The 53835-nt window shown below is 67.9% G+C and carries 63 protein-coding genes (2 of these 63 only partly in view); 46 read left to right on the top strand and 17 right to left on the bottom strand.

Annotated features, from left to right (window positions below; genetic code table 11):
* From QLQ85_RS08970 to can, 9 genes are all read right to left on the bottom strand, one after another.
* Positions 1-855: the 5' portion of a hydrolase gene (locus QLQ85_RS08970; RefSeq protein ID WP_282738681.1), read on the bottom strand. 186 nt of this gene lie to the left of the window's left edge; only the first 855 of its 1041 coding nucleotides appear in the window; it begins with the start codon at positions 853-855; the stop codon falls past the left edge of the window.
* 7 nt (positions 856-862) lie between these two features.
* A complete protein-coding gene (pepQ, locus tag QLQ85_RS08965) occupies positions 863-2167 on the bottom strand; it encodes a Xaa-Pro dipeptidase (protein ID WP_282738680.1) in 1305 nt (434 codons plus the stop codon).
* A gap of 200 nt (positions 2168-2367) precedes the next feature.
* The gene (locus tag QLQ85_RS08960) at positions 2368-3294 is read right to left on the bottom strand and encodes a LysR family transcriptional regulator (protein ID WP_282738679.1); all 927 of its coding nucleotides are present in this window, start codon (positions 3292-3294) and stop codon (positions 2368-2370) included.
* A gap of 79 nt (positions 3295-3373) precedes the next feature.
* Positions 3374-4429: an ABC transporter ATP-binding protein gene (locus tag QLQ85_RS08955; protein WP_282738678.1), complete on the bottom strand. Its 1056-nt coding sequence runs from the start codon at positions 4427-4429 to the stop codon at positions 3374-3376.
* On the bottom strand, positions 4429-5448 hold the full coding sequence (locus tag QLQ85_RS08950; RefSeq protein ID WP_282738677.1) for an ABC transporter ATP-binding protein: 1020 nt from the start codon (positions 5446-5448) through the stop codon (positions 4429-4431). The genes QLQ85_RS08955 and QLQ85_RS08950 overlap by 1 nt, the downstream gene beginning before the upstream one ends.
* 4 nt (positions 5449-5452) lie before the next feature.
* Entirely contained in the window at positions 5453-6394 is a 942-nt protein-coding gene (locus QLQ85_RS08945; RefSeq protein WP_282738676.1) for an ABC transporter permease, read from the bottom strand.
* Entirely contained in the window at positions 6391-7437 is a 1047-nt protein-coding gene (locus QLQ85_RS08940; RefSeq protein ID WP_282738675.1) for an ABC transporter permease, read from the bottom strand. The genes QLQ85_RS08945 and QLQ85_RS08940 overlap by 4 nt, the downstream gene beginning before the upstream one ends.
* 107 nt (positions 7438-7544) lie before the next feature.
* On the bottom strand, positions 7545-9119 hold the full coding sequence (locus tag QLQ85_RS08935) for an ABC transporter substrate-binding protein (RefSeq protein WP_282738674.1): 1575 nt from the start codon (positions 9117-9119) through the stop codon (positions 7545-7547).
* Positions 9120-9266: 147 nt separating this feature from the next.
* Positions 9267-9917, bottom strand: a complete 651-nt coding sequence (can, locus tag QLQ85_RS08930) for a carbonate dehydratase (RefSeq protein WP_282738673.1) — start codon at positions 9915-9917, stop codon at positions 9267-9269.
* Between the two features lie 167 nt (positions 9918-10084).
* On the opposite strand from can, the gene gorA reads away from it, so the two are divergent.
* From gorA to QLQ85_RS08910, 4 genes are all read left to right on the top strand, one after another.
* On the top strand, positions 10085-11449 hold the full coding sequence (gene gorA / locus QLQ85_RS08925; RefSeq protein WP_282738672.1) for a glutathione-disulfide reductase: 1365 nt from the start codon (positions 10085-10087) through the stop codon (positions 11447-11449).
* Positions 11450-11705: 256 nt separating this feature from the next.
* Entirely contained in the window at positions 11706-12284 is a 579-nt protein-coding gene (gene ectA, locus QLQ85_RS08920) for a diaminobutyrate acetyltransferase (protein ID WP_282738671.1), read from the top strand.
* Positions 12285-12373: 89 nt separating this feature from the next.
* Positions 12374-13639, top strand: a complete 1266-nt coding sequence (ectB, locus tag QLQ85_RS08915; protein WP_282738670.1) for a diaminobutyrate--2-oxoglutarate transaminase — start codon at positions 12374-12376, stop codon at positions 13637-13639.
* Positions 13640-13709: 70 nt separating this feature from the next.
* Positions 13710-14120 (top strand): ectoine synthase, encoded by a 411-nt coding sequence (locus QLQ85_RS08910; RefSeq protein ID WP_240567635.1) that lies wholly within the window; start codon positions 13710-13712, stop codon positions 14118-14120.
* A 208-nt stretch (positions 14121-14328) separates the two neighbouring features.
* Here QLQ85_RS08910 and QLQ85_RS08905 read toward each other — a convergent pair whose 3' ends face one another.
* Positions 14329-14664, bottom strand: coding sequence for a hypothetical protein (locus QLQ85_RS08905; protein WP_282738669.1), 336 nt, complete (start codon positions 14662-14664; stop codon positions 14329-14331).
* A gap of 204 nt (positions 14665-14868) precedes the next feature.
* Here QLQ85_RS08905 and QLQ85_RS08900 point away from each other — a divergent pair, with 204 nt between their 5' ends.
* The 19 genes from QLQ85_RS08900 (at position 14869) to QLQ85_RS08810 (ending at position 24741) form a co-directional block, all read left to right on the top strand.
* Complete coding sequence (locus QLQ85_RS08900; RefSeq protein WP_282738668.1) at positions 14869-15171, top strand: hypothetical protein; 303 nt, start codon at positions 14869-14871, stop codon at positions 15169-15171.
* Positions 15172-15415: 244 nt separating this feature from the next.
* Positions 15416-17350: a replication endonuclease gene (locus QLQ85_RS08895; RefSeq protein ID WP_282738667.1), complete on the top strand. Its 1935-nt coding sequence runs from the start codon at positions 15416-15418 to the stop codon at positions 17348-17350.
* Positions 17347-17523 carry a hypothetical protein gene (locus QLQ85_RS08890; RefSeq protein ID WP_282738666.1) on the top strand — a complete coding sequence of 59 codons (177 nt, stop codon included), beginning with the start codon at positions 17347-17349 and terminating at the stop codon, positions 17521-17523. Before QLQ85_RS08895 ends, QLQ85_RS08890 begins: the two co-directional genes overlap by 4 nt.
* Positions 17520-17900, top strand: a complete 381-nt coding sequence (locus tag QLQ85_RS08885; protein ID WP_282738665.1) for a hypothetical protein — start codon at positions 17520-17522, stop codon at positions 17898-17900. The genes QLQ85_RS08890 and QLQ85_RS08885 overlap by 4 nt, the downstream gene beginning before the upstream one ends.
* Positions 17901-17920: 20 nt before the next feature.
* A complete protein-coding gene (locus QLQ85_RS08880) occupies positions 17921-18394 on the top strand; it encodes a hypothetical protein (RefSeq protein WP_282738664.1) in 474 nt (157 codons plus the stop codon).
* Complete coding sequence (locus QLQ85_RS08875; protein WP_282738663.1) at positions 18384-19040, top strand: hypothetical protein; 657 nt, start codon at positions 18384-18386, stop codon at positions 19038-19040. Before QLQ85_RS08880 ends, QLQ85_RS08875 begins: the two co-directional genes overlap by 11 nt.
* Before the next feature lie 93 nt (positions 19041-19133).
* Positions 19134-19286, top strand: coding sequence for a hypothetical protein (locus tag QLQ85_RS08870; RefSeq protein ID WP_282738662.1), 153 nt, complete (start codon positions 19134-19136; stop codon positions 19284-19286).
* Between the two features lie 36 nt (positions 19287-19322).
* On the top strand, positions 19323-20132 hold the full coding sequence (locus QLQ85_RS08865; RefSeq protein WP_282738661.1) for a major capsid protein P2: 810 nt from the start codon (positions 19323-19325) through the stop codon (positions 20130-20132).
* A gap of 15 nt (positions 20133-20147) precedes the next feature.
* The gene (locus QLQ85_RS08860) at positions 20148-20474 is read left to right on the top strand and encodes a hypothetical protein (protein ID WP_282738660.1); all 327 of its coding nucleotides are present in this window, start codon (positions 20148-20150) and stop codon (positions 20472-20474) included.
* A gap of 10 nt (positions 20475-20484) precedes the next feature.
* Positions 20485-20697, top strand: coding sequence for a hypothetical protein (locus QLQ85_RS08855; RefSeq protein ID WP_282738659.1), 213 nt, complete (start codon positions 20485-20487; stop codon positions 20695-20697).
* Positions 20685-21026 carry a hypothetical protein gene (locus tag QLQ85_RS08850; RefSeq protein ID WP_282738658.1) on the top strand — a complete coding sequence of 114 codons (342 nt, stop codon included), beginning with the start codon at positions 20685-20687 and terminating at the stop codon, positions 21024-21026. The genes QLQ85_RS08855 and QLQ85_RS08850 overlap by 13 nt, the downstream gene beginning before the upstream one ends.
* On the top strand, positions 21019-21501 hold the full coding sequence (locus QLQ85_RS08845; RefSeq protein ID WP_282738657.1) for a hypothetical protein: 483 nt from the start codon (positions 21019-21021) through the stop codon (positions 21499-21501). The genes QLQ85_RS08850 and QLQ85_RS08845 overlap by 8 nt, the downstream gene beginning before the upstream one ends.
* Positions 21498-22019 (top strand): hypothetical protein, encoded by a 522-nt coding sequence (locus tag QLQ85_RS08840; RefSeq protein ID WP_282738656.1) that lies wholly within the window; start codon positions 21498-21500, stop codon positions 22017-22019. The genes QLQ85_RS08845 and QLQ85_RS08840 overlap by 4 nt, the downstream gene beginning before the upstream one ends.
* Positions 22019-22999, top strand: coding sequence for a hypothetical protein (locus tag QLQ85_RS08835; protein WP_282738655.1), 981 nt, complete (start codon positions 22019-22021; stop codon positions 22997-22999). Before QLQ85_RS08840 ends, QLQ85_RS08835 begins: the two co-directional genes overlap by 1 nt.
* Positions 23000-23002: 3 nt before the next feature.
* The gene (locus QLQ85_RS08830) at positions 23003-23518 is read left to right on the top strand and encodes a DUF4376 domain-containing protein (RefSeq protein ID WP_282738654.1); all 516 of its coding nucleotides are present in this window, start codon (positions 23003-23005) and stop codon (positions 23516-23518) included.
* A complete protein-coding gene (locus tag QLQ85_RS08825) occupies positions 23512-24207 on the top strand; it encodes a hypothetical protein (protein WP_282738653.1) in 696 nt (231 codons plus the stop codon). Before QLQ85_RS08830 ends, QLQ85_RS08825 begins: the two co-directional genes overlap by 7 nt.
* On the top strand, positions 24204-24482 hold the full coding sequence (locus QLQ85_RS08820) for a hypothetical protein (RefSeq protein ID WP_282738652.1): 279 nt from the start codon (positions 24204-24206) through the stop codon (positions 24480-24482). The genes QLQ85_RS08825 and QLQ85_RS08820 overlap by 4 nt, the downstream gene beginning before the upstream one ends.
* A complete protein-coding gene (locus QLQ85_RS08815) occupies positions 24479-24601 on the top strand; it encodes a hypothetical protein (RefSeq protein ID WP_282738651.1) in 123 nt (40 codons plus the stop codon). The genes QLQ85_RS08820 and QLQ85_RS08815 overlap by 4 nt, the downstream gene beginning before the upstream one ends.
* Positions 24598-24741, top strand: coding sequence for a hypothetical protein (locus tag QLQ85_RS08810; protein WP_282738650.1), 144 nt, complete (start codon positions 24598-24600; stop codon positions 24739-24741). Before QLQ85_RS08815 ends, QLQ85_RS08810 begins: the two co-directional genes overlap by 4 nt.
* On the opposite strand, the gene QLQ85_RS08805 is transcribed toward QLQ85_RS08810, so the two are convergent.
* The gene (locus tag QLQ85_RS08805) at positions 24738-25070 is read right to left on the bottom strand and encodes a helix-turn-helix domain-containing protein (protein WP_282738649.1); all 333 of its coding nucleotides are present in this window, start codon (positions 25068-25070) and stop codon (positions 24738-24740) included. The two genes, QLQ85_RS08810 and QLQ85_RS08805, sit on opposite strands and share 4 nt — an antisense overlap.
* A gap of 307 nt (positions 25071-25377) precedes the next feature.
* Between QLQ85_RS08805 and QLQ85_RS08800 the strand changes: the two genes are divergently transcribed.
* The 6 genes from QLQ85_RS08800 (at position 25378) to yidD (ending at position 30136) form a co-directional block, all read left to right on the top strand.
* The gene (locus QLQ85_RS08800; protein WP_282738648.1) at positions 25378-26223 is read left to right on the top strand and encodes an ATP-dependent zinc protease family protein; all 846 of its coding nucleotides are present in this window, start codon (positions 25378-25380) and stop codon (positions 26221-26223) included.
* A 42-nt stretch (positions 26224-26265) separates the two neighbouring features.
* Positions 26266-27771: a UUP1 family membrane protein gene (locus QLQ85_RS08795; RefSeq protein ID WP_282738647.1), complete on the top strand. Its 1506-nt coding sequence runs from the start codon at positions 26266-26268 to the stop codon at positions 27769-27771.
* A 5-nt stretch (positions 27772-27776) separates the two neighbouring features.
* Entirely contained in the window at positions 27777-28766 is a 990-nt protein-coding gene (locus QLQ85_RS08790) for an alpha-L-glutamate ligase-like protein (RefSeq protein WP_282738646.1), read from the top strand.
* 70 nt (positions 28767-28836) lie between these two features.
* Positions 28837-29292: a Fur family transcriptional regulator gene (locus QLQ85_RS08785; RefSeq protein WP_282738645.1), complete on the top strand. Its 456-nt coding sequence runs from the start codon at positions 28837-28839 to the stop codon at positions 29290-29292.
* Between the two features lie 35 nt (positions 29293-29327).
* Positions 29328-29780, top strand: coding sequence for a phosphoribosyl-AMP cyclohydrolase (gene hisI / locus QLQ85_RS08780; protein WP_282738644.1), 453 nt, complete (start codon positions 29328-29330; stop codon positions 29778-29780).
* Positions 29781-29785: 5 nt separating this feature from the next.
* A complete protein-coding gene (gene yidD / locus QLQ85_RS08775; protein ID WP_282738643.1) occupies positions 29786-30136 on the top strand; it encodes a membrane protein insertion efficiency factor YidD in 351 nt (116 codons plus the stop codon).
* Positions 30137-30140: 4 nt separating this feature from the next.
* Here yidD and QLQ85_RS08770 read toward each other — a convergent pair whose 3' ends face one another.
* Entirely contained in the window at positions 30141-30566 is a 426-nt protein-coding gene (locus QLQ85_RS08770) for a SufE family protein (RefSeq protein WP_282738642.1), read from the bottom strand.
* 27 nt (positions 30567-30593) lie between these two features.
* On the bottom strand, positions 30594-31733 hold the full coding sequence (locus QLQ85_RS08765; RefSeq protein ID WP_282738641.1) for a tyrosine-type recombinase/integrase: 1140 nt from the start codon (positions 31731-31733) through the stop codon (positions 30594-30596).
* Between the two features lie 306 nt (positions 31734-32039).
* Between QLQ85_RS08765 and QLQ85_RS08760 the strand changes: the two genes are divergently transcribed.
* The gene (locus QLQ85_RS08760; protein WP_282738640.1) at positions 32040-33107 is read left to right on the top strand and encodes a DNA-binding protein; all 1068 of its coding nucleotides are present in this window, start codon (positions 32040-32042) and stop codon (positions 33105-33107) included.
* On the opposite strand, the gene nfuA is transcribed toward QLQ85_RS08760, so the two are convergent.
* Positions 33098-33688 (bottom strand): Fe-S biogenesis protein NfuA, encoded by a 591-nt coding sequence (nfuA, locus tag QLQ85_RS08755; protein ID WP_102626811.1) that lies wholly within the window; start codon positions 33686-33688, stop codon positions 33098-33100. The two genes, QLQ85_RS08760 and nfuA, sit on opposite strands and share 10 nt — an antisense overlap.
* A gap of 237 nt (positions 33689-33925) precedes the next feature.
* Between nfuA and metH the strand changes: the two genes are divergently transcribed.
* The 4 genes from metH to QLQ85_RS08735 all read left to right on the top strand — a co-directional run bounded on the left by metH (position 33926) and on the right by QLQ85_RS08735 (position 41317).
* Positions 33926-37645: a methionine synthase gene (gene metH, locus QLQ85_RS08750; protein WP_282738639.1), complete on the top strand. Its 3720-nt coding sequence runs from the start codon at positions 33926-33928 to the stop codon at positions 37643-37645.
* A gap of 55 nt (positions 37646-37700) precedes the next feature.
* Positions 37701-39029, top strand: a complete 1329-nt coding sequence (locus QLQ85_RS08745) for an MATE family efflux transporter (protein ID WP_282738638.1) — start codon at positions 37701-37703, stop codon at positions 39027-39029.
* 124 nt (positions 39030-39153) lie between these two features.
* Complete coding sequence (locus QLQ85_RS08740) at positions 39154-40806, top strand: nitrite/sulfite reductase (RefSeq protein ID WP_282738637.1); 1653 nt, start codon at positions 39154-39156, stop codon at positions 40804-40806.
* Positions 40799-41317, top strand: coding sequence for a DUF934 domain-containing protein (locus QLQ85_RS08735; protein ID WP_282720464.1), 519 nt, complete (start codon positions 40799-40801; stop codon positions 41315-41317). The genes QLQ85_RS08740 and QLQ85_RS08735 overlap by 8 nt, the downstream gene beginning before the upstream one ends.
* Before the next feature lie 33 nt (positions 41318-41350).
* Here QLQ85_RS08735 and smrA read toward each other — a convergent pair whose 3' ends face one another.
* The gene (gene smrA / locus QLQ85_RS08730) at positions 41351-41944 is read right to left on the bottom strand and encodes a DNA endonuclease SmrA (protein ID WP_282738636.1); all 594 of its coding nucleotides are present in this window, start codon (positions 41942-41944) and stop codon (positions 41351-41353) included.
* A gap of 84 nt (positions 41945-42028) precedes the next feature.
* On the opposite strand from smrA, the gene QLQ85_RS08725 reads away from it, so the two are divergent.
* From QLQ85_RS08725 to pdxH, 5 genes are all read left to right on the top strand, one after another.
* Positions 42029-42472, top strand: coding sequence for a gamma-glutamylcyclotransferase family protein (locus QLQ85_RS08725; RefSeq protein ID WP_282738635.1), 444 nt, complete (start codon positions 42029-42031; stop codon positions 42470-42472).
* A 59-nt stretch (positions 42473-42531) separates the two neighbouring features.
* The gene (arsC, locus tag QLQ85_RS08720; RefSeq protein ID WP_282720461.1) at positions 42532-42885 is read left to right on the top strand and encodes an arsenate reductase (glutaredoxin); all 354 of its coding nucleotides are present in this window, start codon (positions 42532-42534) and stop codon (positions 42883-42885) included.
* 42 nt (positions 42886-42927) lie between these two features.
* The gene (gene wrbA, locus QLQ85_RS08715) at positions 42928-43551 is read left to right on the top strand and encodes an NAD(P)H:quinone oxidoreductase (RefSeq protein WP_282738634.1); all 624 of its coding nucleotides are present in this window, start codon (positions 42928-42930) and stop codon (positions 43549-43551) included.
* Positions 43548-43937 carry a DUF2069 domain-containing protein gene (locus QLQ85_RS08710; protein ID WP_282738633.1) on the top strand — a complete coding sequence of 130 codons (390 nt, stop codon included), beginning with the start codon at positions 43548-43550 and terminating at the stop codon, positions 43935-43937. Before wrbA ends, QLQ85_RS08710 begins: the two co-directional genes overlap by 4 nt.
* Positions 43938-44036: 99 nt before the next feature.
* Complete coding sequence (gene pdxH, locus QLQ85_RS08705) at positions 44037-44678, top strand: pyridoxamine 5'-phosphate oxidase (RefSeq protein ID WP_282738632.1); 642 nt, start codon at positions 44037-44039, stop codon at positions 44676-44678.
* Between the two features lie 39 nt (positions 44679-44717).
* Here pdxH and QLQ85_RS08700 read toward each other — a convergent pair whose 3' ends face one another.
* Positions 44718-47465, bottom strand: coding sequence for a bifunctional acetate--CoA ligase family protein/GNAT family N-acetyltransferase (locus QLQ85_RS08700; RefSeq protein WP_282738631.1), 2748 nt, complete (start codon positions 47463-47465; stop codon positions 44718-44720).
* 128 nt (positions 47466-47593) lie between these two features.
* Between QLQ85_RS08700 and QLQ85_RS08695 the strand changes: the two genes are divergently transcribed.
* The gene (locus tag QLQ85_RS08695; RefSeq protein WP_282738630.1) at positions 47594-48529 is read left to right on the top strand and encodes a histone deacetylase family protein; all 936 of its coding nucleotides are present in this window, start codon (positions 47594-47596) and stop codon (positions 48527-48529) included.
* A gap of 149 nt (positions 48530-48678) precedes the next feature.
* Complete coding sequence (locus tag QLQ85_RS08690) at positions 48679-49314, top strand: helix-turn-helix domain-containing protein (protein WP_282738629.1); 636 nt, start codon at positions 48679-48681, stop codon at positions 49312-49314.
* A gap of 16 nt (positions 49315-49330) precedes the next feature.
* On the opposite strand, the gene QLQ85_RS08685 is transcribed toward QLQ85_RS08690, so the two are convergent.
* Positions 49331-50170 carry a formate dehydrogenase accessory sulfurtransferase FdhD gene (locus QLQ85_RS08685; RefSeq protein ID WP_282738628.1) on the bottom strand — a complete coding sequence of 280 codons (840 nt, stop codon included), beginning with the start codon at positions 50168-50170 and terminating at the stop codon, positions 49331-49333.
* A gap of 93 nt (positions 50171-50263) precedes the next feature.
* On the opposite strand from QLQ85_RS08685, the gene QLQ85_RS08680 reads away from it, so the two are divergent.
* The 5 genes from QLQ85_RS08680 to QLQ85_RS08660 form a co-directional block, all read left to right on the top strand.
* Positions 50264-50695 carry a DUF3305 domain-containing protein gene (locus QLQ85_RS08680; RefSeq protein ID WP_282738627.1) on the top strand — a complete coding sequence of 144 codons (432 nt, stop codon included), beginning with the start codon at positions 50264-50266 and terminating at the stop codon, positions 50693-50695.
* Positions 50692-51240: a DUF3306 domain-containing protein gene (locus QLQ85_RS08675; RefSeq protein WP_282738626.1), complete on the top strand. Its 549-nt coding sequence runs from the start codon at positions 50692-50694 to the stop codon at positions 51238-51240. Before QLQ85_RS08680 ends, QLQ85_RS08675 begins: the two co-directional genes overlap by 4 nt.
* Before the next feature lie 93 nt (positions 51241-51333).
* Positions 51334-53055 (top strand): 4Fe-4S binding protein, encoded by a 1722-nt coding sequence (locus QLQ85_RS08670; protein WP_282738625.1) that lies wholly within the window; start codon positions 51334-51336, stop codon positions 53053-53055.
* 4 nt (positions 53056-53059) lie between these two features.
* Positions 53060-53689, top strand: coding sequence for a TorD/DmsD family molecular chaperone (locus tag QLQ85_RS08665; RefSeq protein ID WP_282738624.1), 630 nt, complete (start codon positions 53060-53062; stop codon positions 53687-53689).
* Positions 53690-53766: 77 nt separating this feature from the next.
* A protein-coding gene (locus QLQ85_RS08660; RefSeq protein ID WP_282720449.1) for a twin-arginine translocation signal domain-containing protein crosses the window boundary here: on the top strand, positions 53767-53835 show its start. 132 nt of this gene lie beyond the right edge of the window; only the first 69 of its 201 coding nucleotides appear in the window; the start codon lies at positions 53767-53769; its stop codon lies beyond the right edge, outside the window.

The following is a 53835-nucleotide window of genomic DNA, read 5'->3' as shown; positions in this document are numbered from 1 at the left end:
GTGTGGCAGGCGCTCGAACAACCCCGCCGGCATGAAGGGATCGTCATCGGCGTGAAGCAGCAGTGTGGGGAGTTCGAGCTCGCCGAGCAGCGGGCCGGCTGAGGCACGTCGGTAGTAGTCGGCGGCGCCGTCGAAACCGTGCAGCGGCGCGGTGACGGCGTCGTCGTAGGCGCGCAGGCTGTCGAGTCCGGCAAGCCGGCGTCGATCCAGCGGCAGCGGCAGCTCACCGGCCCGCAGCCGCCGTGCGACCTTGGCCTTCAGCGAGGCCAGCAGATGGCGCTCGTAGAGGCGGGAGAACCCCTGGTGCAGGGAATCAGCGCAGGCCGCCAGGTCCAGCGGGGCGCCGATGGCGATGGCGCCGGCCAGGTCGAGGCCATCGCCCCCCTGTTCGGCGACCAGCTTGATCAGCATGTTGGCCCCCAGCGAAACCCCGGCCGCAACCTTGAGGGCGCGCGGGTAACGGTGGGCGAGATGACCGATCAGCCAGTAGGCATCGGCGGTATCGCCGCTATGGTAGGCCCGGGGCAGCCGGTTGGGCATGTCGCCGCAGCCACGGAAGTGCATGAGCACGGGGCGCCAGCCCAGCCTCGCGGCCATGGCCAGCAACAGTCGCGCGTATGGCGAGGCGAAGGAACCCTCCAGCCCGTGGAAGAGCAGGAACAGGGGGGCGTCTTCCCGGGCCGGGGCCGGGCGCGCCCAGGTCAGCTCGACGAAGTCACCATCCGGCAGTTCGAGGATCTCGACGTCACGTTTCACGCGGGGACGCGGCAGCAGCCGCGGCAGCAGGGTCTGGACGTGGCGGTTGGCGAGCCCCGGCGGTGGTCGGAAGGTGGCGGGATGCAATCGGCCGGACATGGCGGTGTCACTCGGCGTCGTGAAGCGTCAGGTTGTCGGGCCCCTGGGCGGTGACCAGCACGTTGTCCTCGATGCGGACGCCGCCGTGGTCGGCCAGCCTCTCGACCCGCTGCCAGTCGATGTCGCGGCTGTCCCGGAACCGCTCGAGCAGCATGGGTATGATATACAGCCCCGGTTCCATGGTGACCACCATCCCCGCTTGCAGTTCCCGAGTCAGGCGCAGGGCCGGATGGGCAGCCGGCGGAGAGAGCGGCGTGCCGTCGGCGGCGACCCGCCCGCCCAGGTCATGGACCTGGAGGCCGAGCAGGTGCCCCAGGCCGTGTGGGCAGAAGGCGCGGGTGATGCCGGTGGCCACCGCCGTGTCCGCGGAACATCGTACCAGGCCGTGCCCGACCAGCAGCGCGCCGAGCTCCGCATGCATCCGCTCATGGAGCTCGACGTAGCTCACCCCGGGGCGCAGTGCCGTGACCAGCCGCCGCTGCAGCGCGGTAACGCCCTCGACCAGCGGGGCGAACAGCGGGTCGGCATCGGGTCCGGGCCAGGTACGGGTGATGTCGGCGCAGTACCCCCGGTAGCGATGCCCCCCGTCGAGCAGCAGGCTGTTGCGCCTGGCCGGCGTGTCGCTATCGTAGTGCTGATAGTGCAGTACGCCGCCGTGGGCATTGATGCCGACGATGTTCTGATAGGGCAGCTCGCTCTCGCGGCTGCGGGAGGCCCCCAGGTAGGCGAGCTGACAGTCGAGCTCGGCGCCACCGGCCAGGAAGGCCTCCCTGGCCGCACGGTGGCCGGCCAGGGCCCGCCGGTTGGCCTCGCGCAGGCAGGCCACCTCGTAGTCGCTCTTGCGCACGCGCAGCTCGTCCAGGCGCGCCGTCAATGCCTCGGGGTTGGCCTCGGCGCCCAGCTCCGAGGCCAGCTCGGCACTGATCTCGCCGAGCACCGCGAAACGCCCGGTGGGGAGCGACGGCGGGGTCGTCTCGGCGCGCAGCTCGACCTCGAAGGCCCCGACCCAGGGCTCCTCGGGCAGCCGAGGCGTCAGGTGCCAGAAGTCCTCCGGGGCGTGAAAGTAGAGTGTCGGCCGGTGATCCGGGCGAACCAGGAGCCAGCTGTGCGCCAGGCCGGCCATCGGCACCCAGTGCAGGAAGTGTCCGTACGCGGCGAAGCTGGCGGTCTGGTCATCGGCGAAGTGGCGGTGGGCGTGACCGCTGTAGAGCAGCACCCCATCGTAGCCTTCGGTGCCCAGGATGTCGGCGTAGGCCCGGGCCAGGGCGTCCAGGTGGCGCCCTTGGGCGGCGGCGAGGTCGGGGGCGATCATCACGGACTCCGTCATCGGTCATTGATCATCGAAGGGCTAGCAGCCTGTCGGATTTGACCGATCGTCGCGAGAAATATGGATTTCGAGTCAAGTTTATCGATCTGATGAGGCGAATAGCGAGCTATTTAACGAATCAGATCGAATGAAATTGGCCGAAAGCCCGGGTTTCGCAGTAGATCAGCGTTAAGTCCGACAGGCTGCTAGGGAACATCGTCATTATCGACCCGGGTGGGCAGGCTCTGCCACAGAGCCTCCAGGCCCGAGTGGCGGGGGGCGGCATGCCGGTAAAGGCGGATCTCCAGCGGCACCTGCCAGCGGGCATCGCCGGCGAGCACCAGCTCGCCGTGCTCGAGAGCCGGGCGCACCAGGCGTTCCGGCAGCCAGCCCAGGCCGTAGCCCAGGCCGATCAGTTCCTTGATGTTGCCACTCTGGATGCTCTCGTTGAGCACCCGGAAACCGGGCGCCTCGCCGAGTCGCGCCAGGTGAGCATCGATGGCGGCCCGCATCAGGCCGCGCGGGTGGAAGGCGATCAGTGGCAGCGCCTCCCGGGGGCCGGTACCCAGGCGAAAGCGGGGGCGGCCCTCGTCATCCGGCACCGATAGCGGCACCAGGCGCTCGTGACCGACCAGACGATACTGGCAGCCTTGGCGGTCCACCGCCGGAAGCTCATCGTGGCGCGGCCAGTAGCAGAGCGCCAGGTCGCACTCCCCTCGGGCCAGCGCCTGGAAGTAGTCGTCCACCAGCCAGCCGGTGGCGCGCAGGTAGGGCTCCAGGGGAGGCTCGCCGTGATAACCGTCGAGCCACTCCGGCAGGAAGTGGCCCAGCAGGCTCTGGGGGGCAGCCAGGCGCAGCCGGTTGGCCTGGGCCTCGGCGAGGCGCGCCAGCCGCTCCCGGGTATCGCGTACCCGTTGGCTGACCTGCTCGCACATCCCCAGGAACTCCTCACCGGCGGGGGTCAGGGAGAGCGGCAGGGTCTGGCGATTGACCAGGCTGGTGCCCATCTCCTCCTCCAGCAGCTTGATACGCCGGGAGAAGGTCGGCTGGGTGACATGGCGCTCCTCCGCCGCCCGCGAGAAGTGTCGGGTGCGAGCCAAGGCGATGAAGTCTTCCAGCCAACGAACTTCCATGATTTACCATTTATGCAGCAGATATTTTCGTTATTTTTTTTAAATACGGAGAATAATGCCATTAAAGCCACCTTTGAGACTATAGCCGCCCTTCCTCCACGGCATGGCAGGCCACCCGGCTGCCGTCGGCCTGGGGCCGCAGCGTCGGCACCTCCCGACGACAGCGCGGCTCGGCATGGGGGCAGCGACCATGGAAGACACAGCCCGAGGGCAGGTTCACCGGGGTCGGTACCTCGCCGGTCAGCCGGATCGGCTGGGGCCGGTCGTCCTCCAGGCGCGGGATCGCCGACAGCAGCGCCTGGGTATAGGGGTGCCGAGGGGTGGCGAACAGCGTCGCCGTGGCGGCCACTTCGCATACCGTGCCCAGGTACATCACCGCCACCCGGGTGCCGAAGTGCTCGACCACCGCCAGGTCGTGGGTGATGAACAGGTAGGTGAGATCCCGCTCGCGTTGGGCCTCCATCAGCAGGTTCAGCACCTGGGCCTGGATCGACACGTCAAGCGCCGAGATCGGCTCGTCGGCGACGATAAACTCCGGATCGACGGCCAGGGCTCGCGCAATGGCAATACGTTGCCGCTGGCCGCCGGAGAACTCGTGGCCATAGCGTCCGCCCCAGTCGGCCGCGATGCCCACCGAGGTCATCACCTCGGCGACCTGTTCCTTGATGCGCTGCGGCGACCAGACCGGGTGGTGCAGGCGGATCGGCTCCTCCAGGGTCTGCTGGATGGTCATGCGTGGATTGAGCGAGGCATAGGGGTTCTGGAAGATCATCTGCATGCGCTTGCGGTAGGGCATCAGCGCCTTGTGGGAGAGGTCATCGATGCGCCGGCCGTCGTAGCGGATCTCGCCGGCACTGGGATGGAGCAGGCCCATCACGGTGCGGGCCACCGTGGACTTGCCGCAGCCGGACTCGCCGACCACGCAGAGCGCCTCGCCACGCTGGATATCCAGGTCGACGCCGTTGATGGCATGCACGTGCCGCTGTTCGCGGACGATCCTGCCCCCCTTGAACTTCAGCTGCTCGAGGAAATCGCCGGAGAGCGAGAAGTGCTTCTCCAGTCCGCGGATCTCCAGCAGGGGGGCAGCCGCCTCGGGGACCTGGTCAAGGGCGTGGGCTTGGGCGGTCGAACTCATCAGCGAATCTCCTCGGCCGGGATGCGTTCGCGCTCGAGCATCTCGGCGACCATGTGACAGGCGACCCGGCAGTTGCCGGAGGTCACGAACTCGGGCACCGCGTCGATGCAGGCGCGGCGGGTGGTGCCGTCGGCGCGCTCGACGAAGCCGCAGCGCGAATGGAAGGCGCAGCCGCTCGGCAGGTTGTCCAGCGATGGCATGCTGCCGGGAATCTGGTTCAGCCGGCTGCCCGGCGTGGCCATCTGGGGCAGGGCGTTGATCAGGCCCTGGGTGTAGGGGTGCTGGGGATCGTTGATGATCTCCCGGGTCGGGCCCTGCTCGATCACCCGGCCGGCATACATCACCAGCATGCGCTGGGTGACCTGGCTGACCACGCCCAGGTCGTGGGTGATCAGGATCAGGCCGACGTTGTGCTGCTCGCAGAGCTCCAGCAGAAGCGCCATGATCTCCGCCTGGATGGTCACATCCAGCGCGGTGGTGGGCTCGTCGGCGATGATGATGTCGGGATCGAGCAGCAGCGCGACGGCGATGATCACTCGTTGGCGCATGCCGCCGGAGAGCTCGTGGGGGTACTGGTCGAGGCGCGCCGCGGGCGAGGGGATCTGCACCTGCTCGAGCTTGCGCAGGGCGATCGCCCGGGCCTCGCGGTTCGAGATGCGTCGGTGTGCCTTGAGGCACTCGACCATCTGTTCGCCGATGGTCAGCACCGGGTTCAGGGTCATCATCGGATCCTGGAAGATCATCGACATGCGGTGACCGCGGACATGGCGCAGCGCCCGGTCGCTCATGGCGGTCAGGTCGCGGCCGTCGAAGCGGATGCTGCCGCCGGCGATATAGCCCGGCTTGGCGATCAGGTTGAGCAGGCTGAAGGCCGCCACCGACTTGCCGGCGCCGGACTCGCCCACGATTCCCAGGCGCTCGCCGCGCTCGAGGCCGAAGCTGACATCGCGCAGCGCCTGGACATCGCCGCGGCGAAGGGCGAAGCGCACATCGAGATGGGTTACGTCGAGGAGTGCCATGGGGTCAGCCCTTGTAGAGTCGCGGGTTGAGGACGTCGCGCAGCCAGTCGCCGAGCAGGTTGATCACCAGCACCAGCACCACCAGCACCAGGCCGGGGATCAGGGTGATCCACCAGGAACCCGACTGCAGGTAGTCGAAGCCGGACTTGATCAGCGAACCCAGCGACGGCTGGGTCTCGGGCATGCCCAGGCCGAGGAAGGAGAGGGCCGCCTCGGAGATGATGGCGTTGGCCACCTGGACCGTGGAGATGACGAAGATCGGCGACAGGGTATTGGGCAGGATATGGCGGAACATGATGCGCCGACTGGTGAAGCCCATCACCCGGGCGGCATCGACATACTCCTTGTGGCGCTCGGCCAGCACCGAGGCGCGCACCGTGCGCGCGTACTGGGGCCATTCGGCCAGGCCGATGATCAGCACCAGCAGCGGCACCGCATAGGCGCTGAAGGTGGCACCGCCGAAGATCGCCTTGACCAGGGCGCCCACCACGATGGCCACCATCAGGGTGGAGAACGACAGCTGGATGTCGGCCAGGCGCATCAGGAAGGCATCCACGCGCCCGCCCAGGTAGCCGGCGAGCAGCCCGAAGCTGACCCCCAGCAGTGCCTGGAGGGCCACCGCGCCGAAGCCGATGATCAGCGACACCCGGGCGCCATAGAGGATGGTCGAGAGCAGGTCGCGGCCCTGAGCATCGGTACCCATCAGGTAGGTCGGGTCGCTGCCCTCGACCCAGAAGGGCGGCAGCTCCGAGGACATGATGTCGATCTGCGTCAGGTCATAGGGGTTCATGGGCGCCAGCCACGGGGCCAGCACCGCCACGGCGACCAGGGCGATGAAGACCACCAGGCTCAGCTGGGCGACCGGGTCACGCTTGAAGCTGTAGAGCAGGTAGGAGCCGCGAAAGCGTGACCAGCGGCTCGCCACCCGGGGTGTCGTGGTTGTCATGCGGGTTTCCCTGTCAGCTTGACGGTGGGGTTGACCAGGCCATAGATCAGGTCGACCAGGGTGTTGGTGATCACGAAGATCAGCCCCACGATCATCAGGTAGGTGATGATCAGCGGCACGTCGGAACGCTGGATGGCGTTGAGGAACATCAGCCCCATGCCCGGCCACTGGAAGACCGTCTCGGTGAGAATGGTGTAGGCCACCAGGGTGCCGATCTGCACCCCGCCCATGGTGATCACCGGCAGCATGGTGTTCTTCAGGGCGTGCACGAAGTAGATGCGGCGCAGCGAGATGCCCTTGGCGCGGGCGAACTTCACGTACTCCGACTGCAGCACCTCGAGCATCTCGGCGCGGATCAGGCGGATGAACAGCGGCAGCATGATCGAGGCCAGCGAGATCGCCGGCAGCACCAGGTAGGTGAGGCCTTCGAGGGAGGCGAAGTTGGTCGCCCAGGTGCCGAAGACGGGCACCGGGTTGCCGCGTCCGTAAGCGGGCATGCCGCCCTCGGTACTGACCAGGTCGTTGAGCCAGGCCCCCCAGCCGGTATCGGCGGGGAAGGGCGACCAGCTCACCCCGATGGCGAACAGCTGGATCAGCACGATGGCGGTGAGGAAGACCGGGATGGAGATGCCGATGATCGACACCCCCATGAAGAGGCGCGACAGCCAGGCCCGGGGGCGGATCGCGCTGTAGACGCCGATCGGCACCGAGAGCAGCACGATCAGCAGGGTCGTGGCGAAGACCAGCTCCAGGGTCGCCGGCAGGTGGCGCAGGATCACCTCGGTGGTGGGCTGGTTGAAGATGTAGGAGTAGCCGAAGTCCAGCTGCAGGGCATTGCCCGCGAAGCGCAGGTACTGGACCAGGAAGGGGTCGTTGAGGCCCAGCTGTTCGCGCAGGGCCGCGCGCTCGCTCTCCGGGACCGACTGGCCGACCATCTGCTGGATGGGGTCGCCCAGGTTGTCCTGGATGGCGAAGGCGATGAGGCTGATGATGAACATCACCAGCAGGGCATGGAAGAGGCGCTTGATCAGGAAGGCGATCATGGCTGGCGTCCCGTGTGCAACACGCGGCAACGCACTCGGCTGGCGGGCGCGTCGCAGGGGTCAGGATTTCATGGGGCCGGCCCGCGAGGGGCCGGCGCGAGGCAGGCTTAGTCGTCCTCGATGACCAGGTCCCCGAGGTAGGGGAAGTTCATCACGTTGAGGATCGGCTCGATATCGACGCTGGCCGCCGAGGCCCAGGCCAGGTCCTGCCAGTGCAGGGGCACGACGGCCGCCTCGTCATGCAGGGTCTGCTCGACCTGCTGCAGCATCTCGGCCCGCTTCTCGAGGTCGACCTCGAGGTTGGCCTCGGCGACCAGCCTGTCGAGCTCCGGGTTGCAGTAGTTGCCGGCGTTGTACTGGCCGGCGCCGCTGTCGGTATCCGGGCAGGCCGTCAGGTACTCGTGGAAGTTGGCGCTGTCCTCGGTATCGGCGTGCCAGCCGATCAGCATCATGTCGGCGGCGCGGTCGTCGTACTCGCCCCAGTACTGGGCCTTGGGCAGCGTCTTGAGGTCCACCGTGACGTTGATGCGCGCCAGCATGGCGGCCACCGCCTGGGCGATCTTGGCGTCGTTCACGTAGCGGTTGTTGGGCGCCATCATGGTGATCTCGAAGCCGTCGGCGTAGCCGGCATCAACCATCAGCTGCTTCGCCTTCTCCAGGTCATAGCGGCGCTCGAGAGTGTCGACATGGCCGGCGTAGCCTTCCGGGGAGAACTGTGCCGCCGGGGTGGCGAAGCCCTTCATCAGGCGCTCGGCGATGCCTTCCTGGTTGACGGCATAGGCGAAGGCCTGGCGGACCCGCGGATCCTGGAAGGCCTCGACGCGCTCCTGGTTCATGTGGAAGAAGATGATCCGCGTGCCGGACATGGTGACCAGCTGGACGTCCTCGTCCTCGCGCACCCGGTCCAGGTCGTTGGGGGGCACCGGCGCGATGAAGTCCACGTCCCCGGAGAGCAGGGCGGCCACGCGGGTGGCGTTCTCGCTGATCGGGGTGAGCACGATGCGCTCCACGTTACCCGGGGACTCTGCGTCCCAGTAGCCGTCGAAGCGGTCGAACTCCATGCGGTTGCCCTTCTGGTGTTCGACCACGGTGAAGGGGCCGGTGCCGGAGAGGTTGGCCGAGGCGAAGGAGTTGCCGTTCTTGACGATCTCGTCCTTGGGGTCGCCGTCCTCGCCGGTGCCGCTGTAGAACGCGCTGTCCAGCGGGAAGATGTAGGTGGCGAGGTTGAGCAGCAGCGGATAGGGCTCCCGGGTGGTGAACTCGACGGTGTTGTCGTCCAGTGCGGTGACGCTCTCGATGGGTTCGAAGATCGCCTTGAAGTCCGGACTGCGCTTCAGGCGCTCGACGGTCCAGACCACGTCCTCGGCGGTGAAGGCGTTGCCGCTGTGGAAGTCGACCCCCTCACGCAGGGTCATGCGCATGGTGGTGTCGTCGACCTGCTCCCAGGCGGTGGCCAGGCGCGGCTCGAACTCCAGGTCGCTGGTCCAGCGCACCAGGGGATCGAAGGTCATGTGGGAGAGCTGGAGGATACCCCCGGAGAGCTGCTCGTGGATGTCCAGCGAGACCGGATCGGCATCGTAGGCCATGCGCAGGGTGGTCCCGGCGCTGGCTACGGAGGGCAGCACGGCGGTAGCCATGGCGGCGCCGATCACGCTCGCCAGCAGGGTCTTCTTGAGAGTCATTTGTCGTTCCATGCCCGTTGTCTTGTTGTTGATGTGATGACCGCGAAGGTCCAGCCAACAACGTAGTTAGCCCGGGCACCGAGGGACAATCGAAATTGTGAGAGAGGTCATGCGCGCCGCGAATGAGCCCCGCGGGTGGGGCCTGAGTCAGTCCCCGGCCGGCGTGATACGGGCGATTCGATAGAGGGTGGTGGCCTGGTCGAGGCCGGAGACCGTGCAGTCGAGGTCCTTGACGCGTCCGTCGGACAGGCCATAGACCCAGCCGTGCACCGCCAGTTCCTGACCGCGCTGCCAGGCATGCTGGACGATCTTGGTGCAACACAGGTTGGTGACCTGAGCCTGGACGTTGAGCTCGCACATGCGATCGACCTGGGCATCGCGGTCGAGGGGGGCCAGCTCCTCGCGGTGGCGGGCATAGAGCTCGCGTACCGAGTGCAGCCAGATGTCCACCATGCCGTTGTCGCCACCGTCGACCGCGGCGCGTATCCCGCCGCAGCCGTAGTGGCCGACCACCATGATGTGGCGCACCTTGAGCACCTCCACCGCGTACTGCAGTACCGACAGGGCATTGAGGTCGTTGTGATGAAGCAGATTGGCCACGTTGCGATGGACGAACACCTCGCCCGGGGGCAGCGAGATGATCTGGTTGGCCGGTACCCGGCTGTCGGAGCAGCCGATCCAGAGGTAGTCGGGGTTCTGCTGCTGCGAGAGTCGCGAGAAGAAGCCGGGATCCTCCTGGCACATGCGCTCGGCCCAGGCGCGGTTGTTCTCGAGCAGGTCCTGGATGTCGTTGTTCATGGCGGCATTCCTCGCGTGGCGGTGTTGGGTGGCTGCGGCAGCTCCTTTTACCGCCACACCCCCGAGCGGTCAACCGCCGACTCTCCCGAGGGGGCGGCGGGGCTGGTATCATCGCCGCATTCCATTTCCAGGGTCGCCAGGCGGCCCCTCCCGATCAGGAGAATCACGTGTCCGAGTTCGACTACGATCTTTTCGTCATCGGTGCGGGCTCCGGCGGCGTACGCGCCGCCCGCACCGCGGCCGCGACCGGCGCCCGAGTCGCCGTGGCCGAGGACCGCTACCTGGGCGGTACCTGTGTCAACGTGGGGTGCGTGCCCAAGAAGCTCTACTCCCACGCGGCCCATTTCCATGATGCCTTCGAGGACGCCGGCGGTTTCGGCTGGCGGCTGCCGGCGGCGCCCGAGTTCGACTGGGCGACCCTGCGCGACAACAAGATCGGCGAGATCAAGCGACTCAACGGCATCTATGGCCGCCTGCTCGACGCTGCCGGGGTGCGCCTGATCAACGGCCGCGCCCGGGTGCTCGACGACCATCGGGTGGAGGTCGCCGGCGAGACGCTCAGTGCCGCCAGGATCCTGGTCGCCGTGGGGGGCTGGCCCTGGGTACCCGAGTTCCCGGGCAGTGAGCTGACGCTGGATTCCAACCAGATCTTCGATCTGGACGCCTTCCCGCGCCGCTTCCTGGTGCTCGGCGGCGGCTACATCGCCGTGGAGTTCGCGAGCATCTTCAACGGCCTGGGCAGCGAGACCCACCTGGTCTATCGCCGCGAGCTGTTCCTGCGCGGCTTCGACCACGAGGTGCGCGAGTTCGCCCGGGACGAGATGGCCAAGAAGGGCGTCAATCTGTACTTCGAGGCCAACATCGAGGCGATCGAGCGGCTCGATGGTGGGCTGCTGGTGACCCTGACCAACGGCGAGCGGCTCGAGGTCGATGCGGTGCTGGCCGCCACCGGCCGCAGGCCGCACCTCGAGGGGCTCGGCCTGGACGGTCTCGACGTCGCACTGACCGACACTGGCCACCTGCGGGTCAACGACCGCTTCGAGACCTCGGTGCCCTCGATCCTGGCCCTGGGCGACGTCACCGGCGGTCCGGAGCTGACCCCGGTGGCGCTGGCCGAGGCGATGCACCTGGTGCAGCACCACTTCGGCGAGGCGCCGCCGAAGGCACCGCTCGACTATCGCAACATCGCCACCGCGGTGTTCTGTCATCCCAATATCGGCACCGTGGGGCTCTCCGAGGAGCAGGCACGGCAAGAGTATGGCGATATCCGTGTCTATACCACCGATTTCCGCCCGCTGAAGCACACCCTGTCCGGCAGCAGCGAGCGCTGCCTGATGAAGCTGATCGTCGATGACGAGAGCGACGTGGTCGTCGGTGCCCACATGGTAGGCGAGGAGGCGGGGGAAGTGATCCAGGGCATCGCCATCGCCGTGCGTGCGGGGCTCACCAAGGCAGACTTCGACGCCACCGTGGGCATTCACCCCACCGGCGCCGAGGAGTTTGTCACCCTGCGCAGCCCCTCGCGGCGCTGAGCGCTCCCCGGCCGGCGAGGCTGTCATGTCCTCGTCACTTCGGCGGGCCACCCTCACGAGGGTGGCCCGCTGGCATTTGGGCCGGGCATGGCGTTCGCCGGGTGGACTAGAATAAAAAGAGGTCGGGCCTTCCGGGAAGCCCACGACATACTATAATTTCGCATTATGGTTTGTCGGCAGCAGGATAACCTGCTTTTTGAAAAGGAGGTAAGCGGCTGTTATGATGCCCCTCAAATTCGCTACAGCGAACTCCATAATGAACGCAACCACCGAGCCCTTTACACCCTCAGCCGACCTGGCGCGCCCGAGCGTCGCCGATGCCGTGGTCGGCTTCGACGCGATGCCCCTGTTCATCCGCAAGCCCAACCCCGATGACGGCTGGGGTATCTACGAACTGGTCAAGTCGTGTCCCCCGCTGGATGTCAATTCCGCCTACGCTTACCTGTTACTGGCCACCCAGTTCCGTGACACCTGCGCGGTGGCCACCAACGAGGAGGGCGAGATCGTCGGCTTCGTCTCCGGCTACGTGAAGAGCAATGCCCCGGACACCTACTTCCTGTGGCAGGTGGCGGTGGGCGAGAAGGCCCGCGGCACCGGTCTGGCGCGTCGTCTGGTCGAGGCCGTCATGTCCCGCCCCGAGCTGGCCGAGGTCCACCATCTCGAGACCACCATCACCCCCGACAACCAGGCCTCCTGGGGGCTGTTTCGTCGCCTGGCAGACCGTTGGCAGGCACCGCTCAACAGTCGCGAGTACTTCTCCACCGATCAGCTCGGTGGCGAGCACGACCCCGAGAACCTGGTGCGTATCGGTCCCTTCCAGACCGATCGCCTCTGAGTCATCCCGCACTATACCTGCCTGGCGTATGGCCGCTGGTCGGCCTCGCCATGCCTATCCGATTCGTCTTCTCCCAAGGAGGTCGCCCGATGCAGACCCAGATCCTCGAACGCATGGAATCCGAAGTCCGGACCTACTCCCGCTCCTTTCCGGTGGTCTTCACCAAGGCCCTGAATGCGCGCCTGACCGACGAGGACGGCCGCGAGTACATCGACTTTCTCGCCGGCGCCGGCACCCTGAACTACGGCCACAACAACCCCAAGATCAAACAGGCACTGCTCGACTACCTGGCCAGCGACGGCATCGTTCATGGCCTCGACTTCTGGACCGCTGCCAAGCGTGACTACCTCGAGACCCTCGAGGAACTGATCCTCAAGCCGCGGGGCCTGGAGTACAAGGTGCATTTCCCGGGGCCAACCGGAACCAACGCCGTCGAGGCGGCCATCCGCCTGGCTCGCGTGGCCAAGGGCCGTCATAACATTGTCACCTTCACCAATGGCTTCCACGGCGTGACCATGGGAGCCCTGGCCACCACCGGCAACCGCAAGTTCCGCGAGGCCACCGGCGGCATCCCGACCCAGGGGGCGGCCTTCCTGCCGTTCGACGGCTACCTGGGCGAGGGCACCGATACCCTCGACTACTTCGAGAAGCTGCTCGGCGACAAGTCCGGCGGCCTCGACGTACCGGCCGCGGTCATCGTCGAGACGGTGCAGGGGGAGGGCGGCATCAACGTGTCCGGCCTCGAGTGGCTCAAGCGCCTGGAGAACATCTGCCGTTCCCACGACATCCTGTTGATCGTCGATGACATCCAGGCCGGCTGCGGCCGTACCGGCAAGTTCTTCAGCTTCGAGCATGCCGGTGTGACCCCCGACATCGTCACCAACTCCAAGTCGCTCTCCGGTTACGGCCTGCCGTTCGCCCACGTGCTGATCCGCCCCGAGCTCGACAAGTGGAAGCCGGGGCAGTACAACGGCACCTTCCGCGGCTTCAACCTGGCCTTCACCACTGCCGCCGCGGCGCTGCGCCACTACTGGAGCGACGACACCTTCGAGCGTGACGTCCAACGCAAGGGCAGGGTGGTCGCCGACCGCTTCCAGAAGATCGCCGCCTGGATCGGCGAGCAGGGCATCGAGGCCTCCGAGCGTGGCCGCGGGCTGATGCGCGGCATCGACGTCGGCAACGGCGAGATCGCCGACAAGATCACCGCCAAGGCCTTCGAGAACGGCCTGGTGATCGAGACCAGTGGCCAGGACGGCGAGGTGGTCAAGTGTCTGTGTCCGCTGACCATCACCGACGAGGATCTACTGGAAGGCCTGGATATCCTCGAGGCCAGCGTCAAGCAGGCGCTAAGCTGATAATCTGCAGGGCCGTTCGCCGATCGCGCGGCGGCCCGGTCATCGACACCTTGCATATCGGAGTTCAACCATGATCGTTCGCAACCTCGAGGAAGCGCGCCAGACCGACCGCCTGGTCAAGGCCGAGAACGGCAACTGGGACAGTACCCGCCTGTCGCTGGCCGACGATGGCGGCAATTGCTCTTTCCATATCACCCGCATCTACGCGGGCACCGAGACCCATATTCATTACAAGCACCACTTCGAGGCGGTCTACTGCATCGAGGGCGAAGGCGAGGTGGAGACCCTGGCCGACGGCAAGATCTGGCCGATCAAGCCGGGTGACATCTATATCCTCGACCAGCATGACGAGCACCTGCTGCGTGCCAGCAAGACCATGCACCTGGCCTGCGTCTTCACGCCGGGCCTGACGGGACACGAGGTGCATCGCGAGGACGGCTCCTACGCGCCCGCCGAGGCCGACGACGACAAGCCGCTCTGAGCTCCAGAGGCGTGAAACGCTTCGGCCATCGCCCCCGGTTCGCATGAGCCGGGGGCGATGGCATCTGGGTCAGGAAGGATTCCCCGGGGCCGATACTGGGGCATCGCGCCGCACCATTCGTTGGACACGGTGTCGGATACCGGACTGGCGACCGACACTGCCGGACGGCTCGTTCGGCCAGCCGCCGGTTCGCATAATGTATAAGTGGTTAAAACAGAGGACCGCCGAAAAGCACCCCTCCCCCATACCCCACCAGGCCCACAACCACGGGGGCTACAGCCATTTCGAGGCGCTTCCCGATATCGCGCCACACCGGGGACGTAGCGTTCCCCTTCTCGCGTTCAATGTGCAGCGCAATAACCACCTTTCCGGGGTCTAATCCCAGCTCCTCAGCGATCCGAATTCCTATCTCATCGGACATCTTCCCGCCGGATTTCCAGGTGTAAACGGTCTGTGACTTGACGTTAAGGAGTTTTGCGGCTCGATAGTCCGTAATCCCGCCGTGGTGGGCTTTGTAGCGGTTCAGAAGCTCAAGTGTGTTCATGTCAATACCCTTTGGAATGTGACGTCCAGGGTAACAGCATAGCCGACTATGCAAGCGCTAAACGACTACCGGCCAGATTTGCATATATCAACCAGCTCTGCATAAGCTCCCCCTGTCCGTTCGCTGGATAGGCCGAGAGGCCGCCGCCGGGGTAGCGCCCCGGCGGTCCCTGCCAGCGACATCGCGAACAGGAGTCACACCGCCATGAGTGCCATTGATGCCGTTTCTACCGCTGGTATTACTCCCCCCGCTGCTTTCCATCGCCTTCGCGCTGACCTTCACGCCGCCGCCGGTGCCGATCGCATAGCGGCACAGCGGGCCTACCGAGAAGCCGCCGAGATGCGGCGCCGCGCCGACTTCTTTCGCGATGCCATGGAGCTGCACGCCGGTACCGGCCTGGGCGACTGGTACGCCAAGCTGTCGGCACGGTTCGACAATCTGGAAACCGAGCTGCTGGCCGAGGGCTGCGAGATTGAGGACGGCTACGGCATCCTAGGGGGTGCATGATGGCCGCCGTTTACGCCACGCCGTGCCGGTGGTGCGACCGGCTCGTATGGAGTCCGATTTGCCGGCCGGCGCCCGAAGGGCATCCCGAGTGTAAGCAAGCGGCCGAGGCGCTGGGGCAGCCGGTCGCCGAGGTGAGGGAGGCGTGCGACCGCGACCTAGTGCATTTGCGCTGGATCGGCATTGCCCATGATCAGGCATGGGCGCGTCTGCTGTGGCGCCAGTGGATCGAGTGCGGTGACGCACTGTGAGCAGCCACCAGACCGCCATCGACCGCCAGGCCATGGCCGACGCCCTGCGCCGCTGTGGCCCCTGGTACTGCACCGATGACGATGACGCCCTGGTCAGCCACGCCGAGCAGCAAGCCGACGCCATCGACCGTATCCGCATGGGCGGGACCGCCGAGGCCCTGGCCGCCGGTACCCGCCGCGTCGTCGCCCACGGCCTGGAGCTGCCCGACGCCGAGAGCGACCGGGGCACCGTCGCCCGCCTGTGCTGCGGGCTGTGGTGGCGCCGCCAGTTGCGCCGCCTCAACGCCCGCCGCCTGGAGCAAGCCGACCGCATCCTGGGCCGCGTCCACGACCGCGCCGGCATCTACGTCTCGAACCGCGGCATGGAGGCCCGCCGCCGTCAGCACGTCCGCAACCGCCGCATCTTGGAGGCGGTGGCCGCCGTCAATGAGGCCGGGCAGGAATACACCCTGGCAGAACTGGCCGAGCTGGGACTGGCCAACCCGAACAACCGCCGCGCCGAGCTGATGCTGCGCATCGCCGACACCGAGCGCGAAGCGATGCGCCTGGGGCATGTGGGGGTCTTCGTGACGATCACATGCCCGAGTCGCTTCCATGCCGTTTGGCGGGGCACCGCCCGCCACAACCCCAAATGGACCGCCGCCGACTGTCCCGACCCCCGCGAGGGGCAAGCCTATCTGCAAAAGCTATGGTCTCGAGCCCGCGCCAAGCTTGGCCGTAAACACCTGGGCGTCTACGGCATCCGCGTGGTCGAGCCCCATCACGACGGCTGCCCGCACTGGCACCTGTTGCTGTGGACCGAGGCGCAGAACGTCGGCGCGGTGCTGGGCCTGCTGCGGGCCTATGCCCTGGCCGACAGCGCCGCCGAGGTGGCCGACGACGAGACGGTTCGCTTCGATGCCAAGGTGATCGACCCCGAGCTGGGATGCGCCGCCGGCTACGTCGCCAAGTACGTCAGCAAGAACATCAACGGCGAGCAGTTCAACCGCCAGGGCGTCGACGGCGACCACTTGGACGCCTACGGCCACGACCTGACCACCAGCGCCCCGCGAATCGAGGCGTGGGCGGCGACCTGGGGCATCCGCCAATTCCAGTTCTTCGGGCTGCCGAGCGTCACCGTGTGGCGCGAGCTGCGCCGCCTGCGCGACCCCGCCGCCCTGGTCGCCTGGCTGACCGAGCGCGAGCCCGGCGAGGACGCCATGCTGGCCGCTTCCGAGCTGCGCCGCACCGCCGACCGGGGCGAGTGGGCCGGATTCCTGCGGGCCATGGGCGGCCCCATGACCAAACGCGACCACCAGCCGGCCCGGCCCTGGCATATCGACCGCCTGGCCGGCGGTGGCGGGGAGATCCAGACCGGACGCTATGGCGAGCCGCTGAAAACCACCCTGGGCATCGTCGTCCATGGCGTCGAGCTGCTGACCAAGCATCACCTTTGGACCACCCGACGCCGCGACAGCGGCCAGGGGTTTGACCTGGAGGGGTTGACCTTCGGCGCCGAAGGCGACGCTTGGACTCGTGTGAATAACTGTACGCTCCGCATCGAGCGCGAGGCCCGTCAGGCAATCCGGGGCGCCTTCACCGGGCCGTTACGCTTCATGGGCGACCCACTGAGCGCCAAGTACCACGGCGGGGCGCCTGCCCATCCGCTGTCCCGCTGGGAACGCAAAATCACTGAAAGCTGCCGGGACATGTGGCCGCCGGTCTACCAGTCGCAAATCGACAAGATACGCGAGCGCCAGGCCGCCGACGCCGAGGCGTACCGCTACCGGAGCCACCGCGCCAAGCTGACCCGCGAGCTGGGCCGCATCGAGGCCGCCGACAACCGCCGCCGACTCGAGCAGGGCCGCCGCGTGATCGCGGGAGCGCTGCTGGATCGCACCATGACCCCCGCCGACCTATCACCCGAAATGATCGAGGTACTGACCGCATGACCAACCGAGAATTGGCCGACCGCCGCCGCCAACTGGCCGACAAGGCCCAGACCATCGCCGGCCTTCACCCCATGATGGCCGCCGGCGAGATCAAGGTGGCCGCGATGCTGATGGCAGAAATCACCGACGAACTGACCCGGCGGGAACTCGCCCGCCAGGAGGCGCCCGCGTGAGCAATCCCAGCCTGGGCACCATCGACTGTCCCACCTGCAGCACCGCCGGCGCCGACGTGCGCCAGACCAAGCGGCGGGGCGCTCACCTTTACTGGCAGTGCGCCGACTGCGGCCTGATGCAGCCGACCGGCGCCGCCATCCAGGGCAAGCTCTGGCGCAACACCGACTGGCACGCCGGCGCCGAGCCGCTGCGCCCGGCCAACGTGCCGGCCACCCTGGAGCGCTCCACTCCCGAGGAATTCGACCCGGCCAAGGCCGAACCCGAGCCCGACGAGCCAACGACCGCCGCCGCCACCCACCGACCGAGCCCCGCCAAGGGCGTCGGCGTCCTGCTGCTGGGCGCCCTGGGCCTGGGCCTGTTCCTGGCCAGCCAATGACCAACCGGAGAACCGAACCGATGACCATGGAAGCGACCCACCTGACCGACGAACAGACCGCCGCCGACGCCGTGGCGGCCCTCGCCGCCGAGGCCCAGAGCGACGAGCAGGCCGAACAGGCCGCCCACCAGGCCGAGCAGGAGACCGACGCCGGCGAGTGGCAGGACGGCGAGGCACAGGAGCAGCACGCCCGCGCCCTGGCCAAGATGGGCGTTCAGGGCGTCGAGCTGGCCGCCGGCCTGATCCGGCCGGGGCACAGCCTGGACGCCAGCGCCCGCGCCAACGGCGAGGAATCGCTGCTGCCGGTCGCCCGAGACTTCTCCGGCGAGGTGCCCGAGTGGCTGCGCCCGTATATGCACTACCTGGCCGCCGGGCTGTGGATCGGTGGCGTGCTGGTCGGCGCCTACCGGGGCAAGCGCGAGGACGACGCCAGGGCCCGCCAGGAGGCCGAGCGCGAGCGGGGGCAGGGCGAGGGGGTCGCCGATGGCCTGTAACCCTGACACGTCGCTGACCAACCGGCACCGGCTGGTGCTGGGCGCCACCGGGGCCGGCAAGTCGCAACTGATCCGCGAACTGATCCCCGGCCAGGGCGTGCGCCTGCTGGGCTGGGATACAGACGATGACCACCCCGGTCACCACTTCGCCAGCCGCGCCGCCTACGCCAAGGCCGTCGCCGCCGCCCTGAGATCGGGGCGGCCGTTCCGCCTGCTGTGGAACGGCGCCAACGACCTGAAAACCTGGGAGTGGTGGTGTGGGCTGGTGTTCGCGGCGCTGGATGGCCGAACGCCGACCGAAATTCTTATCGAGGAGCTAGCCGACGTGTCGCCCAGCGCCGGCAAGGCAACGCCCGCCTTCGGCGAGCTGATCCGCCGCGCCCGCAAGTACAACGGTCGCCTGACCATGGCCACCCAGCGCGGTACCGAGATCAGCAAGACGGTTTACACCCAAGCCGCCGAGTTCTGGATCGGCCGCCAGGAAGCCACCGACATTCCGCGCATGTCCCGCCTCGCCGCCGTCACCGAGGCGAGGCTGGCCGCCGTCGCGCCGCTGCACTACATCCGCAAGCGGGGCCCAGATATCACGTTCTGGCGGCTGGAATTCCACGGCCAGCGGCGAAAACTGACCGAACTGACCGAATAACCCTGGACGCCAGACCGACGCGCTCGCCACCTTGCCCCCGACGCCACCCGGCCAGGGGGCTTTTTCCGACCGAGCCGCACAGGACACCACTATATGAACGACCTCGTTACCAAGTACCGCGACAACCTGGATACCAGCATCGTCGTCAGCTCCATCACCGCCGCGCTGATTATCGGCGTGTCGATCTACGGCATGCGCAAGATGGGCTTTCGCACCGCCGCCCAGATCGTCAGCGCCGGCAAGTAAGCCGCGCCGCGACCCCCACCACCAGGAGAAGAGCCGATGCGCCTGACTACCCGTATGCCGTCGCTGTCCAACGTGACCGCCGGCGGTACCGCCACCCTCAACATGCCGATTGGCCGCACCTACGAGAAATTGGTGCTGGAGTACACCGGCGTCACCCGCGCCCAGATGAAGGACATTCGCCTCGTCATCGACGGCAAGCCGGTGATGGAGTTCAAAGACGCCGACCAGCTCGCCGCCCTGAACCAATATTACGGCCGCCACGACGCCGCCGGGCATATCAGCCTGTGGTTCGTGCGCCCGGAAATGTCCGCCCTGGAGCAGCGCCGCGTGACCGGCCTGGGTACCGGCGACGCTCAGGGCAACGGCCGCATCCAGACCTTGCAGCTTGAAGTCGAGATCGACGGCGGCGCCGCCGCGCCGGTGATCAAGGCCCACGCCATCCAGTCGGACCCCAAGCCGCTGGGCATGCTGAACAAGGTCAAGCGCTTCACCTACAGCTCTGCGACCAGCGGCCAGTTTGAAATCGATAACATCCCCAAGGGCCCGCGCCTGATGGCCGTGCACTTCGTCAAGACCGCCGACGATATCTCGCGGGTCGAGGTCGAGCAGAACTCCCGCAAGATCGTCGAGGGCGATAAGCCGCTGCTCCAGTACTTGCAGAACGAGAACGGCCGCACCCCGCAAGCGACCTATCTCGCCGTCGACTGGACCCTGGAGGGCGATATCTATCAGTCCATCGTCACCGATCCCAACCGCATCCAAGATCAGCGTTTCCGCCTGACCCTGGACACCGCCGGCCAGGTCGAGGTGCTGGTCGAGTATCTCGACAACTTCGCTGGCATCTAAAGGAGGGCCGCCATCATGGCAGGAGTACTAGGGTTCAGTGATTGGGGCAGCCTCAGCAACGACGTTTCCACCGGCTACACCTTCAACGCCCGCGAGCAAACCAACGGCTGGAGCGGCTTTTTCGGCGATGCGCTGGGCGCCTGGGTCAACGTCGAGGCGATCAAGGCACAGGCCAACGCCGGCGCCGATGCGCAGGCGGCCGCCCGCAACGCCACCACCTACCCGACCGGGGCGCCGGCCAACTACGCCGACACCGGCCGCGCTGCGGTCGGCGGGATCAACGGCCAAACGCTGGTGATCGGCGGCGTGCTGCTGGTCGCCGCGCTGCTGGTACTCAAGTAGGGAGACGAGCATGGCTGGCAAGCCGTTCAGTATCACCAGCACCGGGCGGAACATCATGGCCGAGCCATCGGCCGATGGCGACATGCGCGACATGGGCACGCTCACCGTGGGTGACTACTACGCCAGGGGCTCGCGGGTCCGCCAGGGCAGCGGCTGGCAGGAGTACAGCGTTGTCGGCGTGGTGATCCTGGCGGGCCTAGGGCTGTGGCTATGGAAGCGCTGACCGCCGACGATCGAGCCATTTTGGCGCCGGCCATGGGCGATGACGCCGACGAGATCGCCGCCGAGGTAGCGGCGGGGCGAGCGCGGCTGTTGCGCTGGAGCGACGGCAGCCGGGGCGTGATTCGTTTGGAGATCGGGCCGACCGGGCGCCAAGAGTTGGTGCTGGTGGCCGGGGCCGGACAGGGCTACGCGGCCAAGGTCGCCGCCCTGGTCGCGCACGCCGAGCGCCGCGGCTGGCGAGTCAGGACCCACATCCGCCGCCCCGGCCTGGCCCGCATTCTCGAGGGGCTGGGGTTCATCGAGTCCGAGAGGGTTTTTATTCATGGGTAGCAAGAGCCGCAGCCGGACGAGCCGCACCTATACCACCACCAATGTCTCGCAACAGGGCGAGGGCAACGTCTACGGCACCAACAACCGCGTCACCATCCAACGCGCCGACGCCCAGACCCTGGACAACATCGCCCGCGCCCTGGAACGGGGCGTCGAGGACCTGAGCCGCCAGGGCGAGAATCAGACCCGCCGCACCCTGGAGGCCGCGACCACCATCAACGCCGACAGCCTGGACGCCGTGACCGGCACCGCCGGCGATGCCATGCAGCGCTTGGAGCGGCTGGCCCTGGAGGTGCAGAACGGCGCCGAGAAGGGCACTCAACAGGCCATGGATTTCGTTGCCAACTACACCGAGCGCGAGCAGGTAGGTACCGGGGGCCAGGAGCTGCGAACCCTGCAATTCACTGCTGCGGCCGTGGCTGTGGCACTGGTCGGCATCGCCTGGGCGAGTAGCAAGGGAGGCATGAAAGCATGAGCACACAAGGGGCACTGCGGGATTACGTCCTGAACATCGAGCCCGGCGCCGAGCAGTTGATCCAGGCGATTGGCAACTATTTCAACGTCATCGACGCCGCCGGCGGCCGCGTCAAGGTGTCGACCAGCCGCGGCGATGCCTTCGACGTGGAGGAGGGGCAGGGCGCTCGCGTTCGCGACTTCGAGTCGCTGCGGGTGCGCAATGAATCCGGGGTCACCCTGCGGGTGCGCATGCTCGCCGGTACCGGCGATTTTCAGTCGGTGCGAACCACCGGCAGCGTCTCGCCCAAGCCTGCCGGGAGCTTCGTCGCCGTGGGCGATATCGCCGGCGGCGGCACCATCCCGGCCAACGCCGACCGCCGCGAGATCATCATGCGGGCCAAGACCGACAACGTGGGGGCGCTGACCGTTGCCGGCCTGCCCCTGGAGCCCGGCGACGCCCTGACCCTCGACGTGACCGGAAGTGTCGCGGTCAGCGGTGACGCCGGCGATATTCTGCACGTCGCGGAGGTAGTGTAATGGCGACCTTTTCCCCGAGTAGCGCCGCCGTGCGGCTGATGCGCAACGCCCAGGGCTTCCACAAGGATGACGGCAGCAAGCCGGCCTGGGAGGTCAGCGGTGCCAGCCTGGTGGCCGCCTCCGATCTGGTGGCCGTGGTCGGCGCCGCCGTGGCCAAGGTGCCCGCCGGTACCGCCGTCACCCTGCCGGCCCTGGTCGCCGGCACCGATTACACCCTGTACCTGGCCAGCGACGGCAGCACGCAGGCGGTCGACGCCGACAACGCCGCCCCGGCCAACACCCGCAAAGTGGGCGGTTTCCACGCCAGCGCCGGCGCCGCTGAGATCGTCCCCGCCTCGCTGTGGGACCTGAATTACAAGCCCGCCGCGCCGAGCCCGCGTGGCATGGTGCTCTCGCTCGACGGCCGCACCTGGGCCGATATCTACCTGTGCGACGTGAACTACGCGCTGAACGGCTACAGCCGCAACGGCCAGACCATCGCCAATGGAGATAGCCTGCCGGTGATTCCCGACGCCTTTGGCGGCGACGGTGCGACCACCTACACCACCGCCAGTTGGTGGAGCTTCAACGACATCCTCTCGACGGCCGGTAAGCGTTTTCCCAGTTATCAGGAGTTCACCGCCCTGGCCTATGGCGTCGTGGAGCGTCAGGACGTGGCCTCCGATCCTGTCACCACCCAGCACCAAGCGGGACATCGATCTGCGTGTGGCGTCGAGCAGGCCACCGGCGTGATGTGGCAGTGGGGGGCCGAAATCAGCGGCACATCGGCGACCGGGGCCGTCGGTTGGAACGATCAGGCGGATGGTCGCGGCGATATCTACACGCATAGCATCAGGACGGCGCTACTCGGTGGGCCTTATGGGTCTGGAACCCGGCCGGGGTCACGGGCATCGAGCTGGAACGCAGGGCCGGAAGGATCCGCCAACAGCTTCAGCGCTCGCGGCGTCTGCGACCACCTAAACCTGCAAGCGGAGAGCTAAGCCATGTTCACCCATGACCAGACCAGCGGCCGGGCCGTGTGCGTGGCCGACTATGGCCGCCTCAAGCGCGGCGCCGTGGTCCCGCAGGGAAACGAGCTGTGGGCCGATGTGGAGGCGTGGCTGGCCGAGGGTAACGCCCTGGGCGCCTTCGCCGGCTACCCAGATACCCGCCCGCTGTCCGACCTCAAGGCCGCCAAGCTGGATGAGATCGAGAGCGCCCGCCACGCCGCCGAGGCCGAGGGCGTCACCGTCAACGCCATCCGCTACGCGGGCGACCCGAGCAACCGGCAAGCGCTCAAGGAAGCCATCGACCTGGCCGAGCGCACCGGGCAAACCCACTTCGCCCGCTGGAAAGACAGCGACGGCACGTTCCACGAAACGCATCCGGTCGCCGATGTGGACGCCGCCCTGATGGCGATTGCCCAGCGGCGGGGCGAGCTGATCGACCGCGAGGGCGAGAAGGCCGCCGCCATCGCCGACGCGCCCGACGCGGCCACCCTGGAGGGCATCACATGGTAAGAGCACTGATCGGCCTGGCCCTGCTGGGCGGAACCGGATATTGGCTGCTGGGCCGCCAGGACAACCCCCGCGCCTTCGGCGTGTCCGGTATCCCGTACCTGCCCAACCTGGGCGCCTTCGATGACACCAGCGGCATTCCCTACAGCCGCGAGGAACTCGACCGCCGCGAGGCGCTGACCCTGGACGACGGCAGCCTTGACCTCAACCTGGGCTGGCTCACCGATGACTGGCTGAGCGGCCCGAGCAACACCGTGAACGACCTCATCAACGGCGACTGGAGTATCTGGGACATGACCGACCCGCGTGGCATCCGCAACAACAACCCCGGCAATATCGAGTATGACCCCCGAACCGCCTGGCAGGGGCTCGCCGATCCGCCCACCGATGGACGCTTCGCAAGGTTCGTCGACCCGCTCTACGGCATCCGCGCCATGTCGCGCATCCTCGATACCTACCGCGACCGCCACGGCCTCAATACCGTGCAGTCGATCGTTTCCCGCTGGGCCCCGGCCCACGAGAACAACACCCTGGCCTATCAGGACTTCGTGGCCAGCCGCGTCGGCGTCAGCCCGACCCAGCCGCTGAACGACGGCCACCGGCCCGAGCTGATCGCCGCCATGATCCAGATGGAGAACGGCGCCCAGCCCTATGAACTGGCCACCATCCAGCAAGGGGTATCCATGGCATGAGGATCAACGTCGACCTGACCGCCGTGCTGGTGATCGCCGCCGGCGGCTGGCTGTGGTGGCAGTGGCGGCAGGGCGCTTTCACCAGCCTGGGGCCGCCGTCTGATGAACTGATGCAGTACCGGGGCCAGCAAGTGCGCCCGGCGCTGTGGGAGAACTGGAATTGGACGCTGGGCGGCGGCATCGAGCCCTACAGCGCCCAAGAGGCCGCCGAAATACAGCGCGTGGCCGATACCTTGAACAACGACGTGGGCTATACGCCGGGAGGCTTCCTGTGAAACTGACACCGAACCAACGCAAGGGCGCCGGCTTCGTGCTGGTCGGCGTGCTGGGCTTCTTCACCGGCCACTGGCTGCCGCCCGAGGTGCTCGCCGAGCTGGTGGGGGCCTTCGCATGATCGACGCCACGCTGATCGAGGCGATCAACGCCGGGGGCAATGTCGGGCTGCTGCTGATGGGGCTCTACATGATGAAGCTGTCTACCCGCGTGAACCGTCTCGAGATCGCCCGCGAGCTGGAGCAACGCGCGAGCCGCTAGCCGATCCCCCGCACCGCCCGCCAGGCCGTCAGGTCATCGGGCAGCCACTCCCGCCCATCCGGCCCCACCAGCACCGCGAACGGTCGCCGCCCTGGGGCCGGGCCGCGTTTGACCCGAAACCCGAACCCCTGCCAGCCGGGGAACGGCACCAGTTGCCCCGACAGGATCGCCAGCAGCGCCGCCCGCGCCGGGCTGGGTGTCTGCTGTCCGCGTGCCCAGCGCCCGGCCGTTCTTGGATGCACGCCGAGCAGCGACACGGCCTCGTCCTGGGTCACGAACACCGGGCCCGAGGTCAGGCGCAGCGTGATCGCGTCATGATTTCTTTTCATCGTAATGTTCCCTGCGTTCAATATTTTTCATGATCGGCGGGGCCAATCAAAGACGGAAAAGCGACGCATGTTACAGAGTGAAAATGGGAGTTCAACCAGGGCGGGACAGATAAGAAAAAGGGGTATTAGAAATCTACTGAAATAGGATGGGGTAGAGTTCGCATAATGTATATTATGTTAAATCATTCATGGGGCGACGTCCCCTAGCAGGGTCAAGCCAACCTCGACGGCTCGATATGCGGCGTTGGACAAGGCGGCCAGCGACTCCTTATCATCACGCCACCACTTACAGGATCTTCCTCACCCAATGCGACACCCCCTGCTGCACACCGGTGCCCTGTCCCTCGCCCTGCTGTTGTTCGGCTGCGCCGTTCCGAGCGACCGCCCCGAGCCGGACCCAGTACTGACACCCGACGAATTCGCGACGCGTATCGACCGCCTGGAGACCGAAATGGTCTCGCGCTGTGATGCGCAACACGAACTGCTGGCCACACATGTCCAACGCCAGGAGCTGATGGATACCGACATGCGAGAGTTCGGCAGCCTGCTGCGCCACCTGCGTGCCGATATCGAGCGGCTGGAGCGAGGCGATGATGGCGAGCCGGTCGTCGTGTCCCGCGAGTGCGCCGCCGATGAACTCGGGTTGGCCAACAAGGCCGTGGTCGGCCGCAGCGAATGGATCGGCCTGCCCGACGCCGGCACCTACCTCAAGGCACGGATCGACTCCGGTGCCAATACCTCCTCGCTATCGGCCACCGACATCACCCGCTTCGAGCGCGACGGCGAGGACTGGGTCCGCTTCAAGCTCGGCCTGGGCGAGAATGACGTGGCGGTCGAAGGCGTCCGTGACGACTGGATCGAGGCGCCGATCGAGCGGCGCGTGCGCGTCCTCCAGGCGGCCGGCGAGACGTCGCGGCCGGTGGTCAGCCTGTTGATGACCCTGGGGCCGATACGGGAGACGGTGGAGTTCACCCTCAACGATCGCTCACATCTCAATTACCCGGTGCTGCTGGGGCGACGGTTCCTGATGGATATCACGGTGATCGATGTGGCCGAGAGCTATATACATGAACGACCTGAGTTTCCCGGCGGCCGTCCGGCAGAGGAAGCCGAACAGGACGAGGCCGGGGATCAAGATGACGAAGAAGCCTGACGCGCCGGCTGGTCAGGCGCCCGACCCTTCCAAGGATGACCCATGTCACGACTGCCCTTCTATCTGATCGTCGGCCTGCTGCTGGTGGTCGGTGTCGCCATGAGCGTGCATCGACACGTACAGCTCGAGGTTCCCTGGACCCCCGGCGAACAGCGCCAGGTCTGGGAGATCGAGGCCCAGGTCAATTTCAACGCCCAGAATGGCCCGGTCAAGGTCGACATGGCCCTGCCCGCCAACCAGCAGGGTTTCCGGCTGCTGACCGAGAATACCGCCTCCCCCGGTTTCGGTCTCGCCTTCCTCGAGGACGAGCGCGGCCGCCGCGCCCAGTGGTCGATCCGCGAGGCGGCCGGCAACCAGCAGCTCTACTACACCGCACAGTTGCTGGTGGCCCCTGGGGCGCGTGCCCCGGAGGTCGAGCCCCCGCCCCTGCGCCGCGACATCGTCTGGGAGCGCCCCTACGATACCGCCGCGGCCCAGGTGATCGAGCGTGCCTGGGGGCGCAGTGCCGACGCCTTCACCTTCGCCCGTGAGCTGATCCGCGACTTCGGCGACGAGCGGCAGGGCGAGAACACTCGCCTGCTGCTGACGCAGTTCGAGCGCAGCCCCCTGCTGGTCCGTCTGCTCAATCAGGCCGGGGTGCCGGCCCGGGAGGTCAGCGGCCTGGTGCTCGAGGATGGCCGGCGGCGCCAGAGCCTGACCTCGTGGGTGCAGGTATTCGCCGAAGACGAGTGGGCACTGTTCAATCCGGCGACCGGCGAGCAGGGCCGTCCCGACAACCTGCTGCTCTGGGAGTCCGCCGGGCAGGCGGTGCTGGAGGTCCAGGGGGCAACCAACTCCCGGGTCAGCTTCTCGATGCTCACCCACAACCAGCCCGCCGCCGCCGCGGTGCGCAACCAGTTGGCCGACGACACCCTGCTCAACTTCTCGATCCACAGCCTCCCGCTCGAGGAGCAGGCACTGTTCCAGACCATCCTGCTGATCCCCATCGGCGCCCTGGTGGTGGTGATCCTGCGGGTGCTGGTCGGCATCAAGACCTCGGGAACCTTCATGCCCGTGCTGATTGCGCTGGCCTTCATCCAGACCTCCCTGGTCACGGGACTCATCGGCTTCCTGCTGGTCGTCGCCATGGGCCTGGTGATCCGAAGTTATCTGTCACACCTGAATCTCCTGCTGGTGGCGAGGGTCACGGCGGTGATCATCACGGTGATCGCCATCATCTCGCTGTTCTCGGTGCTCTCCTACCGCTTCGGTCTCAATGCCGGCCTGACCATCACCTTCTTCCCGATGATCATCCTCGCCTGGACCATCGAGCGGATGTCGATCCTGTGGGAGGAAGAGGGGCCCAAGGAGGTGCTGATCCAGGGCGGCGGCAGCCTGCTCACCGCGGTGCTCGCCTACCTGGCCATGAACAACCCCTGGATCCGTCACATCACCTTCAATTTCCTGGGGGTGCAGCTGATACTGATGGCTCTGATCCTGCTGCTCGGCAACTACACCGGCTACCGGCTGCTGGAGCTGCGCCGCTTCAAGCCCGTCACCGAGGATTGAGCCCCATGTGGACGACCCCCGACAAGCTTCGCGCCAAGGGCATCATCGGCATGAACCGGCGCAACATCCGCTATATCGGCCGTTACAACAGCCGACGGCTCTATCCGTTGGTGGACGACAAGCTCAAGACCAAGCTGCTGGCCCAGGAGTATGGCATCACCACGCCGGCGCTGATCGGCACCGTGACCACCCAGTTCGGCGTCAAGCATCTGCGCGGCATGCTCGAGGGCCACCACGGCTTCGTCATCAAGCCGGCCAAGGGCAGCGGCGGCAAGGGGATTCTGGTCATCGAGCAGAGCGCCGGCGATGTCTACATCAAGCCCAGCGGCGCTCAGATCAGGCTCGAGGACATCGAGCGCCACGTCTCCAACATCCTCTCCGGGCTCTACTCCCTGGGCGGGTCGCCGGACGTGGCGGTGGTCGAGGCGCTGATCAACTTCGACGAGCGACTCTCCGAGTACACCTACGAGGGGGTGCCGGACATCCGGGTGATCGTCTTCAAGGGCTACCCGGTGATGGCCATGATGCGCCTTTCCACGGCGGACTCCGACGGCAAGGCCAACCTGCACCAGGGGGCGGTGGGCGTGGGGCTCGACATCGCCAGCGGTACCGCCATCCGCGGCGTGCAGTTCGACCGCACCCGCCACGATCATCCCGATACGGGCCACGAACTGATCAGCCTGCGGATCCCCGACTGGGGCACCCTGCTGCTGCTCGCCGCCGGCTGTTACGAGATGACCGGGCTCGGGTATCTCGGCACCGACATGGTGCTCGACCGGGATCGTGGCCCCATGCTGCTGGAGCTCAATGCCCGCCCCGGCCTGGCCATCCAGATGGCCAATGGCGAGGGGTTGAGGCCCCGCCTCGACCTGATCGAGCGACAGCCGGAAGGCAGCACACCCGAGCAGCGGGTAGCCTTCGCCCAGCAGCACTTTGCCCGCCAGAGCGAGCTGCGCGAGACCGAGCCGGAGCCCTCTGCCGTTGCCGTGGGCTGACGCGCCGACTGGCTCCCCCGCCCCCCGACGCGTAGAATATGGCATTCCACTCAGCTATCCCATGGCCGCCATGAACGACTCCCGTGCCCTGATGCATCAGGCCGAAAGGCAGTGCCAGCGCCGCGGCGTTCGCTTCACGCCGATTCGGCGACGCGTGCTGGAGATGATCGCCGACTCTCCCGGTGGCCTCAAGGCCTATGACCTCCTCGACAGGTTGGCCACGGAGCATGCCGCGGCCCGGCCGCCGACCATCTACCGTGCCCTGGAGTTCCTCATCGACCAGGGGCTGGTGCATCGCATCGAGTCGCTCAACGCCTATGTGGCCTGTCCCTGCCCCGAGCATGCCCACGGCTTCCAGCTGCTGATCTGCCGCCATTGCGGTCGGGTCGAGGAACTCCACCTGGATGACGTCAATGCCCAGCTGGCCCAGCGCGCCCGGGACCTGGGATTTCGCGTCGACCGTCAGACCATCGAGCTGCTCGGCCACTGCGAGGTCTGCCTGCAGGCGGTCGCCGGCAAGCAGTGAGTGCCCCGCCCTTCCCTTCGCACACAGGAGCCCAAATGAGTGACACCTTCAAGCGCCTCGAGCAGGCCGGCGTCGATAGCCGGCACCCGCTGGAGGAGATTCTCGCTTCGGTCCGCTTCAACGCCGAGGGACTGATCCCCGCCATCGCCCAGCAGCACGACAGCGGCGAGGTGCTGATGATGGCCTGGATGAACCGTGAGGCGCTGGAGGAGACCCTGAAGACCGGGCGGGTCTGCTACTGGTCCCGCTCCAGGGGCAAGCTGTGGCGCAAGGGGGAGTCGTCCGGCCAGCAGCAGCATCTCGAGCGTGCGGCGCTGGATTGTGACGGCGACACCCTGCTGCTGCAGGTCGAGCAGACCGGTCCCGCCTGCCACACCGGTCGACGCAGTTGCTTCTATGTGGCGCTCGAGGAGGATCGCGCGCGCATCACCAGCGCCCCGCTGATCGACCCGACCATCCTCTACGGCGCGTCCGGCAAGCAGGATTGAGCGAGATGTCCCGCTTCGCTGGCCGGTGGCGTCGCCTCCCGGGGCTGGCCGCACGCCTCGTGGGGCGGGTGGTGATCGGGCTGGTGACGGCCTACCAGTTCACGCTCAGCCCGCTGCTCGGCCCCCGCTGCCGCTACTGGCCGAGCTGTTCCCGCTACACGGTGGAGGCGATACGCGTGCACGGGCCGTTCAAGGGGGGCTGGCTGGCGGTGAGGCGAATCGTGCGCTGCCACCCCGGCAGCGACGGCGGCATCGACCCGGTCCCGGGCGGGCCCAGCGAGCAACTGTGCCGCGAGGACGACGAGCTGGACGAGAACTTCCGTTGCCGGCGGCATGATGGGCACCACCAGCGGTGACCGCTCAGGCCGCTTCCTGCTCCGCGACCTCGTAGATGCGTGCCAGCATGCTGTTCAGGCCGTTGCTGCGGGTCGGCGACAGGTGCTTGTCGAGCCCCAGGTCCCCGAGGAAGTGCGGGCTGGTGGCGTGGATCTCGCTCGCCGGGCGGTCGTTGTAGATGCGCATCAGCACGGCGATCAGCCCGGAGACGATGGCGGCATCCGAGACGGCGTCGAAGTGGAGGACGCCCTCCTCGTGGCGATGGTGGATCCAGACGTTCGACTGGCAGCCCTGGATCTTCCGCTCGGGGGTCTTCCACTCCTCGGGGAAGTCGGGCAGCTGCTTGCCCATGTCGATGATGTACTGGTAGCGATCCATCCAGTTGTCGAACATCTCGAATTCATCCAGCAGCTCCTGCTGGGCCTGTTCGGCGGTGATCTCGGAACTCATGACGCCTCCTTGAAGGGGTTGTCACCATTATAACGTTTCAGGACCGCCATCACTATCGCTGACAACGGCTCGGGTCGTCAGGCCGTGAACCGACTGCTGGCGATGCCACTCCTCGTCCTCGGCATGCAGGTAACGGGCCGTGGTATCGAGCCGGGCGTGGCGTGCGGTGCCGGCGAGGTAGCGAAGCTCCACCCCGGCCTGGGCCTGGTGGGTCAAGGCGGTATGCCGCAGCCAGTGTGGCGTGGCACGACGCAGGCGCAGCACCTCGGCCCGGGCGCCCTCCCCCCGCTCCCTCTCCAGTACCGCGGCGGCGTCGCGGAAGGACTCGCGGATCAGCCGGTAGAGCCGATTGTCGCCGAGGCCACGCCTGCCATCCAGGGCGCGCAGCAACGGGCCGTCGTCATCCGGCTCCGGATGCGGCGGCAGCCCCAGCGCGGCGCGCCATGCCTGCAGCAGGACCAGCATGTCGGGCGGCACCGGGATCCGTGCCGCCTTGTCGCCCTTGCCCACCACCCGCCACCACCAGCGCCCTTCGCGGCGCACGAAGTCACCCATGCGTGCCGCGGCCATCTCGCCGATCCGCGGGGCCAGCAGGTAGGCGAAGCCGAACACGAAGCGCCGGCGCTCGGCCTCGAAGCACCGCCGTGGCGAGGTGCCCTCCGCCTGAGGCCTGGAAAGCCAGCCCCATAGCCAATCCCACAGCGGCTTCTCCAGGTAGCGTTCGATCCCGCCCTGGCGGTTGTCGAGCCGCCGCCGCTTGTCGCGCATCAGCCGGAAGGGATTGTGGGCGACCCAGCCGGCCTCGACCAGCCAGGCGAAGAGCCCCTGCAGGATCACCAGGCTCTGGCGGCGGCTGGCCGGCGACAGCGGACCGCGGAAGGGGCGCCAGTCGGGGCTGAGGCGCGGACGCGACGGCCCCACCCACGCCGCGACCGGGCGCGGGTCGGCGAGGAAGGCCTCGAAGGCGTCGAGGTCATCGCGCCGGAGATCGCCGAGCCCCCTGCCCTGCACGGCCAGCCACAGCAGCAGCCGCTCGGCCTCGCGGCGATAGGCGGCCCGGGTGCGCGGGCTCGCACGGTATTCCGCCAGCCACTGCGCCACGGCCTCGGCGTCATTGCCGGCCTGGATATGCGCCGCCGGAGGCGCTCCCGTCGCGGTAGGCAGCATGACGTCACCTTCCGCCGGGGCCAGCCCCCCTTTCCTGTCCTGTTGCATACGGCTCCTCGCGTCGCCTCCCGCTGTCCTCACGGCCTCTGCGGGCGAATTGTCCGGTGCTGCCGCCAGATAATCAAGATAAGTCGGGTAATCTTGCTTTATCTACTGATTAAATAAATAGTATTACAGATTACGTATTATGTAATAATCTTCCACGATACGGCCGCATGGGGTATCCTGCGGCCGAAGCGGGGGGCGGCGGCCTCCCGGAGAACTCGGCGGTGCCACCCGACCGAGCGACCGACCAGGAGAACGGCCATGGCACGCAGTGGAGTGCGGTACGAAGATGTGCAGCGGGCGATCGATGACCTGCTGGCTCGGGGCGAGTCACCCAGCGTGCAGAAGGTACGCGAGGTGCTGGGAACCGGGAGCTTCACCACCATCAGCGAACATCTTCGCCTCTGGCGCACCCGTCGCGAGGAGAACCGCGACCTGCCCCCGCCGCGGGGCATGCCCGAGGCGCTGCAGGCGCTGGCCGAGGCGCTGTGGGACAGGGCCCAGGAAGCCGCCGGGGAGGCGTTGACCCACTACCGCGAGGAAGCCAACCGGCAGGTCGAGGCCGCTCGGGACGAGGTCGCCGACGCGCGGCGCCAGGCGGAGGATGCCGAGCAGCGCGAGTCGGCCCTGGCCAGCCACCTGGCCAGCACCGAACGGCGGCTGGAGGAGCGCAGCGCCACCCTCGCCCGCGGCGAGGCCGAGCGCGAGGCGTTGGCAGAGCAGCAGGCACGCCTCGCCGCCCGCACCGAGCAGCTCGAGGAACAGCTGGAGCACCTGCAGAGGGAGAACGAGCGCCAGGGTCGCGAGCACCAACTGGCGCTGACGGAGCGCGAGACGCAGCAGCGCGAGCGGCTGGCCCAGGAGGAGCAGCGCCACGAGAGCGCCGAGGCCCGCCTGATGGCCCTGCTCGACGAGGCGCGCCAGGAGCGACAGGCGGCGGAAAAGGCCCATGCCGCACGCGCAGGGCAACTGGAAACGCGACTGGAACGCCTGCAGCAGCAACTCCAGGAGGCGCGTCGCGAGTTCGCCGAGGAGGAGAAGCGCCACCGCGAGACCGACTGGGGGCGCGCCCGTGCCGAGGAGCAGGCCAACACCCTGCGCCACGAACAGACCCTGCTCCAGGCGCGTATCGACGAACAGAAGCGCTTGCTGGAGGATCAGGCGCGGCGGCTGCGCGAGCTCGAGGCCCAGCTCAACCGCTGCCTCTGGCAGACCCCGGTGACGCCGCGGGCCGAAGACGCCGCCCCCGAGGCCGAGCCCGAGAACGACGAAGGCCCCGCCGGGGCGGAGCCTTCTGGTGCTGCCTCGAAGGGCGAGGCTCAGCGGTAGTAGGCGTTGGTCGTGTCCGTATGGTCGGTCACGTCGCGGATCCCGGCGAGTTCCGGGATGCGCTCCATCAGGGTCCGCTCGACGCCCTCCTTGAGCGTCAGATCGACCGCCGCGCAGCCCTGGCAACCGCCGCCGAAGGCCAGCACCGCCACCTGGTTCTCGGTGAGCTCGACCAGCTTGATCTCGCCGCCGTGGGCGGCGAGGCCGGGATTGATCTCGCTGTAGAGGATATAGTTGACGCGATCCTCCAGCGGACTGTCGGCGTTGACCTTGGGCATCTTGGCGTTGGGCGCCTTGATGGTCAGCTGGCCACCCATGCGATCGGCGTTGAAGTCGACCACCGCCTCCTCGAGGAACGGGAGGCTGTGCTTGTCGAGATAGACGCCGATCTTCTCGAGGTCCAGGCGCACGTCGCTGGGCTCCTCCTCACCGGGACGACAGTAGGCCAGGCAGGTCTCGGCGTAGGGCGTCCCCGGCTGGGTGATGAAGATACGCACGGCAATGCCCTCGACGTTCTGCTTCTCGAGCAGCTCGGCAAGGTAGTCCTGGGCGCTGTCGGTGATCTGGATGCTATCGCTCATGGTGTTCTCGCTGGTCGGGCCGCTGCCCAGTCGGGCAGGCCGTAAGTGACATATCCTTCATGGTAAGCAAAACCGGCCTGCGAGACAATCCCGACCATTTTGGTCGGCTTTTGATCGGCCCTGCCCTCGCGGCGCCGCATTTGTTAACATACGGGCCGACTCGGCCCGCCCAAGAAGACGCCCAGAGGCGCCCGCGCGGCCGGCTACCCGTGACTTCGCTGGAGATCGACCCGACCCATGGCCGCCGTTCCCACCGCCCTGACCGCCACGCTCACCGACAGCCTGTCCCGGCGCATCCTGATGCTCGACGGGGGCATGGGGACCATGCTGCAGAACGCCAGCCTCGCGGAAGCCGATTTCCGCGGTGAACGCTTCAGCGACTGGCCCTCCGATCTCAAGGGCAACAACGACCTGCTGGCGCTGACCTGCCCCGACCTGGTGACCCGCATCCACCGCGAGTACCTGGAGGCCGGCGCCGACATCGTCGAGACCAACACCTTCAACAGCACTCGTCTCTCCCAGGCCGACTACGGCATGGAGGACCTGGTCCCCGAGCTCAACCGCGAGTCGGCGCGCCTGGCCCGTCAGGCGTGCGACGCCGTGGCCGCCGAGACCGGGGTGCCACGCTACGTGGCCGGGGTGCTGGGGCCGACCTCGCGCACTGCCTCGCTGTCGCCGGACGTCAACGACCCGGCCAAGCGCAACGTCACCTTCGACCAGTTGCGCGAGAACTATGTCGAGGCCGCCGAGGCGCTGATCGAGGGCGGCGCGGACCTGATCCTGATCGAGACCATCTTCGACACCCTCAACGCCAAGGCGGCGATCTACGCCCTGGAAGAGGTCTTCGAGGCCCGTGGCGAGCGGCTGCCGGTGATGATCTCCGGCACCATCACCGACGCCTCCGGACGCACCCTCTCGGGCCAGACCACCGAGGCATTCTGGAACTCGGTGCGCCACGCCCGGCCGCTCTCGATCGGCCTCAACTGCGCCCTGGGGGCCGAGGAGCTGCGCCCCTACGTGGAGGAGCTCGCGACCAAGGCCGACACCTTCGTCTCGGCCCACCCCAACGCCGGCCTGCCCAACGAGTTCGGCGAGTACGACCAGACCCCCGAGGAGATGGCGGCCATCGTCGCCGAGTTCGCACAAAGCGGCCTGGTCAACATCATCGGCGGCTGCTGCGGCTCCACGCCCGAGCATATCGCGGCGATCCACCGGGCGATCCAGGGCATGGCCCCGCGCCGGGTCCCCGAGCGGCCCCGCGCCTGCCGGCTGTCGGGCCTCGAGCCCTTCAACATCGAGGCCGACTCGCTGTTCGTCAACGTCGGCGAACGCACCAACGTCACCGGCTCGGCACGCTTCAAGCGGCTGATCGTCGACGAGGACTTCACCACCGCCCTCGAGGTGGCGCTGGAGCAGGTCGAGAACGGCGCCCAGCTCATCGACATCAACATGGACGAGGGGATGCTCGAGTCCGAGGAGGCGATGGTGCGCTTCCTCAACCTGATCGCCGGCGAGCCCGACATCGCCCGGGTGCCGATCATGATCGACTCCTCCAAGTGGACGATCATCGAGGCGGGCCTGAAGTGCGTGCAGGGCAAGGCGGTGGTCAACTCGATCTCGATGAAGGAGGGCGAGGACGCCTTCCGCGAGCAGGCCACCGTCTGCCGGCGGCACGGTGCCGCGGTGGTGGTGATGGCCTTCGACGAGGTCGGCCAGGCCGACACCTTCGCCCGCAAGACCGAGATCTGCGAGCGCGCCTACCGCATCCTCGTCGACGAGCTCGACTTCCCGCCGGAAGACATCATCTTCGACCCCAACATCTTCGCCATCGCCACCGGCATCGAGGAGCACGACAACTACGCCGTCGACTTCATCGAGGCGACCCGCTGGATCCGCGAGCACCTGCCCCACGCCCTGGTCTCCGGCGGCGTCTCCAACGTCTCCTTCTCGTTCCGCGGCAACAACCCGGTGCGCGAGGCGATCCATTCGGTGTTCCTCTACCACGCCATCCGCGCCGGGTTGACCATGGGCATCGTCAATGCCGGGCAGCTCGCCGTCTACGACGACCTGCCCGCCGAGCTGCGCGAGGCGGTGGAGGACGTGGTGCTCAATCGTCGCAGCGATTCCACCGAGCGCCTGGTGGACCTGGCCGACAAGTACAAGGGCGACGGCAGCGGCGGCGCCCGGAAGGAGGACCTCGAGTGGCGCTCCTGGGAGGTCGAGAAGCGTATCGAGCACGCCCTGGTCAAGGGCATCACCGCCTTCATCGAGGAGGACACCGAGCTCGCCCGCCAGCGGGCCGACCGCCCCATCGAGGTGATCGAGGGGCCGCTGATGGACGGCATGAACGTGGTCGGCGACCTGTTCGGCGCCGGCAAGATGTTCCTGCCCCAGGTGGTCAAGTCGGCACGGGTCATGAAGCAGGCGGTGGCCTACCTGATCCCGTACATCGAGGCCGAGAAGAGCGAGGAGACCCAAGCCAAGGGTCGGATCGTCATGGCCACGGTCAAGGGCGACGTCCACGACATCGGCAAGAACATCGTCGGCGTGGTCCTGCAGTGCAACAACTACGAGGTGATCGATCTCGGCGTGATGGTGCCCGCCGAGAAGATCCTGCAGACCGCCCGCGAGGTCAATGCCGACATCATCGGGCTCTCCGGGCTGATCACCCCCTCGCTCGACGAGATGGTCCACGTGGCCCGGGAGATGCAGCGCCAGGGGTTCGAGACCCCGCTGCTGATCGGCGGCGCCACCACCTCCAAGGCCCACACCGCGGTCAAGATCGAGCCCGGCTACGAGCATCCGGTGATCTACGTCACCGACGCCTCCCGGGCCGTGGGGGTGGCCGGCAAGCTGCTCTCACCAGGCCTCAAGGAGGCCTATGTGGCCGAGATCCGCGCCGAGTACGAGACGGTGCGTGAGCGTAATGCCCGGCGCCGCCCCAAGGCCGCCGACCTCAGCTACGAAGAGGCATGCCGGCGCAAGCCGGCGATCGACTGGACGAACTACACCCCGCCCCGTCCCGTCGTCACCGGCCTCACCAGCTTCGATGACTACGACCTCGACGAGCTCGTCGAGCGCATCGACTGGACCCCCTTCTTCATGAGCTGGCAGCTCGCCGGCAAGTACCCGAAGATCCTCGACGACGCCGTGGTCGGCGAAGCGGCGCGCAGCCTCTTCGAGGACGCCCAGGCGATGCTGCGCAAGCTGATCGACGAGAAGCGCATCCAGGCCCGCGGCGTGATCGGCCTGTGGCCGGCCAACAGCGTCGACGACGACGTCATCGAGGTGTATGCCGACGAGTCGCGCACGGAGGTGATCGAGCGGTTGCACCATATCCGCCAGCAGACCACCAAGAACCGCGACGGGGTGTGTCACAGCCTGGCGGACTTCATCGCGCCCCGCTATGACGCCAACGGGGAGCCGAGCGGCAAGCCGGACTGGATCGGCGGCTTCGCGGTCACCGCCGGCCACGGCGTCGAGGAACTCAGCAAGGCCTACGAGGCCGCCGGCGACGACTACAATGCCATCCTGGTGCAGGCGCTGGCCGATCGCCTGGCCGAGGCCTTCGCCGAGCGCCTCCACGAGCGGGTGCGCAAGGAGTACTGGCGCTATGTGCCCGAGGAGTCGCTCGACAACGCGGCGCTGATCGGCGAGAAGTACCAGGGTATCCGCCCGGCGCCGGGCTACCCGGCCTGCCCCGACCATACCGAGAAGGCCACCCTGTTCCGGCTGCTCGAGGCCGAGGTCCACAGCGGCCTCGCCCTCACCGAGAACTTCGCCATGTGGCCCGCCGCGGCGGTCGCGGGCTGGTACTTCTCGCACCCCCAGTCGAAGTACTTCTCGACGGGCAAGATCACCCGCGACCAGGTCGAGGTGCTGGCCCGCCGCAAGGAGATGACGCTCGAGGAGCTAGAGCGCTGGCTGGCCCCGGTGCTCTCCTACGACCCCGCCTGAGCCAGGCGCCGGGCCCGTCCGCGGGCGGGCCCGCCCTCCACCGACCGGAAGACGGATGCTGCCCGAGACCACCCGCCGCCAGACGATCCTGCGCCTGGCCCTGCCGATCATCGCCGGGATGCTTTCCCAGAGCCTGCTCAACCTGATCGATGCGGCCCTGGTCGGCTCGCTGGGCGAGGTTCCCCTGGCCGGTGTCGGTATCGGCGGCTATGCCATGTTTCTGATCACCGCCGTGGTCTTCGGGCTCTCCTCCGGGGTGCAGGCCCAGACTGCCCGCCGCCACGGCGAGGAGGACTGGGGGCGGCGGGCCATGGCGCTCAACGCCGGCCTGCTGATCGCCCTGACGGTCGCCGGCCCGCTGGCGCTGCTCTGCCTGTGGCAGGCGCCGCGGCTGCTGGCGCTGATCAACCAGGACCCGGAGGTCAATGCGGTGGCGGTGGCGTATTTCCGCTGGCGGGTGGTCTCGCTGGTGCCCGTGGCGATGATCTTCTGCTTCCGCGGCTACTGGAACGGCATCCAGCAGACCGGCATCTACCTGCGCATCATCCTGGTCATGCACCTGGTCAACGTGGTCGCGAGCATCGGCCTGATCTTCGGCCATCTCGGCCTGCCGGCCATGGGCGCCGCCGGCGCCGGCGCCGGCACCGCCCTCTCGCTCTATGTCGGCCTGGCGATCTGGATCCTGCTCAGCGCCCGTCACGCCACCCCCAGCGGTTTCCTGGCCGGCCTGCCGCGCCGGCTGGCCGTGTTCACCACTCTGCGCCTGGCCACCCCCCACTCCTTCCAGCAATTCTGGTTCGCCGCCGGCTATGCCGTGCTGTTCTGGATGCTCGGACGCGTCGGCACGCCCAGCGTGGCGGTGGGCCACGTGCTGGTGAACCTGTCGCTGCTGCTGATCCTGCCCGGAGTGGGCCTGGGGATGGCGGCGATGAGTCTGGTGGGCCAGGCACTGGGGCGGCAGGCCCCCCGGGACGCCCATCGCTGGGGCTGGGAGGTGGTCCACCTGGCCTGGCCCTGCCTGGCGGCGCTGGCCCTGCCCATGGCACTCTTCCCCGACGCGGTACTGGGGCTCTTCCTGCACGACCCGGCGCTGATCGCGCTGGGCCGGTTGCCGCTGCAGCTGACCGCGGCCATGATCGTGCTCGATGCCGCCGCCCTGGTCCTGGCCCAGGCGCTGCTCGGCGCCGGCGCCAACCGCATGGTGATGACGGCGACCCTGACCATGCAGTGGCTGGTGTTCCTGCCGCTGGCGTGGTGGGTCGGCGTGGTGCTGGAGCATGGCTTGCTCGGCATCTGGTGGGTGCAACTGGGCTATCGCTGCCTCAACTCGGCCTGGTTCGCCTTGATCTGGCAGCGGCGGCGCTGGTTGCAACTACCGGTCTGACCCCGCTGTAATAACTCTTAACTCGAATTCTATGATCATTTATTCTTTCATAGAATATAGGAAGAGGAGTATGGTGCCTTCACGGCATATTCCTTCACCCGCTCCGACAGCAGGACACGCCTGAATGTATCGGTACGACACCTACGACCAGACCCTCGTGGATGAGCGCGTCGCCCAGTTCCGGGACCAGATGGACCGTCATCTGGCCGGCCGCCTCGGGGAGGAAGAATTCCGCCCGCTGCGACTGCAGAACGGCCTCTATATCCAGAAGCATGCGCCCATGCTGCGCATCGCCATTCCCTACGGCATGCTCGGTAGCCATCAGCTCAGGCGGCTGGCCGCCATCACGCGTCGCTACGACCGCGGCTACGCCCACTTCACCACCCGCCAGAACCTGCAGCTCAACTGGCCGGCCCTGGAAGACGTGCCGGATATCCTCGGCGAGCTCGCCGAAGTCCAGATGCACGCCATCCAGACCAGCGGCAACTGCATCCGCAACACCACCAGCGACCAGTTCGCCGGCATCGCCGGCGACGAGGTGGAGGATCCGCGGCCCTGGTGCGAGCTGATCCGCCAATGGTCGACCCTGCACCCGGAGTTCGCCTTCCTGCCGCGCAAGTTCAAGATCGCCGTCTCCGGTGCCGCCGAGGACCGGGCCGCCATCCAGGTCCACGACATCGGCCTGCGCCTGTGGCACGACGACCGCGGCGAGCTGCGGGTGAAGGTGCTCGCCGGCGGAGGCCTGGGCCGCACGCCGATGATCGGCGACGTGGTGCGCGAGGACCTGCCCTGGCAGCACCTGCTCACCTACCTGGAAGCCTGCGTGCGGGTCTACAATCAGTTCGGCCGCCGCGACAACAAGTTCAAGGCGCGCATCAAGATCCTGGTCAAGGCGTTGGGCATCGAGGAGTTCCGTCGCCGCGTCGAGGCCGAATGGGCCCACCTCAAGGATGGCCCCCAGACCCTCACCGCGGCCGCGGTGGAGGCCGCCCGCGCCCACTTCCCCGAGCCCGAGCGGCGCCCGGTCGCCGAGGCCGCCATCGCCGACTTCGAGCGATTGCGCGCCGAGAACCGCGCCTTCTCACGCTTCGTCACCAACAACGTCACCGCCCACAAGGTGCCGGGCTACAAGGCGGTGACCCTGTCGCTCAAGCGTCGCGAGCACGCCCCGGGCGACGTCACCGCCGACCAGATGGAGGCCGTCGCCGATCTCGCCGACCGCTTCAGCTTCGGCGAGATGCGGGTCACCCACGAGCAGAACCTGGTGCTTTCCGACGTGCCGGTGGACGAGATCGAGAGCCTGTGGCAGGCCCTCGAGGAGCTCGGCATGGCCAACCCCACCGTCGGCACCCTCAACGACATCATCTGCTGCCCCGGCGGTGACTACTGCGGCCTGGCCAATGCGGTGTCGATCCCCATCGCCCAGGCGCTCCAAGAGCGCTTCGAGGACCTCGACTTCCTCTACGACCTGGGACCGCTGGACCTCAACATCTCCGGCTGCATGAACGCCTGCGGTCACCACCACGTCGGCCATATCGGCATCCTCGGCGTCGACAAGAAGGGCGAGGAGTACTACCAGATCTCGCTCGGTGGCAACGCTACCGACGACGCCTCGCTCGGCAAGATCCTCGGCCCCTCCTTCTTCCGCGAGGACGTGCCCGAGGTGATCGACAAGGTGCTGCAGGTCTACGTGGAGCAGCGGCACGAGGACGAGCGCTTCCTCGACACCTATCGCCGAATCGGCCTCAAGCCGTTCAAGGAGCGGGTCTATGCCTGACCAACACCTGGAACACACCCGCACCCTGATCAAGATGGGCCAGCCGGAGCAGGACGAGTGGGCGCTGTCGCGCCTCGAGGAGGGCCTGCCGGCCCGCCGGCCGGTGATCGTGCCGCTCGCCCTGTGGCGTGAACAGCAGCGCGAGGAAGGCCTGGCGCCCTGGCTGCCCAGCGACACCGAACTCACCGATGCCCTGGCGCTCGAGTTGGTGAAGGCGCCGCTGGTCGCCATCGACTTCCCCGCCTTCACCGACGGTCGCGGCTATACCCTGGCCCGGCTGCTGCGGGAACGCCATGGCTACGAGGGCGAGGTTCGCGCCATCGGTGACGTCCTGGTCGACCAGCTGTTCTACATGACCCGCTGCGGCTTCGACGCCCTGGCGCTGCGCGAGGACCAGCACCTCGACGACGCCCTGCGCGCCCTGGGGGCCTTCAGCGTCAGCTATCAGCCGGCGGTGGACCAGTCAGAGGCCCTCTTCGAGCGCCGCCTGCGCGAGAACGGCGGCGCCTGACCGCCGGGCCTGCCCCCGGATCAGCCCCGACCGTCAGCCGCGGCGCTTCTGCTGGCGTTCGCGGTTGGCCGACCGGGCACGCTCGCTCTTGCGCAGCATCACCCAGGTCGCACCCAGGCCGCCGTCGGCCTGCCCCGCCGAGACATAGGCCTGGACCTCCTCGAACTGGGCCAGCCACTTGGCGAGGTAGGAGCGCAGCACGTTGGGCGCGCTGTCGATCTCGCGGCCCCGGCCATGGATGATCAGCACCGAGCGCAGGTCATGGGCGCGGGCCTCCCGGATGAAGGGCGGCAGGGCCCGCCGGCACTCCTCGAGGGGGCGACGCAGCAGGTGCAACTGGGCCTGAGCCGCATAACCGCCGTGGCGCAGGCGGTCCACCACCCCCTGCTGGATGCCGTCGCGGCGGAACTCTAGCGGGTCGAAGGGGGGCAGCAGGTCGACGAAGTCGTCGGAGAGGAAGTCGCGGCCCTGCGGCTCGGCGGCGGCGCTCTCCCGGCGGGCCAGTTGGGCCTCGCTGGGGCCGCGCGCGGCACGGCCGGGGTCGGCCCGGTTGCGCGCTCGCGCGAGGGGGCGCACATCGTCCATCAGGGCCCTGAAATCCAGATCATCGCGTGCCGACTGTGTCATGGGCCACCTCCCGATCGTCATGGGAATCCCCATCCTAGCCTCCCCATGGCACGATGGTCACGTTCCCGCGGGCCCGGAGAGACCATGACACGACTGCGCCTCCTGCTGCTGACCCTGCTCGGCCTGCCACTCGCCGTGGCGGGCTGGCTGTGGCTGACCCTGCTCAGTCCCTTCACCTATGACCCGCCCGACGACCTGCCGGCCATCGCCGAGGGGCGCCATGAGGTGTTCGTCTACGGCACCCTGCGCTCGGGGCTGGTGCGCTGGGTGGTCACCGGCCGCATGGGCGAGTCGGAACCCGCTGTGCTGGAAGGCTTCCGCCGCGAGGGGCTCGATCTCACCGAGGCCCCGGGGAAACGGGTCGAAGGCGAGGTGATCGAGGTGAGCGCCGCCGAACTCGCCCGGCTCGACCGCTACGAGCGACTGGGGCTCCGCTACGAACGGGTCACCGTCGAGCTCGCCGATGGCCGCGAGGCCTGGGTCTATCGCCGCCTGCCCGAGGAGGCACTCTCGGAGGCACGGTTGTGACCCGGCCTGGCGGCCTTCTACAATAGCCGCCTCTTCATCGCCGGGACCAAGGAGTCCGCATGACCGCCATCACGCTCTACCACAACCCGCGCTGCTCCAAGTCGCGCCAGGCACTCGCCCTGCTCGAGGAGCGTGGCGTCGAGGTCAGGATACGCCGCTATCTCGACGAGCCGCTGGACGAGGCCGAACTGCGCGAGCTGATGGCGCGGCTCGATGCCGACGGCACGGCGCTGGTGCGCACCGGCGAGCAGGAGTGGAAGTCGCTGGACGTCGACCTTCAGGACCAGGAGCAGGTCATCGCGGCGATCGTCGCCCACCCCAGGCTCATGCAGCGACCCATCGCCGATGACGGCGAGCACGCGGTGATCGGCAGGCCCCCGGAAGATGTCCTGGGCCTGATCGACGGACGCTGAGCGCCCGCCGCCCTCCTTCCCCCATTCGCCCCTGGAGTCCCGATGAGCGCCCCCCTGCCCTATGTGCTGATCCTCTACTACTCCCGCTATGGTGCCACCCGGGCCATGGCCGAACAGCTCGCCGCCGGCGTCGAGTCATGCCGCGGCGTCGAGGCCCGGCTGCGTACCGTGCCGCCGGTCTCTCCCACCTGCGAGGCCGTGGAGCCCGAGATCCCCGCCGAAGGGGCCGTCTACGCCGGCCTCGACGATCTGCGCCACTGCGCCGGCCTGGCCATCGGCAGCCCGACGCGGTTCGGCAACATGGCCGCTCCGCTCAAGCATTTCCTCGACGGCACCAGCGAGCTGTGGCTGGGTGGCGCCCTGGTCGACAAGCCGGCCAGCGCCTTCACCTCCACCTCCAGCCTGCACGGTGGCCAGGAGACCACGCTGATCTCGATGCTGCTGCCGCTGCTGCACCACGGCATGGTCTATGCCGGCCTGCCCTACAGCGAAACCGAGGTGATGGATACCACCAGCGGTGGCACCCCCTACGGCGCCAGCCACCTGGCCGGCAAGCGCAGCGACCGCCCGCTCGACGAGCTCGAGCGCCACCTGGTCCGCGCCCAGGGGCGCCGCCTGGCCAGGCTCACCCTGGCCCTCGACGCCATGCGCCGGGAGGCCCAATGAGACAGTGGCTCGAAGGGCTCGAGGCCCGGCACGGCCTCGACACCCTCACCGAACGCTCCCGCAGGCTGGTGCTCGGCAGCTATGTCCTGCTGCTGCTGCTGATGCTCTACCGTGGCGTCGCCGTGCAGAGCGAAGTCGTCCTGGGCCCGCTGATCGCCTTCGTGCTGCCGCTGGTGCTGTTCCTGCCGTCGATCCTCGGCCGCCGACCGCGGGGCCATGCCTGGCTGGCCTTCGTCAGCCTGCTCTACTTCACCCAGGGCGTGATGGTCGCCACCCTGCCGGGCCAGGGACTGCGCGGCCTGCTCGAGGCCCTGGTGTCGCTGGCCCTGTTCACCGGCTGCATGGGCTATGCCCGCTTCCGCAGCCGACAGCTGCGCGCCGCCTAGCAGACTGCCCTGGCCCAAGAAAACGTCTGCCGTTGCCATGAAGGTGTTGAGCTCTACCCCGCGAGCGGCGACCATGGAACAAATCTCGAGGAGAACGACATGACACGCAACATCGCCGATATCCGACGCGACTACGAGGGGGGGAACCTGAACGAGGCCCAGGTCACCACCGACCCCATGGTGCTGTTCGACGAGTGGCTGGCGCTGGCCCTGGAGGCGGAAGGCGAGGACGGTAACACCATGACGCTGGCCACCGCCGACAGCCAGGGGCTGCCCCATGCGCGGGTGGTACTGCTCAAGGGTGTCGACGCCCAGGGCCTGGTCTTCTACACCAACTACCACAGCCACAAGGGTAGCGAGCTCACCAATGTGCCCCATGCGGCCCTGGTGTTCTGGTGGCCTTCGCTGTCGCGGCAAGTGCGCATCGAGGGGCGCGTGGAGCAGGTCAGCGAGGCGGAGTCCGATGCCTATTTCGCCAGCCGCCCCCGTGCCAGCCAGTTGGGTGCCTGGGTCGCCACCCAGAGCGTGGTGATTCCCGGCCGTACCTGGATCGAGGAGCGCGAGCACCGCTTCGAACAGGCCTACGAGGGCCAGGAGATTCCTCGGCCGGTGCACTGGGGCGGCTACCGGGTCATTCCCGAGATGATCGAGTTCTGGCAGGGCCAGCCCAGCCGCCTGCACGACCGGATCCGCTACGAGCAGCGCGACGGCGAGTGGAACCACTTCCGCCTGGCCCCCTGAATCGGACCATCCGCGGGCCTGCCCACAGCGGGCCCGTCCTCAGTCGGGCTGGCTCTCCAGGCGATGCCGCTGCCACTCGCTCTCCGGCTCGTTGAGCCGTAGCACGGCATCCACCACCTGCTCCTCCATGTTGTAGCGGCAACGGAACCCGAGGTGCTTCATCAGCGCCCGCATGGGGTGGTTGTCGACCATGATCTTGCCGATCATCTCCAGGGTACCGACGCTCCGGCAGTAGCCGATCATCTTGTTCATCAGCAGGCTGCCGATGCCGAGCCCCTGGAGATCGTCGCGGATGATGATCGAGAACTCGGTGCGGATGTTGTCCGGGTCGTTCCACACCCGCACCACGCCCAGCATCTCCTTGCTGCCATCGTCCCGCGGGTGCTCGGCGATGAAGGCCATCTGCCGGTCGTAGTTGATGTGGGAGAGGATCGACAGGTCGCGCTGGGTCAGGTCCGACTTGTTGTGGAAATAGCGGAAGCGGATGCTCTCCTCGGAGAGCTGGGTGTGGAAACTGGTGATCAGGGGGGCATCCTCGGCGCGGATCGGCCGCACCTCCACCTCCCAGCCGTTGCTGAGGGTGACCCACTCGCGCAGCTCTTCCGGGTAGGGCATGATCGCGAAACGTGCCGGGGTGCCCAGGTCCAGGGCGAAATCCAGGGCCACCATGCCGTCGCGATTGAGCAGCAACGGGTTGAGCTCCAGGCCGCGCAGTTCCAGCAGGTCGCTGGCCATCTGCGACAGCTTGACCAGCATCTCGCAGAGCCGCTCGATGTCCCGGCCGGGGTCGCTCGAGTGTTCGCGGATCAGGCGCGCCGCATGGGTACGCCCGATCATGTCCTCCGCCAGGCGCATGTTGAGCGGCGGCAGCGCCACCTGGCGGTCGGCGAGGATGTTGACCTTGTAGCCGCCGATGCCGAACACGACCACCGGCCCGAACACCGGGTCGCGGGTAATGCCGGCACAGAGCTGCATCGAGTGCTTGCCGCGCTGCATCGGCTGAAGACAGTACTCGCGGATCTCGAAGGCGGGAAACTTCTCGGCCACCTTCTCTTCGAGCCGGCGCATGCCCTCGGCGACCTGTTCCGGCGTTGCCAGGTCCTGCAGCAGGCCGGCGGAGAGCTTGTGGGGGTGCTTGCGGTAGCGGAACGGCCGGCAATTGCCCTCGTGCACCACCTTGAGCGCCATGGGACCGTCGAATTCCGCCGCGGCGGACGCCCCCGCCTCCGGCGTCGTCACGTAGCGGCTGGGGGCCACGGGGATGCCGTAGGCCTCTAGCACCTGGGCGGTCTCCGAGTGGGACAGGCACTCGCGCCCGCTGGCCCTGGCCCCCGCGATCAGGGTGCGGCAGCGCCGGCGGATGTCCGCGGTGGTGGAGAACGGCAGGCTCGGCGGGGTCTCCTGCAGCAGCGCCTGCACACGCTGGTAGTCGACCATGTGCATGAAGGCCTTCACCGCCTTCTCCGGCGAGAGGTAGGTGGGAATCCCGGCCAGGTTGCATTCGTGGCGTGCCGACAGTGCCTCTTCCAGCCCCATCCAACTGGTCAGCAGGTTGCGCCGGAAGCGCTTGCGATGGGCGATGATCGCCTGCGCCGCGATCTTCGACGGGGCCAGCCGGGTCGGGGCGTGGACCACCAGCACGGCGTCGACGCCGGCATCGGCGGCGACGATCTCCAGGGCGTCCACCAGCTTCTCCGGGGTGGCGTTGCCCCCCAGGTCCACCGGGTTGTCGCCGGGGCGGCTCATGTCGAAGCCGCCTTCGAGCAGTGCCCGGTGGGTCTCTTCGCTGAAGCCGGCCAGCTTGCCGCCGGCGCTGATCAGCTTGTCGATGGCCAGCAGCGCCGGCCCCAGGCCGTTGGAGACGATGGCCAGCCGATCGCCGCGCAGCGGCTTCATTCGCGACAGGGTCTCCAGGGCGTCGAACAGCTCGTCTGAGTCGTTGACCCGCACCACCCCGGCCCGGGCGAAGGCGGCATCGAAGAGCTGGTCGCGATTGGCCACCCCTGGGGTCGGCGGCAGGCCGGTGAGGTCCGACTCTGCGGTGCGCCCGCTCTTGATCGCCAGCACCAGGCGATGCCGGGAGGCGTCGCGCAGCGCGGTCATGAAGTGCTGGGCATCGAGGATGCGTTCCAGGTGCAACAGGATGGCCTGGGTCGGCGCATACTGGTTGATGTAGTCGAGGAGGTCGGGAAGCATCACGTCGACGCTGTCGCCGACGGTGATCAGGTGCGAGAAGCCAATGCCGCGTCCGGCGGCCCAGTCGATCATGGCGTTGCCGAGCATGCCGGACTGGCCGAGGTAGGCGACCCGACCCGCCTTGACCGGCTGGCTGGCATAGGAGGCGTTGAGCCTGCGCCCGGGCACGATCAACCCCATGCACTCCGGCCCCAGCACCCGGATCCCCGACTCGCGGGCGGCCATCAGCATGCGGCTGCGGATCGAGCCACCGTCGCCGCGGTCGTCGTCGAGATGGGCGCCGCCCGAGAGCACCAGCGCAGCCTTGACGCCGAAGCGCCCCAGCCGGGCGATGCGTCCCGGTACGGTCTCGATCGGCGAGCAGATCACCGCCAGGTCCGGTATCTCGGGCAACTCCGCGACACGCGCCACGCAGGGCTGGCCGAAGACCGATGCGTACCCCTTGGGGTTGACCGCCCAGACGGTCCCGGGAAAGCCGGCCTCCTGGAGGTTGCGGATCACCAGGCCGCCGAGGGAATGGGACTTCTCGGAGGCGCCGATCACCGCCAGGGTGCGCGGCTCGAAGAAGTGGCGCAGGAAACGGGTGCTCAAGGCTCTCTCCCCGGGATGTCTCCCGTGACGGCTGGTTCCGATGGTTGCCTCCTGTGTACGACCTATTGACACTGTCGTGCAAGGGGCGGCGACGATTATCGTGACGCCATTCCCCCTGGAGCCCACGCATGATCACCGCCTTCATCACCCACCCCGATTGCCAGCTGCATCACATGGGCCCCGAGCATCCCGAGAGCCCCCTGCGACTGGAGGCGATCCGTGCGCGGCTGGCCCTCTCCGGGGTGCTTCAACAGACCATGCAGTCGGATGCCCGGGAAGCCTCCCGGGAGGAGCTCGCCCGGGTGCACCCGCTGCGCCACCTGCAGGCGCTCGACAAGTGCGTGCCCGACCAGGGTATCGTCTCCCTGGACAGTGATACCCTGATGAATCCCGACAGCCTGCAGGCCGCACGAATGGCGGCCGGCGCGGTCATCCGCGGCGTCGACCAGGTGTTCCGAGGCCAGGCCGACAACGTCTTCTGCGCGGTGCGTCCACCGGGCCACCACGCCGAGGCCACCGATGCCATGGGCTTCTGCTTCTACAACAACGTGGCAGTGGGGGCGGCCCACGCCAGGGCGAAGTACGGCGCCCGCAAGGTCGCCATCCTCGACTTCGACGTCCACCAGTGCAACGGCACCATCGACATCTTCAAGGATGACCCCGAGGTGCTGGTCTGCACCAGCTTCCAGTACCCCTTCTACCCCTGGCGCTACCTGCGCAGCGAGTGGCAGAACGTGGTCAACACCCCGCTGCCGGCCGGCACCGACAGTGCCGCCTTCCGTCGCGCCGTCGAGGACGACTGGCTGCCGGCCCTGCACGCCTTCAAGCCGGAGATCGTGCTGGTCTCGGCGGGCTTCGATGCTCACCGTGAGGACGAGATGGCCGAGCTGTGCCTCGAGGACGAGGACTTTCACTGGGTCACCCGCCTGGCCATGGAGGTCGCCGCCCTCTATGCCGACAACCGCCTGGTCTCGGTGCTCGAGGGCGGCTATCACCTGGAATCCCTGGGGCGCAGCGCCGAGGCACACGTCAAGGCCCTGCTCGGCCAGCCCTTCGACACCTGATGGCGTTTCCTGTGGGTGGGAAACCCGCCACCGGTCATTCCTTGGCATGTTCATGTCGCAATCGCCACCATTGCGGGTCGTTCATGCAAGGCGTGGGGCAGCCGTTGTGGTAGGCTGGTGGAAATTCTGTTTCCAATAGTGAACCGCCCATGACCGCCACCACCGATCAGGACGCTGCCCTGCGCATCGCCTCGGGGCGCAAGCCCTTCGTCGAGCCACTGCGCCTCGGTGAGCGCCTCAAGGAGATCCGCCTGGCCAACCAGTGGACCCTGGAGGACGTGAGCCAGCGCACCGGGCTGGCGCGCTCGACGCTTTCCAAGATCGAGAACGACCAGATCTCCCCCACCTTTACCGCCGTGCAGAAGCTGATCGGCGGGCTCGGCATCGACCTGCCGCAGTTGCTCTCTCCGCCCCGGGTCCAGACGCGCACCATGGGGAGGCGCGACCTGACCCGTCGTGGCCACGGCCAGCAGCACCCCACCCCCACCTACGAGCACGAGCTGCTCAGCTGCGAATTGGCCCAGAAGCGCATGATCCCCTTCAAGACCATCGTGCGGGCGCGCAGCTTCGACGAATTCAGCGAGTGGGTGCGCCACGACGGCGAGGAGTTCCTGATGGTGCTCGACGGCGAGATCCTGCTCTACACCGAGTTCTACGAGCCACTCCCGCTGGTGCAGGGCGACAGCATCTACTTCGACAGCGACATGGGCCACGCCCTGGTGTCGGTCAGCGAGGAGGATGCCGTGGTGCTCTCCGTCTGCACCCGGAGCGAGAACTCTCCATGAACCACCAGGTAGGCTCCTAGCGGCGGTCGCCCGGACGCCGCGGCGGAATGGCGTCCAGGTCGAGGCGCTCGCCGGCGTTGATCGCCTGGAAGTGACGCCCCTTGGCCCGGGCGATCAGCAGCACCCCGAAGCGCTCGGCGAGCTCCACCCCCTTCTGGGTCACGCCGGAGCGCGACACCAGCACCGCGATGCCCATCTGGGCCACCTTGAGCACCATCTCCGAGGTCAGTCGGCCGGTGGTGTAGAAGATATCGGCGTTGCCCGAGTCGACCGCCTCGAGCCACTGGCGTCCGGCCAGGGTATCGACGGCGTTGTGACGCCCCACGTCCTCGACGAAATCCAGCACCGTCTCCTGACGACAGAGCGCACAGCCGTGCACGGCGCCGGCGCTGCGGTAGGTCTCGTTATAGGCGCCGAGGTTCTCGAGCAGTTGGTAGAGTACCGACTGGCGCAGCCGGGTGGCCGGCAGCACATGGAGCGAGGTGGCCTCGAGCAGGCGACCGAATACCGTGCCCTGCCCGCACCCGGTGGTCACGGTGCGCTGCCCGAGACGTTCCTCGAGATCCTCGGGCAGGTGGCGCGTGACCACCGCGGCCGCCTCCACCTCCCAGTCCACGTGCACCGCCTCGAGGTCTTCGCGGGCGACGAGCAGCCCCTGATTGCGCAGGTAGCCTACCACCAGCGCCTCGGGGTCGGCCCCCAGGGTCATCAGGGTGACGATCTCGCGCCTGTTGAGGTAGACGGTCAGGGCGCGCTCGGCGGCGATGGCCTGGCGACGAGCCTCGCCGAATTCGTCGAGCACCTCGATCTCCAGGGTGGCGGGCAGGCGCGCCTGGCTCAGGCTGATGTCGTGCATCACGGCTCCTCGACAAAGCGTTGATTGACGATGATGGCATTCCCTCCGCCTAGTGTCTTTACTGAAATGACAACTTTGGCGAGAGCGACATCCATGACCCACGCCAGCAGCCACCGCCCCCTGAGTCTCGATCTCGCGAGCGAGTCCCGGTGTGTCAAGGGCTTCACCTCCACCCGATGGCGGATCGTCGACCTGACCCCCGGGGATGGCGGCCCCTGGGTACTGACGCTGCAGCTCTACCTCACCGAGCGCGCCGCCTACCGCTTCAACCTCGACGCCGGCACGCCCCGGCTGTTCGTGCGCTGCGGCGAGAGCAATGGCGAGCCTCGCCCCTCGGCGATCACGGCCAGCCAGGACGTCGTGGCTTCCTGGCTCGACGGCGAGCAGCAGGTGCTGGAGGTGGCGATGCCGCTGGCGCTCCGGGCCTGGCTCGAGGCCTACCTCGCCCGTCATGGCGAGGCCCCGGACGAGGGACGCAAGAAGAAACGCCAGGGGGCGGGCCGCGCCCGGGAGCAGACCGCATGAACCGCCTGAGCCGCTGGTCACGCCGCAAGCTGTGCGAACAGGCCGATGACATCGAGCGCCCCGAGGCCGTGGGCGCCGCGGCCGAGACGGTGCCGGTGGCCGCCGACGTCGAGGCGCCGCCCCCCCCGCCTCCGGAGCCCGGCAGCCTGGATGCCTCCCTGCCCGATCCCGACACCCTGCCCGCCGGCAGCGACTTCACGGCATTCCTGCAGCAGGGGGTCAGCGACGGCCTGCGCAGGCGCGCCTTGCGACGGATGTTTTCCGGCGAGCATTACGGCATCCGCGACGGCCTGGACGACTACGACGACGATTACCGGGCGCGTCTCAAGCCCCTGACCAGCGAAGTGGCCCAGCGCCTGAGGCAGTGGACCCGCCAACCGGACGAGACCGAGGTACAGGCCCCCGGACCCGACGATGCCGCCGAGATCGCCGAGCACGAGGCGCCGCGCACCCGCGAGGCGGCTCCCGCCGCCGACCAGGACGCGGACGACGCCCGACGGGAGGACGACGCTTCCGACGGGGCTGGCGCCTCAGGGAGGGCTTAGACCAAGGAAGGCCTGGCAGAATGCCGAAAACCAACCAGACTGCTACATTAGCGTTACCACACAATAACAAAATATCACCGACCGTGAGGTGGCATGAACCAGCGCATCGAGATGCTGCCGGTGGACGACACCGGCAACCGTATGGCGAAGGAGGCAACGCACCGCCAGGTCTCCTGGCCGCTCAACCTCACCCCGGCCAGCGTCGACTATGTGAGTGAGGGGCACGCCTTGATCCTGGGCAACGAGCGGGCCGCCCGGCGGGCCGCCCGGCGGTTGCAGGGTCGTGGACTGGCCTCGCTGACGCTCGCCTTCACCGAACCCGTCGACGACGCCGGCGATGCAACAGCAGATGGCAGCGACGACGATGCCCTGCTGGCCGACACCCGGCAGCTGCCCTGCCAGGCCCTGAGCCGCGAGCAAGCCGCGAGCCTGCGCATCGAGGGCTATCTGGGTCGCTTCTCTGTCCTGCTCGCCCGGGAGCAACCGCTGAACCTGGCCCGGGCGCTGGCCGACCGCGAGCACTTCGACCTGATCCTGGATCTCGGCGAGAGGCCAGTGCTGGCACTGGAGCTGCCGCCGCCCGGCTATGTCGCCACGCGCGGGACCGAGCACGATCATGACGCCCGGCTCGAGGCCTTCGCCGACCTGGTGGGCGAATTCGACAAGCCGCGCTACTTCCAGATCAACCACGACCTCTGCGCGCATGCCGTCAGCGGCAACACCGGCTGCACCCGCTGCCTCGAGGTCTGTCCGGCCGATGCCATCGCCAGCCGGCAGGGGCGCATCGAGGCCTGGATCGAGATCGACCCCTTTCGTTGCCACGGCGTCGGCAGTTGCAGCAGTGCCTGCCCCACGGGCGCCATCCAGTTCCGGTCACCGGATACCCATCGCCAGCAGGAGACCCTGCTGGCCTGGCTCGAGGCCTACCGCCACGCCGGCGGCACCCTGCCGGTGGTGCGGTTCGGTGAAGCCCAACACCTCGCCGGCGACGGCGACCCAGCCGGCCATGTCCTCGACGTCCCGCTCGCGGAGCTGGGCGCCGCGGGCCACGACCAGTGGCTGACCGCCCTGGCCGGCGGTGCCGCCGAGGTGCGCATCCAGCGCCATCCGCAGATGCCCGAACGGCTCTCCGCCTTCCTCGACGACCAGCTCGCCCAGGCCCGGGCCCTGCTCGAGGCGCTGGGGCACGCCCCCGAGCGCGTGACCTGCCTCGACGCCGGCGACACGGCCGGCCGCGACGCCCTGCCGACGTATCCGCCCCTGGTCGAGACGCCCCTGGCCTTCGATACCGACGGCAAGCGCGACCGCCTGAACACCGTGCTGACCCGACTGCTCGAGTGTGGCAAACCCGACGGCCGGCGCCATGCGATGCCCGCGGGAGCCGCCTATGGCGGTCTCGACGTGGACAGTGCCGCCTGCACCCTGTGCATGGCCTGCGTGGCCGGCTGCCCCACCCCGGCCCTGGCGGCCGGCACCGACAGCCCGCGGCTGAGCTTCCGCGAGGCCGACTGCGTGCAGTGCGGGCTCTGTGCCGAATCCTGCCCGGAGGATGCCATCGCCCTGCTCCCCGGCTTCCTGGCCGACCCGGCCCGGAGCGAGCGCCGGGTGTGTCACGAGGAGGAGGCCTTCCACTGCATCCGCTGCGACAAGCCCTTCGCCACCGCCAGCACCATCGCCACGATCAAGGCCAAGCTGGCCGCCCATCCGTATTTCGCCGGCGATGCCCTGGCCCGGCTGGAGATGTGCGAGGACTGCCGCGTGCGGGACGTGTGGCACGAGCTGGCGCGAGACCCCGAATCGCAACTGAAGGTGTGAGCCGATGACCGATACTGTCATGCCCCGGGTGGCCCCCGGACTCGACGAGCTCCATGCCCTGCGGGCCGATGTCTACCGGCTGCTGGCACGCCTGCTGCGCGAGGCACCGGATGCCACGCTGCTCGACTGGCTCGCCGGGCTGGAGGTCGAGGACGACGGCAGCGCCCTCACCGGCCCCTGGCGCGAGCTCATCGCCTCGGCACGCGACGCCTCCGTCGACGCGCTGACCCGCGCCCATTTCCGCCATCTCGTCGGCGTCATCCAGGGGGACGTGACGCCCTACGCCTCCTGGTATCGCAACGGCGAACTGATGGACGAGGCCCTGGTGGCCCTGCGCCGGGACCTCAAGGCACTGGGATTCGAGCGCAGCGAGCGGACCCGTGACCCGGAAGATCACCTGGCCGCGCTCTGCGAGGTGATGGCCCTGCTCATCGAGGCCCGCGCCCCTGCCGAGGCGCGGTTCTTCATGGCGCACCTGGCGCCCTGGGCCTCGCACTGCCTGGCCGACCTGGCCGCGGTCGAATCGCCGTTCTATGCCCGGCTCGGTCGGCTCGGCCAGGCCTTCATCGACACGGAAGAGGCGCTGCTCGCCGGTGAGGCAGCGCAGGACCCCGTCAGGCTCGTCGAGCCCTGAACGACATCGTCGCGAGAACGCCCATGAACATGACAACAACGCCAACTCAAGGCCACGGCATGATCGAGGAGACTCCCATGAACAAGACTCGCAACCCGCAGCGCCGCCGCTTCCTCAAGACACTCGGGGTCGGCACCGCCGCCGCC

The sequence above is a fragment of the Halomonas kalidii genome, from assembly GCF_030010475.1.
In the GTDB taxonomy this organism is placed as follows: domain Bacteria; phylum Pseudomonadota; class Gammaproteobacteria; order Pseudomonadales; family Halomonadaceae; genus Halomonas; species Halomonas heilongjiangensis.
Note: the sequence above shows the minus strand (reverse complement) of the source record. Positions and strands in the feature narration are given on the sequence as shown.

Coding starts and splice junctions, on each gene's coding strand:
- pepQ (WP_282738680.1), bottom strand. CDS start 2,167: ATGATCGCCCCCGACCTCGCCGCCGCCCAAGGGCGCCACCTGGACGCC.
- QLQ85_RS08960 (WP_282738679.1), bottom strand. CDS start 3,294: ATGGAAGTTCGTTGGCTGGAAGACTTCATCGCCTTGGCTCGCACCCGA.
- QLQ85_RS08955 (WP_282738678.1), bottom strand. CDS start 4,429: ATGAGTTCGACCGCCCAAGCCCACGCCCTTGACCAGGTCCCCGAGGCG.
- QLQ85_RS08950 (WP_282738677.1), bottom strand. CDS start 5,448: ATGGCACTCCTCGACGTAACCCATCTCGATGTGCGCTTCGCCCTTCGC.
- QLQ85_RS08945 (WP_282738676.1), bottom strand. CDS start 6,394: ATGACAACCACGACACCCCGGGTGGCGAGCCGCTGGTCACGCTTTCGC.
- QLQ85_RS08940 (WP_282738675.1), bottom strand. CDS start 7,437: ATGATCGCCTTCCTGATCAAGCGCCTCTTCCATGCCCTGCTGGTGATG.
- QLQ85_RS08935 (WP_282738674.1), bottom strand. CDS start 9,119: ATGACTCTCAAGAAGACCCTGCTGGCGAGCGTGATCGGCGCCGCCATG.
- can (WP_282738673.1), bottom strand. CDS start 9,917: ATGAACAACGACATCCAGGACCTGCTCGAGAACAACCGCGCCTGGGCC.
- ectA (WP_282738671.1), top strand. CDS start 11,706: ATGAACGCAACCACCGAGCCCTTTACACCCTCAGCCGACCTGGCGCGC.
- ectB (WP_282738670.1), top strand. CDS start 12,374: ATGCAGACCCAGATCCTCGAACGCATGGAATCCGAAGTCCGGACCTAC.
- QLQ85_RS08910 (WP_240567635.1), top strand. CDS start 13,710: ATGATCGTTCGCAACCTCGAGGAAGCGCGCCAGACCGACCGCCTGGTC.
- QLQ85_RS08905 (WP_282738669.1), bottom strand. CDS start 14,664: ATGAACACACTTGAGCTTCTGAACCGCTACAAAGCCCACCACGGCGGG.
- QLQ85_RS08900 (WP_282738668.1), top strand. CDS start 14,869: ATGAGTGCCATTGATGCCGTTTCTACCGCTGGTATTACTCCCCCCGCT.
- QLQ85_RS08890 (WP_282738666.1), top strand. CDS start 17,347: ATGACCAACCGAGAATTGGCCGACCGCCGCCGCCAACTGGCCGACAAG.
- QLQ85_RS08880 (WP_282738664.1), top strand. CDS start 17,921: ATGACCATGGAAGCGACCCACCTGACCGACGAACAGACCGCCGCCGAC.
- QLQ85_RS08875 (WP_282738663.1), top strand. CDS start 18,384: ATGGCCTGTAACCCTGACACGTCGCTGACCAACCGGCACCGGCTGGTG.
- QLQ85_RS08870 (WP_282738662.1), top strand. CDS start 19,134: ATGAACGACCTCGTTACCAAGTACCGCGACAACCTGGATACCAGCATC.
- QLQ85_RS08865 (WP_282738661.1), top strand. CDS start 19,323: ATGCGCCTGACTACCCGTATGCCGTCGCTGTCCAACGTGACCGCCGGC.
- QLQ85_RS08860 (WP_282738660.1), top strand. CDS start 20,148: ATGGCAGGAGTACTAGGGTTCAGTGATTGGGGCAGCCTCAGCAACGAC.
- QLQ85_RS08855 (WP_282738659.1), top strand. CDS start 20,485: ATGGCTGGCAAGCCGTTCAGTATCACCAGCACCGGGCGGAACATCATG.
- QLQ85_RS08850 (WP_282738658.1), top strand. CDS start 20,685: ATGGAAGCGCTGACCGCCGACGATCGAGCCATTTTGGCGCCGGCCATG.
- QLQ85_RS08845 (WP_282738657.1), top strand. CDS start 21,019: ATGGGTAGCAAGAGCCGCAGCCGGACGAGCCGCACCTATACCACCACC.
- QLQ85_RS08840 (WP_282738656.1), top strand. CDS start 21,498: ATGAGCACACAAGGGGCACTGCGGGATTACGTCCTGAACATCGAGCCC.
- QLQ85_RS08835 (WP_282738655.1), top strand. CDS start 22,019: ATGGCGACCTTTTCCCCGAGTAGCGCCGCCGTGCGGCTGATGCGCAAC.
- QLQ85_RS08830 (WP_282738654.1), top strand. CDS start 23,003: ATGTTCACCCATGACCAGACCAGCGGCCGGGCCGTGTGCGTGGCCGAC.
- QLQ85_RS08825 (WP_282738653.1), top strand. CDS start 23,512: ATGGTAAGAGCACTGATCGGCCTGGCCCTGCTGGGCGGAACCGGATAT.
- QLQ85_RS08820 (WP_282738652.1), top strand. CDS start 24,204: ATGAGGATCAACGTCGACCTGACCGCCGTGCTGGTGATCGCCGCCGGC.
- QLQ85_RS08810 (WP_282738650.1), top strand. CDS start 24,598: ATGATCGACGCCACGCTGATCGAGGCGATCAACGCCGGGGGCAATGTC.
- QLQ85_RS08805 (WP_282738649.1), bottom strand. CDS start 25,070: ATGAAAAGAAATCATGACGCGATCACGCTGCGCCTGACCTCGGGCCCG.
- QLQ85_RS08800 (WP_282738648.1), top strand. CDS start 25,378: ATGCGACACCCCCTGCTGCACACCGGTGCCCTGTCCCTCGCCCTGCTG.
- QLQ85_RS08795 (WP_282738647.1), top strand. CDS start 26,266: ATGTCACGACTGCCCTTCTATCTGATCGTCGGCCTGCTGCTGGTGGTC.
- QLQ85_RS08790 (WP_282738646.1), top strand. CDS start 27,777: ATGTGGACGACCCCCGACAAGCTTCGCGCCAAGGGCATCATCGGCATG.
- QLQ85_RS08785 (WP_282738645.1), top strand. CDS start 28,837: ATGAACGACTCCCGTGCCCTGATGCATCAGGCCGAAAGGCAGTGCCAG.
- hisI (WP_282738644.1), top strand. CDS start 29,328: ATGAGTGACACCTTCAAGCGCCTCGAGCAGGCCGGCGTCGATAGCCGG.
- yidD (WP_282738643.1), top strand. CDS start 29,786: ATGTCCCGCTTCGCTGGCCGGTGGCGTCGCCTCCCGGGGCTGGCCGCA.
- QLQ85_RS08770 (WP_282738642.1), bottom strand. CDS start 30,566: ATGAGTTCCGAGATCACCGCCGAACAGGCCCAGCAGGAGCTGCTGGAT.
- QLQ85_RS08765 (WP_282738641.1), bottom strand. CDS start 31,733: ATGCTGCCTACCGCGACGGGAGCGCCTCCGGCGGCGCATATCCAGGCC.
- QLQ85_RS08760 (WP_282738640.1), top strand. CDS start 32,040: ATGGCACGCAGTGGAGTGCGGTACGAAGATGTGCAGCGGGCGATCGAT.
- nfuA (WP_102626811.1), bottom strand. CDS start 33,688: ATGAGCGATAGCATCCAGATCACCGACAGCGCCCAGGACTACCTTGCC.
- metH (WP_282738639.1), top strand. CDS start 33,926: ATGGCCGCCGTTCCCACCGCCCTGACCGCCACGCTCACCGACAGCCTG.
- QLQ85_RS08745 (WP_282738638.1), top strand. CDS start 37,701: ATGCTGCCCGAGACCACCCGCCGCCAGACGATCCTGCGCCTGGCCCTG.
- QLQ85_RS08740 (WP_282738637.1), top strand. CDS start 39,154: ATGTATCGGTACGACACCTACGACCAGACCCTCGTGGATGAGCGCGTC.
- QLQ85_RS08735 (WP_282720464.1), top strand. CDS start 40,799: ATGCCTGACCAACACCTGGAACACACCCGCACCCTGATCAAGATGGGC.
- smrA (WP_282738636.1), bottom strand. CDS start 41,944: ATGACACAGTCGGCACGCGATGATCTGGATTTCAGGGCCCTGATGGAC.
- QLQ85_RS08725 (WP_282738635.1), top strand. CDS start 42,029: ATGACACGACTGCGCCTCCTGCTGCTGACCCTGCTCGGCCTGCCACTC.
- arsC (WP_282720461.1), top strand. CDS start 42,532: ATGACCGCCATCACGCTCTACCACAACCCGCGCTGCTCCAAGTCGCGC.
- wrbA (WP_282738634.1), top strand. CDS start 42,928: ATGAGCGCCCCCCTGCCCTATGTGCTGATCCTCTACTACTCCCGCTAT.
- QLQ85_RS08710 (WP_282738633.1), top strand. CDS start 43,548: ATGAGACAGTGGCTCGAAGGGCTCGAGGCCCGGCACGGCCTCGACACC.
- pdxH (WP_282738632.1), top strand. CDS start 44,037: ATGACACGCAACATCGCCGATATCCGACGCGACTACGAGGGGGGGAAC.
- QLQ85_RS08695 (WP_282738630.1), top strand. CDS start 47,594: ATGATCACCGCCTTCATCACCCACCCCGATTGCCAGCTGCATCACATG.
- QLQ85_RS08690 (WP_282738629.1), top strand. CDS start 48,679: ATGACCGCCACCACCGATCAGGACGCTGCCCTGCGCATCGCCTCGGGG.
- QLQ85_RS08685 (WP_282738628.1), bottom strand. CDS start 50,170: ATGCACGACATCAGCCTGAGCCAGGCGCGCCTGCCCGCCACCCTGGAG.
- QLQ85_RS08680 (WP_282738627.1), top strand. CDS start 50,264: ATGACCCACGCCAGCAGCCACCGCCCCCTGAGTCTCGATCTCGCGAGC.
- QLQ85_RS08675 (WP_282738626.1), top strand. CDS start 50,692: ATGAACCGCCTGAGCCGCTGGTCACGCCGCAAGCTGTGCGAACAGGCC.
- QLQ85_RS08670 (WP_282738625.1), top strand. CDS start 51,334: ATGAACCAGCGCATCGAGATGCTGCCGGTGGACGACACCGGCAACCGT.
- QLQ85_RS08665 (WP_282738624.1), top strand. CDS start 53,060: ATGACCGATACTGTCATGCCCCGGGTGGCCCCCGGACTCGACGAGCTC.